The following is a 42,116-nucleotide window of genomic DNA, read 5'->3' as shown; positions in this document are numbered from 1 at the left end:
GGGCTTTAATACCGTGGTTCTTGCGCAATCCCTCGGTAAAAACTGCTGCGCCCCCTCACCCGCGTTCAGTGGGAGAGCGGGCTGGGGATCGGCGAAGGTCTTAAGATCCCCTCACCCCAACCCCTCTCCCACGCGGCGGGCGAGGGGCTTTTGGTTGTGTTGGTTTGGCATGATTGGTGGTGAAAACGGGTGCTCCCCCTCGCCCGCGTTCAGTGGGAGAGCGGGCTGGGGATCGGCGAAGGTCTTAAGATCCCCTCACCCTAACCCTCGCCCGCCCAGCAGGCGAGGGGCTTTAATACCGTGGTTCTTGCGCAATCCCTCGGTAAAAACTGCTGCGCCCCCTCACCCGCGTTCAGTGGGAGAGGGGGCTAGGGGTGAGGGCATGCCCCACGCTACTACCAAATGTCTAAAAACCTACCCTTGAAAGGTCAGGAGCTAGGAATAGAAATTCGTTCAATGCCAACTGCCCGAATTCCATAAATTAATCATATTCATCCCTCATCCTTCTGCTCTCTGCGCCTTTGCGTTAAATTTCCCCTCCTGAACCCTAACCCCTGAACCCTAACCCCTGAACCCTGACCCCTCAACCCCAACTATGCTATACTCGCAGCCACAGCAAGGAGGTTTGCCATGAAACAGCTGAGATTATTGCTGCTGAGTGTGCTGTTGGTCGTGCCAATTCGCGCGAGCACTGCTGCCAGCAACTATTGCTTCCCCGAACTCAAAGCCTATTGTGTTGAAGCCCCATTTGATCAATATTGGGTTGCTAATGGCGGTCTACCAGTTTTTGGCTACCCGATTAGCGCCAAAGATCGCTACCAAACGCCAGATCAAGGCCCAATCCTCAACATCCAATGGACTGAGCGTCAACGCTTAGAGCAGCACACCACATTGGCTGGCACGCCCTACGAAATTCAAATTGGCTTGCTTGGCAAAGAGCGCATGGCCCAGCTCAACCGTGATTTAGAGCCAGCAGCACGTCGACCTGCCAATAATTGTTTGTGGTTCGCAGAAACCGGCCATAACGTCTGTAATCAAGCAGATGGCATGGGCTTCAAGCACTATTGGCAAAGCCATGGCACAACCACCGCCGGCTTGGATAGCTATACGCGTTCGTTGCAACTCTTTGGCTTGCCGCTTACCAGCGCCCAATTTGAGGTTAATCCTGATGGTGATGAGGTGATTACCCAATGGTTCGAGCGTGCTCGCTTCGAGTGGCATCCTGATAATCCTGATCAATTTAAGGTGTTGTTGGGGCGTTTGGGCAGCGAAATAACTGGGTTTGAGCCAGAAATTATTCCAGAGCCAATTCCTGGGCCAAACCCACCAAACAAATAAACGCGACCCTGGAATGTTCCAACGCCGCAAGCTGCTATAAACCAGTCATTTTTTCTAAATGTTCGGGATAGCGCGCACCTTGAATTGTAATTGAGGCCGCCGCTTGTTCAATCGCCTGCAAATCTTCAGCCGTCAGGTCAATTGCTGCCGCGCCCAGATTTTCTTCCAAGCGTTCCAAACGGCGCGTGCCAGGAATCGGCACGATCCATGGTTTTTGGGCCAGCAACCATGCCAAGGCAATTTGGGCAGGCGTGGCTTGTTTTTGGCGCGCAATCTCGTTCAACAAATCAATCAAGGCTTGATTGGCTTGCAAGGCTTCAGCGCTAAACCGTGGAATACTGTTGCGAATATCGCCCTCGCTAAATACTGTGCTTTGGTCGATTTTACCAGTCAAAAAGCCCTTGCCCAGTGGGCTAAATGGCACAAAGCCGATGCCCAATTCTGCCAAGACTGGCAAAATCTCAGCTTCTGGCTCGCGCGTCCACAACGAATATTCACTTTGTAAGGCGGCGACTGGATGCACTGCATGCGCACGGCGAATCGTTTGCGCCCCAGCCTCGGAAAGCCCAAAATGCTTAACTTTGCCTTGCTGAATCAGATCTTTAACTGCGCCAGCCACTTCTTCAATTGGCACATTCGGATCAACGCGATGTTGATAAAACAGATCGATTGCTTCGATGCGCAGCCGTTTGAGCGATGCTTCGGCGACACGTTTAATCTGATCAGGATGGCTGTTGACTCCCGACCAACCTGGCTTGCCATCGGGGTGTAAGTTAAAGCCAAACTTGGTTGCAATCACGACCTGATTGCGAAACGGCTCCAGTGCCTCGCCAACCAATTCCTCGTTGAGGTAGGGGCCATAAACTTCGGCAGTATCGAAGAAGGTTACACCGCGCTCAACCGCGGTATGAATTAAGTTGATTGCTGATTGTTTATCGCCGCCGGGGCCATAGCTTTGGCTCATCCCCATACAGCCCAAGCCAATTTCTGAGACAACCAAGCCAGTCGTTCCAAGCGTTCGTTGGTGCATTGCAAACTCCTTGCAGTCGAAATTTGTGCTAGCAACAGTATAGATCTTGGCGCAACAATTACTTGCCTAATGCTCCAAACCTATTGCCCAATGCTCCAAACTTTGGTTGTTCCTACGGAGTTTTTAGCCACGAATTGCACAAATGATTACTAAATCATCAGCGTAGCCAATTTTCAATCCGTAGTTCTGGAACTGCGTCGAAATCCTTATCTGTGGTTAGCAATACTAAGTCATAGCGCAACGCAAGAGCCGCTATCAAGGCATCTACGGTGGCCAGTTGGCGACCTTGGCGACGTAAGGCAATTTGCATCTCTGCGGCATGAACTGCATCAGTCTCATCAGGCAAATAGCAGGGAAAAAAGGGTTGGATCTGTGCCCCGCTGCTCGATTTGCCACCGCACGAGGTAGCAGACCAATGCCAAAAATAAGCTCAGTCACCATGGGGACGCAAATTGCAAAGGTTGCTCCAGCGGCTATCTCCATGATTACACGATGACGTAGCGGATGACTGGGAGAATTAAAGGCGAAGCATGATTCGTATCTAAAAGGTAAATTGCCATCCTAACGCAATTCCTCATCTGTACTATCATCAATATTCATGTTGTGAATAATAGTTTCAGCTTCTTGCCACGCTGCATCCCATTCCTGTCCAATTACGGGATCAGACTCCTCATCGTCGTAAAGTGCAGCTGTGAGTGATCCCAGTGCCGGACGAATTTGGGTTGGATTCGGTGGAGTTGATTGAATTCGTTGGACGACAGTAAGTAGCTGAGGATCGATAGCAGTATCCAAGGCACTTGTCAATAAGCTTATAGCCAAGGTTTCTACTGATTGGTGCTGAGCTAATGCATGTTGTTGTAAGCGCAGTGCTAGTGCTTCAGGCACGGTAATTGTGGGCATCCCATACCTCCAAGGAATATTCATACCTATCTGTAGTCTAGCATTGCCTAGTTTTGGCGGCAAGCTCATTAATTAGAACTAGAGTTTATAAACTTCTATTTGGCTAAAAACCAAAAGCCCTACCCAAAGGCAAGGCTTGGCAAATCAGCAGATTGAAACAACTTAGCGGGTTTCGGTAACTTTGCGCAAACCACGCGGCTGATCAACATCGAAATCACGAGTATGCGCCAGATGCAAGGCCAACAATTGGCCAGGCACAATATTGATAATTGGCGAGAGCCATTCGGGCAGGCCGGTTGGCGTGCGCAAGGGCGTGCGGCTCAAACGCAAGGTATCGTGATCATCGCTAATCGCCAGAATTTCTGCGCCACGCTCGCGAATCGTTTGGATAAAGCTTTGCATTTCGGGCAACATTGGGCCGCTTGGCGCAATCACAATCACCGGAAAGCCCTGTTCGAGCACGGCCACGGGGCCATGCAAAAAGTCGGCGCTGCTGTAGGGCTGCACAATCGTATAGGTCAATTCTTTGAGCTTGAGCGCTAATTCAAAGGCGGTTGAATAATTGTAGCCCCGGCCAATCACCACACATTGTTGCATATAGCGATAGCGCTGCACCACATTCGCCATATCTGGCAAATTGCTGAGGGTATCGCCAACAAAGCGCGGCAAACGATCAAGCGCAGCATTCATACTGGCATCATCGGACAAAGCAGTGCTCAGCATCGCAATCGCCACCAATTGAGCGCTATAGCTCTTGGTCGCAGCAACCGCCAATTCCTCGCCAGCATGCAAATCGATCACGAAATCGCCTGCTTGGGCCAAGGGCGAATCGGTTTTGTTGGTAATCGCGGCAGTTAATGCGCCCTGTTTGCGCGCTTCGGTGAGCACCGCCACAATATCGGGGCTTTTGCCGCTTTGGCTAATGCCCAGCACACACACATTGCCCAAAACTGGTGGGCGTTGGTAGATTGAAAACAGGCTTGGCGTAGCCAAAGTAACTAAGATTCCATTGATAGAGCCAAGCAAATATTGGGCATAGCGGGCAGCATTATCGCTCGTGCCGCGCGCAGCAATGACAATTTGGCTGATATTGCGTTCGCGAATGGCCGCCGCCAAACTAGCAACCGTGTCTTTTTCGGCCTCGAGCAGCCGTGCCAGTGATTGAGGTTGCTCATAAATTTCGCGATACAGATGGCTTTGGGTTAGCATTGACGTTGCTCCAAGGTTGTAGAACCATAGACGATGTTGCCGCCAACAATTGTGGCAACAACCTGATAGTGTTGATCAAAAATCACCAAATCAGCAGGATTATCGATCGCAATTCGGCCATAGTGCGCCAAGCCCAGCAAATTGGCCGGAATCGTGGTAAAGGCTGGCAAAATCTGCTCTAGCGGGCTGTTTGTCCAAGCATGAATGTTGCGCAACGCTTGATCCATCGCCAAGACACTGCCCGCCAAACGGCCATCGCTGCGCCGAGCCTCGCCATTGGCGACGGTCAAGGTTGTGTCGCCAAGCAGATATTCGCCATCGGGCATGCCAAGTGCTGCCTGGGCATCGCTGACAATCGCAATGCGCTGGCTGGCGCTTTGCCAAACATGGCGCACCAAACCAGCATGCACATGCACCCCATCGGGAATCAAGCCAATTGTGATCCGTTGGTCGCTCAAGGCGGCTCCGGCTAAACCTGGCTCGCGATGATGCAAGGCTGGCATGGCGTTGAACAAATGGGTTACGGCACGAATACCTTGGTTAAAACTGGCTTCGGCTGCTTCAAAGGTGGATTCTGAGTGGCCAGCGCTCACCACCACGCCGCGCTCAACCAAAGCTTGAATAACTTGATCAGCTGCATCAAGCTCGGGAGCCAAAGTAACCAAGCGCACGCCATTAGCCAGCGACCAGCTTTCAATCGCCGCCAAACTAGGGCTTTGCAAATGATTAGGATTATGCGCACCGCGCTTGGCTGGGTTGAGAAACGGCCCTTCGAGATGCAAGCCCAGCACCCGCGAACCAGTAAAATTGGCTTCTTGCACCACCTGTTGCGCCAAGGCAACTTGGCTCAGCGGCGAGGTGATGATCGTTGGCAAAAAGGCCGTCACGCCATATTGCACCAATTTGGCAGCCACCGCAGCAATCGTCTGTGGATCGCTAGTAAAGTCGTGGCCAAGTGCGCCATTCAGTTGCAAATCGATCAAACCTGGCGCGACAATCAGATCAGTCAGATCGTAGCAGGGCGCTGCTGGCGCGGCCTCGGCAAAATGGCCATTGGCAATCGCCAAACTGCGCATAGCACTCAGCTCAGGCGTATAGATCGTGGCGTTTTCAAAACGTAGGCTGCTCATGCATCACCTTGCAACATCCCGCGATACACGCCGGGGGTTGAATCGGGGATGACGATTGCGCCAACGGTGCGCTGATAGAACTCAACTGGGCCTGCATCACCCACAATCGCATAGCCAAAACCTTGCTGTTTCATCGCATCCAAGGCTGCAATCAACAAGGCCGTACCAACTCCGCGCCCACGGCAATCGGGGTCAACGCCAGTTGGGCCAAAGAAATTGCGGGTTGTGGTATCGTAGCAGGCAAAGCCCAAGAGCTTTTGCTCTTCGACCGCAATGATGCAGCTAATTGGGGTTTGGCTGAAGGCCACTGCACACTCGCTGCGCCACGCTGGGTAGAAAAAACGCGCTACCCAATCGAGCACAACATGGCGTTCAGGGGCAATTGCCCGGCGAATCGTCACGCCAGCAACGCTCGGAATCGCTGGCAATTCGTAGAGTTTGACCAAGAGATCAGGCATATTGAACCTCGCCATAGCTACTGCGCAAGGTGGCGAAGTGCTTCAAGCTATCCTGCAAGCCACCTGGCCGATTGCGGCTCAACCAAACTTCTTGGAAGCGCGCGATCAAGCCATCGATTTCGGTTTGTAGGCTGCTTGCCTGCTCGCTTGGCTGTTGATCGAGTACCCACAAGCCGCGCTGCACTGCATGGCGCAGCAAATCGATCGCCCACGCCAACTCGACCAAGCATAATTCGCCATCGGCGCGCTGCGGTTTGGTTTTCTGGAGGTCGTTGCGTAATTGTACTAAAATCTCATCAGCGTTATGTAAATCTTCACGATCAAGTTTCAAGTTAGCAATTGCTTCGGGGTTGGCTTGCAAAATGCGGAACAACGATGAAGTGTTGTGCAATAACGGCGGCACAGCACGATAGACATCGCCCAATTGATAGACCAAATTGCCCAAAACCTTGTTGCTATCAGCAAAAACTACGCTATCGAGCAAGGCCACCACATCAAGCTCGGCCAGTGCGTTCCAAGCGCGAGCAGCGCCGATTGCCAAGCCAAGATAGCTGGTTACCAATGGTTGCCAGTGGCCATTATCGCCCCAATCGGTCATCAAAAAGCCTTTAGCGCCATAGTGCAAGCCATGTTTGGCGGCGCTGGCGATGTTTTCCAAGGCGTTGCTGGTGCGGCCTGCAATCGTATTCCAGCTTGAGGTGCCTGGGCAAACGTAGAATGGCAGGCCAGCTTTGGCGATTGTCGCCGATTGTTCTTCGAAGGGATGATTGGCCTCGTAGCCCCAAATTAGCACTTCTGCATCTTGTGGCAATTCGCTCACCAACTCTGGGTAGTGCAAAATAATATCGCTCCAGAATTGCATGATATAGCCGCGAGAGTGGGCTTCGTGATAGAGCTTTTGCAAAAATTCGAGATACACCCGACCCTTGCCACGTTCAGCAACTGCCGCCGCGCTTGCGCCCAAGCCCAATTCAACGGTTTCGTCGCAGCCGACGTTGAGGGTGCGAGTGCGGAAATTAGGCAGCAATTCGTCGAGCATGCTGCGCACCAATGCGATGCTGCCTGGGTGTTCGGGGGCCAAGGTAAAGGGTTCGTCGAAGTAACCCCAATCTGGATCGCCCGTGTCGCAGCCATCAGGGCACTCGGCCAAATCGCGATATTCTGGCTTGGTCAGCCAGCGCCGCATATGGCCAAAGCAGTTTTGGTTGGGCACTAATTCAATAAAGCGTTCGAGACAAAAATCATCGAGCGCGCGCACTTCCTCAGCGGTCAGCGGCGAGGCATCGGCCCAAACCGTGGGGTGGTTTTGGTAGGCAAAGGTATGTTCGATATACAGCTGAATTTGGTTGATTTTCCAGCTGGCCAATTCGTCAATCAGCCCATAGAGCGTAGCCATGGTTGGCACTTTATCGCGGCTAATATCGAGCATAAAGCCCCGCACCGCAAAATCTGGCGCATCGTCGATCAAAAGATAGGGCAATTGTGCAGCTGATTGCTGTTGAATTTGGCGCAGCGTGTGCAAACCATAAAACAAGCCAGCCGCAGTTTGCGCAGCGATTTGCACGCCCTCGGCAGCAATTTGCAAACGATAACCATCGGCGTGAGCGATTGTTGGATCAAGCGTTAGCGCCAAATTGGCGTTTTGCGCGACGACTTCATGCTCGCCAAGCTGGGCCAAACTGGCTGAAACCCGTTGATCAAGCTCGGTTGGCAGGCTAATCTGCCAAATTTTGGGTAAAGCATAGCTTCCCTCAGCGAGCTGAAGGCTTTTTGGTGTTGGTAATAAGTGCATTTTTTATCCCTTGACTGATCCGGCTAGCAAACCACGCACGAAATAGCGTTGTAGTGCAAAGAACACTGCCAACGGCACGATCATCGAGACAAACGCGCCAGCAGTTAACAAGTGCCATTTATTGCCGAGCGAGCCGGTTAATTCGGAGAGTTTGACGGTCAAAACTTTATTCGTGCCCAAGAACACCAACGAAACCAGCAGGTCATTCCAAATCCAGAGGAATTGGAAGATCGCAAACGAAGCAATTGCTGGGGTCGAAAGTGGCAGCACAATCCGCATAAAGACGGTGAAATCTGATGCACCGTCGATTTTTGCCGATTCAATCAGGTCGCCTGGAAGTTGCGAAATATAGTTGTAGAGCAGATAAATTGCCAGCGGCAAGCCAAAACCGGTGTGCGCTAGCCACAAGCCAAGGAAAGTGCCGGCGATGCCAGTTTGCGTATACAAGCGCAAAATCGGAATCAAGGCCACTTGCAATGGCACAACCATCAAGCCGATAACCATTGCAAACAGCCAATCGCGGCCTGGAAATTTCATCCATGCAAAGGCGTAGGCGGCAAAAGCGGCGACAGTAATTGGCAGAATTGTGGCGGGAATCGTGACGACCAAGGTATTGACAAAGGCTTCGCCAAGGCCGTTAGCGCTAATCACATCAGCATAGTTTTTGAAAGTCCAAACTGATTCCTCAAATGGATGTTTGAGCGCATTCCACCAGCCTGAATTTTTCACATCATTTTCGGGGCGAAACGAGCTAACCAACACGCCGACGGTTGGCAACGTCCAGAGGAAGGCAATTGCAATAACTGCAAAGTGAACGAATGAACGTGAGACAAGACGTTGGATACGCATGATTACCCTCGCTGACGGCGGGCATTCCGCACGTTAATAATCATCACTGGCAGCACGGCGATCACCAAAATCATGGTCAAAGCGCTACTGAGGCCATAGTTTTGATTTCGGAAGAACTCGGTAAACATGCGATTGGCGATAACCTCGGTTTCATAGTTGCCGTTGGTCATCACAAACACAATGTCGAACACCTTCAAGACTGCGATAACCACCGTCGTAACCACGGTCAAAATCGTGGTTTTGAGCGAAGGAATGATAATCCGCCAGAAGATGTCAAGCTCGCCTGCGCCGTCGACCCGTGCTGCATCGATAATATCGGCGGGAATCGCCTTGAGCGCCGCTGAGAGAATCACCAAACAAAAGCCAGTTTGCAGCCAGATCATAATCACGATCAAGGCAATATTATTGACGCTCTTATTGATTAACCAAGCAACTGGTTTGAAGTCGAAATTGCCGATAAAGGCATTCAACAAGCCAACGCCTGGCGGGTTGCTGGCATACATAAAGCGCCAAATCACGCCTGCACCAACAAACGAGATAATCATTGGCAAGAAGATCATCGATTTGGCAACAGCTTCGTAGCGCACTTTATCGAACAGCACGGCCATAATCAGGCCGCCAATGACGCTAAACGAGGTTACGCCAACAATCCAGTAGACATTATTGCGCAGCGCAATTTGGACTGTACGATTGGTAAAGGCAAACTTAAAGTTTTCCAGCCCAACAAAGGTCTCGCTATTTTTGTCGAGCACACTATAGTAGGCCGTCATCACGGTTGGATAGACCAAGTAGATAATCAGCAAGGCCAAGGCTGGGCCAACAAAAATCACTGGGCGAATCCGCTCGCGCAGTGTTTCAGAAGGAATCAGATTGAGCAGCTCGTTACAGAGCCAGTAGGCAATCCAAATGCCAAAGACCCCAACGAGCAAGGCCACCCCAACCACCAACAATCGCGGGGCATCAGCGTCTTTCATAACGCCGAGGCTCCAACGCCCGACCAAGATTGAAATAATTAATGCGAGAGGAACCAGCAACATGCGCACAATCTCGCTGGTGTTGCGCGAGCGTGGCCCAGTGCTAGTTTGTGGTTGTGATGACATGCCACAACTCCTTGCTGAGGAACAGTGCCAAGCAGCACTGCCTGAATACCGAGAACAGAGTCCAGAGAACAAATGAATGTGAGCGATTCCGCTGTTCTCTGTGCTATGTCATGTTTGGCTATGGGCTATAGGCTTTTGGCTCTAGGTTTGATCCATGAAGCATACGAAGAGCTGAAACCGCGAAGGACACGAAGAGCGCAAAGGATTATTTTTTAGCCACGAATTACACAGATCACACGAATGATTTAATTTCATCCCTCATAATTCATCCTTCATATTTTTTTCATTGCTTGCTGTGCTTATTTTGATTTTTGCCTTCTGCCTTTTGACCTTTTCTTTCATCCCTCATCCTTTATCCTTCTCTCTGTTCTGCTTACTATACAACGAGAGGTAGGCATACGCTACCTACCTCTCGCGGCATTTCGATGCACTGCATCGTCATCGAGGGAGGCTGACTAGTTTTTTGGCCAGCTTTCTTCGATGGTGGTCAAGACGGTATCGATGTCGGTGTTGTTCACGTAATCGACCATACCTTTCCAGAAGGTACCAACGCCAACTTCAGCTGGCATCAAGTCGGAAGCATCGAAGCGGAATACGGTAGCTTCCTTGATGATTTCAGCTTGGCGGCGGTCGATGTCGTTACCATACCAAGCCAAGTCGACGCTTTGGTTTGGTGAGATAAAGCCACCAGCTTCGACCCAGCCTTTGGCTGATTCTGGGCTAGCCAAGTATTGCAATACAGCGCGCACTTCTGGGCGATCGTTGAACATTGCGAACACGTCGCCGCCACCCAACACAGGCTTGCCTAATGCTGGATCAATTGGTGGCAAGTAGAAGAAGTTGCTGTCGGTGCCAGCTTTCTTGCCTTCTGGGAAGAATGATGGAATCCAGCCAGCTTGGCGGTGCAACCAGCAGCCTGGTTTGTCGGCGTTGAACATTGGGGTTTGGGTATCGGCCACAGCGGTGGTCAAGATACCTTCACGGCCACCAGCAACGTATTGTTCGTTGAACCAGATTTTACCCATAACTTCAGCGGCGTTTTTGACGCTTGGGTCGTTGAATGGGATTTCGTGGCTGACCCACTTGTCGTAGGTTTCAGGGCTAGCGGTGCGCAACATGATGTCTTCCATCCAGTCGGTAGCGACCCAGCCGGTCACGTTGCCGTGTTCCAAGCCGATACACCATGGAGTGTTGCCATCAGCAACCATCTTGTCGCTCAAAGCGGTCATTTCATCCCAGGTTTGAGGAATGGTATAGCCAGCTTCTTCGAAGGCTGGAACTGGATACCAGACGATGCTCTTGGTGCTGGCGCGGAAGAACACACCGTAGAGGGTGTTATCAACTGAGCCAAGATCGATCCATGATTGGATGTAATCTTTTTGCAAATCTTCTGGTTTGATGAAGCTTGAGATATCGACCAACTTGTTCTTGCGAGCCAAGGTTGCCATCAAGCCTGGTTGTGAGAAACCAGCGATGTCAGGGGCGTTACCGCCTTCGGCGCGAACAGGAATCAAGGTTTCGAAATCTTTCGAGCCTTCGTATTGAACATCGATGCCGGTGCGGGCTTCGAAGGCAGCCAAGGTTTGATTGAAGGCTGCGTCTTCTGCTTCAACCCACAAACCGAAGATGCTGACTTTGGTGCCCTTGAATTCGCCAGCTTCGGCGCGAACTAATTCAGCATAGTTTGGGTTGACAGCTGGAACGCTGCCAGTGCTATCTGTAGTTTTGGTTGCGGCTGGGGCTTCGGTTCCGGTGATTGCTTCGGTTGCAACAACTTCGGTTGCTGCTGGGACTTCAGTTGCAGCGGCGGTTTCGGTTGTGGCCGTTGCTGCAGGAGCAGTGGTTGCTGCGGTGGTTGGTGCGGTCGTAGGCGTTGTGCTACCACCACATGCGGCGATCAGCATGCTGATCAGCAGTAACAACAGGAAACTGCGATGTTTCATCTAGACTGTTCCTCACTAATGCGGGAAATGCTGCGGTATACGTGACTTCATACCCCGTGGCGTTTCCCCAAATCCAACCTAACGATGTGGGCCTGGTATGGTTTGCCATGAGATGTTGGGTTCATCTCGTGGCGGAGCTTAAGCCAATTGCGCGTGCGCGACCCGCGCCAACGCTTGGCTATCGAGCAAGGCGATTCCGCCCCATGCACCAGCAGCAAAATCACGATCTAAGAGCTTGACCCGCCCTGCAGGAAGCAACGATGCTGCGAGCGAACTTTGCTGACGTAAGCTATCGAGTGCTTGTTCAATTGGACTGAAGAAGGCTGAGCCTGCGCGGCTAACACCGCCCCCCAGCACAATATGATCGCAATCGTAGGCAAGCACCATTGTATAGAGCGCCTGAGCAAGTTGGTCGCCAACCATGTGGGCAACAGCCAACCCTAATTCATCGCCAGCCTCGGCAGCAGCATACACTGCTGGAGTGGTTATCGAGGTTTGGTGCTGAAGTTGGCTATGCGGGAATGTTGAGAGCAGAGATTGCGCATAGTTGGCAATTGCTGGGCCTGCCACAACGGCTTCAAGACAGCCGTAATTGCCACAGCGACAGCGAATTGTTGATGAACCAAAGCGTGCATGGCCGATTTCGCCCGCCATCCCGTGACTACCACGGTAGACAGCTCCATCAAGAATCATGCCAGCGGCTATGCCCGTGCCTATACTAACATATAAAATCGAATCGATCGAACCTGCCAGCCAATAGCGTTGAATGCCAAGCGCTGCGGCCCGAACGTCGTTTTCAATCACGCAAGCCGTGCCAAAGGTGGCGTTGATGAAGCCACGCAGATCAACTGATTGCCAGCCAAGATTGACGGCATGCCGCACAATCCCGCTCTGCGTATCGACTTGGCCTGGAATGCCAATCCCAATTCCTGCAAGTAGCCGAATCGGCAAATCAGCTTGTTTCAGGGTTTCCCAAATCGTATCGGCAAGAGACTGGAGGGCATGGTCTGGGGTTCGGGTATCGGTGGGGCGTTGGACGCTGGCCCAAACCCGATTCTCGTCGTCGACAAGCAGGGTCGCAATTTTTGTGCCCCCTACATCGACTCCTAACCGCCAGCCATTGGCGTTCCGGCGCTGTCGTTGATCCACGCAAACCCCCTATACAAGGAACTAAGTGGCTAAGCTCGTCGGGGGGTGGTTTGCAGAACGTTAATCCCGAACAATGCCTAGCTCATTGGCTAGTAACAGCGCTGCTGCGCCTAAGGTTACGATATCGCTGCCGAGGGTGCTAACGTGCACATCGGTGGCTGCAACCAAGGTTTGCAACGCATGGTGGGCTAGCGAACGACGTAACGGTTGGAGTAAATCATTGCCAAGTTGGGCCAGTGACCCAGCCAGAATCACGAATTGAGTGTTGAGCAAACCAACAACATTAGCAATGGCGATGCCAAGGTAGTGGGCTGCTTCGTCAATAATCGCGCGCACAGTCGGCTCGTTGTTGGCCAAAGCGGCTTGAATCGCGGCAATCGTCCATGGTTCTGCTTGGGGCAATATTGCATCGAGTTTGGTCAGCAACGCACTCGTACTCGCCACAGTTTCGAGGCAGCCATAATGGCCGCAGCGGCAGAGAATTCCATTTGGTTGTACAACCACGTGACCGATCTCACCAGCTCCCCAAGCGTCACCACCAACAATCCGACCATTGATAAAAATGCCTGCGCCGATGCCAAGCCCAATGTTAATTACCACCAAATTGGGTGCATTGCGCTGGCTGCCAAACGTGTGTTCAGCAATCGCCGTCACATGACTATCGTTGGCCAAATAGACTGGTAGCCCATAGCGCTTGCCAAGCAAATCGCGCAGTGCGAGATTGTGCCAACCAAGGTTAACCGCTTGTTGGACAACCCCAGCAGTGGTATTAATCACTCCTGGTGCGCCGATGCCAATGCCCAGCACTGGGTTGTGGGTGTTCGCAAGCAATTGATCAATCAGTTGATACAATTGTTCAAGAACATTGCCCCCATTCAGGGTCAAGGTTTGGCGCTGGCGAATTGTCCCGCGTAAGTTGATGATCGTGCCTCGCAGTTCGTGTCCCGCAACATCCAAACCTATCAAGTGGCGACCATCATCCAATACGCTCAGCAATGTCGCTGGCTTTCCACCCCCAGAGGGCGCTAACCCGACTTCTTGCACCAAGCCTTCGTCAAGCAAAATCGCGACGTTACTCGAAACTGTGGTTGGCGTGAGGTTGGTTAAGCGGGCCACATCCACCCGACTAATCGCGCCACCATCGTAGATGGCTTTGAAGACAAGTCGGTAGTTGTGAAGCTTGCTTTGCTCCCGACTGGCTTTCTTGGGCAGTCCCTGCATAACTTATTCCAATGAATTTACTAAGTGAGAGTATCCCACAAGCGGCTCAATTTGTCAAGCGCAGCTTTGCGTGGCGCAAAAGGCTGAGCCTTGGGCAGCAAGAATAGTCTGATTTTGGCAGCGTGGAGTGCTGCATACAATACCAATATGCGACTATTCCTGAATCCAATGCTATTTTATCCGATAAATGATAAGTAGGGGCAGCGCAGAAGGATGAAGGATGAAGGATGAGGGATGAAGTCAGAATAGGGTCAGCATTAATAATAGAACATAGAACAGAGAGCAAAGAACATAGGGGCAAGTGATTAGCTTTAACGCAGCGGCGCAGAGCTACGAAATTATGAAGGATGAAGGATGAGGGATGAAGTCAAAAAAATGAGGCTATCGGCTGGTGGCTATATGTACTGGTTCATTAGGTTGGCAACCATGTTCCCTCACCCCCCAGCCCCCTCTCCCACTGAACGCGGGCGAGGGGGAGCCGCCGTTTTGAATGAAGAATTGCGGTAAAACCAGGGTTTTAAAGCCCCTCGCCCGCCACGTGGGAGAGGGGTTGGGGGGTGATGATCAAGTCGTGGTTAACCCAATGAACCAGTACAGCTATGGGCTATAAGAATAATAATCAAATATATCTGGGCAATCTGTGGCGAAAAAAAATAAGCATTCGTGCAATTCGTGCAATTCGTGGCTAAGAAATCTTCCCATACTTCGCGCTCTTTGCGGTTTCATGAGCTTCGTGGATCAAAAAAAGGGATCGATAACAAACTTGTTACCGATCCCCAACAACCAGCCCTCGCTCCCCCGCTTACTACTTCACAACATACGGCATATAGACCTTATATTGGCTGACTGGAATGCTAGTTGCGGTTGAAACTAAGCTAATGCTATTGCTTGCACTACTATCAGCGCTTGAGGTTGCGGTTACGGTTACGCTATCGGTCGTGGTAGCAACTGCATTGGCTGGAATCGCCACCACAACTTGGACGGTTGTGCTTGCGCCTGCTTCCAAGCTGACGCTGGTTTGGCTCAAGGTAGTTGGCCAGCTATTACCACTGACGCTCAGATTGAAGCTATCGCTTACATTACCGGTGTTGGTAATGTTCACCGTATAGGTAAGCGTCGAGCCAGCAACCCCACTCAAGGCAGCTTGAGGAGCTTGCACTGCCACATCATGCACAGTTGAATTTCCAATCGTAAACACAACTGGCACGGTTTGATCGCCATTCACCGTGTTGGCTCCTGCGTTGACCCGCAAGCGCGCACGATAGGTACCATTGGCAATCCCATTGCTGTTGGCGGTTACTTGCACGTTTGCCGAGCCACGCGCTGCCACATCAACCGAGGTTGGAGTCCAGCTCAGCCACGAAGCGTTGCCAGCATAGGCAACAAATTTCAGTGCCAAATTGCTATGCAAACGGCCTGTACTGTTGTAGACCCATTGGAAGCCCGAGGCTCCAGTGCTATCTTCGATGCCAACGCTGACGCTATTTTGGGTATCAACCGTTTGATATTGCAAGGTAATATCGCCACTGTTCAGATCCAGCACAAATTGGAAATCTTCAGGGCTGAAGCTGCCGCCGCTAGCCCAGTGGGGTACACCACTAAATTCAACAATAAATTGATCGTTAGCGCTATCAGCATAGGTAAAGATCCCATTCAGGCCACTGGTCAAATCGCTGGGATCAAGGTCATCCCACAAAGCGGCAATCACATTATTGGGTGCTGCGGTGCCAGGTACCACGCCGTTGGTCGACGTGCCCGAGGCACTACAGGTCGTGGCATTGGTTGGGCTGATAAAGCCGTTACTATTGACAATCAACTTGCTATAGCCGCTGCCATAGTACATGAAACTGCGTGGCAAGTTCACAATCACACAGGCATCATCGCCCAAATTGAGCCGCGTGCCAGTGCTGCTGATGTCGTTCCAGTTATAGCTTGGGCCGCCAACATCGTCGCTGCTCTTAACTTCGTAGCCCATTGGGGCCAGCGTGATATTTGCATTAAAACTGGTGTCGCCAGCATTGCCAATCACCAAGGTGCGCTCTTGGCTACCATCGCTCACGTTGAAATTCAAGGCGTTGGGCGTGGTTGTCAAAGCCGCCAATTGCGCAAGCACCAGATCTTGATTGGTAAAGCTGTTGCTGCTAACCGTTATGGTGTAGCTTGCTGGCGTTAAGCCCGTGCCGCTTACTTTGACACTATAGCTGCCAACTGGCAATTCCAAACGATAGCTGCCATCGCTGGCGCTGGTGGTGGTGCTAGTAAACGTGCCAGTCGTTGCCACGATCGTGGCATTGGCAATTGGCTGATTGTTATCGCTCGCGCGCACAACCCCGGTTAAGCCTTGGGGCGCAACATCGAGCCATTGAGCGCTAACCGGTCCCCAGTTGCCAGCAGTATCGCGGCCCCGGAAGTAGACCAAGTGACGGCCATTGCTCAACGTTTGGGGAATCGTTGCATTCACTGCTTCCTGAACGCTATTGAAATTCCCATCAGTGGCGTTTAGGCTAATCGCGGTTGCGCCAGCCCGCCATGGTGGAGTATCAACATAGGCTTCAGCAGCAGCAATCGTTTGGCTGCCATTATTGACATCGTTGATCGTTGCCAACAATTTGTAGCCATTACTCGCCGATTGGGTGGTGACGTTCAAGGCATCAGGGCCACGTTGCAACAAATAAGGCGAGCGAGCCACTTTCGAGGCATACAAGAACGCTGGCAAGTTGCGGCCCCAGAAGTTGCCTTGGGCTTGGCCATCTAAACAGGTAAAGTTCGGGAAGAAACCACTACATGAGCCAGAGCCTGGCCCAACTTCAAAGGTGTACGAGGCAATCCCCAATTCGCCATAGGCCCAATCATCGGTCGTGCCGCTGGTTGGATACAGCTCATCGGACTTTTGCGGCGTATAGCCATTGTAGCTGGCAAATTTCTTACCCAAACCACGCAAATCGGCATCGTTTGGCGCAAGTTGGGCTGAGTGACCATAGGGCCACAAGACCAAATCGCTATATGAGTGAATCGAGATATAGACCCCTGCCGTATCGTCTGGCGCAGGATCGGTGTCAGCAGGGCCACGACGATCAGCAAATACCCCGCGAATCCATTGTTGCAAGGTAGCAACTTCTGGCTCAGAAGCGGCTGAAAGCCCAGGCCAAGTCTCGCCACAACGCGGACCATTTGGGCTATCGACTTCGCCCCAATGGAATGATGAGTTGCGGTTGAGGTCGATCCCAATTTGCACCCCGCTACAGTTTGGTGTATCAACGGTATTACGATTTTTGCGTTGGGTAAACGATGAGCCTTGCTCGGCAATTTTGCGTCCATCTGGGTTGACGAAGGGCACAATCACAATCGTGTGCTCATCAAGCAACCAATGCACATCGGGGTCGGTTGCATAGCGTGAGAGCAAATACTCGGTGTAGCGCAAGGTCAATTCAGCGGTCGACATTTCGCGCGCGTGAATCGCCGACATCAAGAAGAAGGTTGGTTTTGGCCCAGGAATCAACGAATTGGTGATGGTAATCCCACGCAAATCGTAGCCTGCTGGTCCGCCAGCGTTCACTTTATCCCACGAAGCGCCATAGGTAAATAAACCAGTCAGGTTGGGATAGGTCGCATGCCATTGATCTAGCAAGGCATAGCCTTCTTCGACCGTGCGAAAACCACCTTGAACTGGCAAGATTGAAGGCATTTGCAGCAAGTCGGTTTGTTCTTGATCAATTGCTGCGGTAAATCCATCTTGTTGCAATTTAGCCAATTCGCTTGGCGTAATCAGCGCAAACAGATCGTCCTTATCGCGCATTTCCAATAAATCAAGGCCACGTGCGCTTAGGGCCAATGATTCAGTTCGATCTTTGGCCTGAATTCGTGCCACAACCCGTTGTTCTTCGACAACTGGCTGGGCTTCGGTGCGTTTTGGCAGCGAAACCACCACCAAACTACTCCAAACCCCAATCAGCGCCAAGATTGTTCCAATTAACGACCAACGATGCCTCAGACGGTCCATACAAACGACCTCCACACAGTGCGAGCCTAGCGCCGTGCCAGAATCTCCTTCGATTGTTACGCTAGGGAAGTTCTTGGGGAAAAACGACTCTTCGTTAAGTGTCTATTTTATCATTATTAAGTATTTGCAATGCAGCCTTGGCGATATGCGATTAAGTGATGTGTTCCCTCACCCCAACCCCTCTCCAATCCGCTGGGCGAGGGGCTTTAATGGCGTGGTTCTTGCAAAAATCCTTGGTTAAAACGGGTGCTCCCCCTCGCCCGCGTTTTCGTGGGAGAGGGGGCTGGGGGTGAGGGAATATTTAACCACCACGCTTTTTTTAAAACCTACCCTTGTAAGGGAGAGGGGGCTTGGGGGGGTGAGGGAACGCTCCACAGCCGACCAATCGCTCAAAACTAACCCTTATCTGAGCAAGGAAATCTAATCCTAGGCCGAAGCCCCAGTGTAATGGCGCAAGCCAAAGCGCCAAAATAAGCGTGAAACGATCAATAAAAAAACCGTCAAGCCCACGGCAAACAACAAATTTTGACCGTTCAACTGGCGCGCCAAGGTTTCAGCAGGCAGCGTCACCGCAAACGCAATTGGCAGCACAAAGGTCAAGGTATGTTTGAGCCAGCCAGGATAAATGCTCACTGGCCAACGACCTGCCTGATACAAGCTATCAAAAATTTCCAAAAAGTTGTCGGCGCGAATAATCCAAAATGCGCCAACGCTCAGCATCAACCAAACGCTATAAATCATCAGGCCGCCAAGTAGCACTGCCGCCGCAAACGCAAGTGCGCTCAGCCAGCCCAAACTGGTGCTTAATTGGCTAATTGCATAGCCCAACAACACGCTGCCAAGCACCAAATCGATCAATTGCCAAATTCGAAATTCACGCACGCTGATAATTGCTTGGGCATCGGCAGGCTTGGTCAGGGCAAAATCCAAGGTACCTTCTTGAATATCTTCAATCAAGCGGTTCATATTTGGCTGAATGATGGTTTTGATCAGCCCGCCAACGATGATATGCACGCCCATTACTGCCAAAAGTTCTGGTTGCGTCCAGCCAGCCAAATTTTGGGTATAGCTAAACACCAAGCTCATGGCAACCAAGCCCGTGCCCAAGGCCAAGGCCGATTGAAACAGCTGCACAAAAAAATTAACTCGATATTGAAATTCGCTGATCACGCTAACCCGCAGGAAGATCCAGAATAATCGTAAATACACCATCTTACGCTCCCACTGCCGAGTAGCGCCGCACCGCATGCGGCCAAACCAAGGCCAAAATCCCGCCTGCAATGATCATCCAAACTGCTTGCATCGCTAAGCCCCAAGCCACTTGCGGCCCAGTTAACGTACCAACTGCCACATCAATTGGAAACCCAAACGTCCATTGAAAGGGTAGCCATTGCGAAATGTCGCGCACCCAAGCAGGCATAATCGCCAACGGCACTAAGCGCCCAGAAAGCAATAATTCGATCGTAAAATACAGTTCAAACACTGCACTCACTTTGGTGACCCAAAATGTGACCAAGCCAAGCACCCACAAACACAAAAAGCGCGTGACAAAACCGCCCAACAAGGCCAGAATAAAGGCCGGAATTTGCCACCACGCCGTGAAGGTAAACACTGGCTGGAAGATCCACCACAGCAGGCCAGCGATTGGCAGCCACAGCACAATCGTCACCACTTTGAGGCTCATAAAAAAGCTCATATCAAAATGGATTGGATGGATTGGCCGCATCAGTTCGTTGGAAAGCCGACCCTTGCGAATCCGATTTTCAAAGGCATAGGGCGTGAGCGCAATATTCATCTGGCGCACCAACGTCCATGTAATGTAGTAGGCCGCAAAGGTGCCAGCGGTATAGCCCGCGACGTTGCCGCCTTGCGAGGTGGCAATTGTGCCCCAAACCACCAAATAGACAACTGGCTCAACCATCATCGCCAATAGCCAAAACAGATGCGCCACCCGATATTGAAATTGGCTGATAATCGATGTTTTGAGCAAGGTCAGGTATAAATCAAGATGCTGCTTCATACAACCTGCGCCTCCTGTTGAAACACCTGCTCAATAATCGAATCGATCGCTGGATCTTCAATTGTCAGATCGCTAATCGCAACTTCATTCAATAAACGGGTGGTAATTTGGGCCGTCGCGTTTTTGGGAACCCGCAAATTAACTTGGCCCTTGCTGTTGCTGATAATCTCGCCATATTCGCTCAAATCAAGCTCAGGGTCATTCAAGGTTACACCGATGGTTTTGTAGGCGGCAAATTTTTCGACCAAACCAGCCAAGCCGCCATCGTAGAGCAATTGGCCGTGGTGAATGACGATCACCCGTTTACACAACGCTTGCACATCGGCCATATAGTGGCTGGTCAGCATCACGCTGGCTTGATAGCGCTGGTTGTAGGCAGCCACAAACTCGCGAATCAAACGCTGAGCCGTTACGTCCAAGCCAATCGTCGGCTCATCCAAAAACAACACTTTGGGGCGATGCAACAACGCCGAAATAAATTCAGCCTTCATCCGTTCGCCCAACGACAAGTTGCGGACTGGTTTTTTGACCAAATCGCCCATATTCAGCAAATCGATCAACTCATCGCGCATGCGCCGAAACTCGCCCTCGGGAATTTGGTAGATGGCCCGTTGCAACTCAAATGAATCAAGCGCAGGAATATCCCACATCAGCTGATTGCGCTGGCCCATTACAATCGTAATTTGGCGCAGCAGCTCTTTTTCGCGGCGCTGCGGCTCGTAGCCCAGCACATCGATCTGGCCACTGGTAGGAAACAGCAAGCCTGCCAGCATTTTGAGGGTCGTGGTTTTGCCAGCACCATTTGGCCCCAGAAACCCAACAATCTCGCCAGCGTCGATGCCAAAACTAATCTTTTTGACCGCTTCGACTTCGCGATATTTGCGCTTGAATAAGCTCCCAACTGCCGCTTTCAAGCCCGCCTCACGTTCAGGTACCTGAAACGTCTTGATCAATGTATCAACCTTAATCGTTTGGCTCAAGGCAGTTCATCCTCGCTACAAGAAAAGAGATGGCCTATTTTAGCAGAGATATCTATAGACTAAAAAGGTCTTAAGAAGGATGAAATATGAAGTATGAAGGAGGAAAAAGGAGCATCCCGACATGAATTCAGGAAGAATAGGAAGAACACGAAGCAATGAAACCACGAAGAACACGAAGAGCACGAAGATTAAGTTTTTTGCCACGAATTGCACGAATTACACGAACAATGTTCCGATAGCCCAAAGCCTCATTTTTGACTTTTGCCTTCTATGTTCTATGTGTAATGGTTCATTCGGTTAGCAACCATGGTTCATTCCCTCACCCCCAGCCCCTCTCCCACTGGACGCGGGCGAGGGGAGCACTGGTTTTTACCGACACATTGCGCAAGAACCACGGAATTAAAGCCCCTCGCCCGCCACGTGGGAGAGGGGTTGGGGTGAGGGAATCAGGCCGTCGTTAATCCAATGTAACAATACATCTATGGTCTCTGTTCTCAACTTCATCCCTCATAATTCATCCTTCATCCTTTTCTCGGTTGATTGCCAATTCAGGCGCAACTGAAAACGCCGCAACACCGCCAAAATCGGCTTGCCAAAGGCCACAATTAACAGCAGATTGAACAAAGCGCGCGCGGCATCCCAGCCCAGCGAAGTCAGCAGATAAAACGCCCAATAGCGTTCCAAGGTTGGCTCAAGCCCCAAGCCAGGCTGCCACGAAATTGCGCTTTCGCCAGTGCTAAATGGCCAAAACGTCAGATTCATCAACGCGCCAAAGAGCAAGCCCCAAAGCCAGCCAAACCCCGCCAGCAAGGCCACTTCCCACCAACTGCCATCAGCGATGTTCAACCAGCGTTTAATTGGTTGCAACAAACTAGTCGTTAGGCCTAGCCAGCCCATCGCCAACATCTGAAACGGCATCCACGGGCCGATCCCCGCCACCAACAAGGCCGAAACCGCTAAACTGAGGCTGCCCAGCAAAAAGCCAAAACGCCCGCCATAGACATAGCCCGCCAATATCACCAAAAAGAAAAAGCTTGGGCTATCGCCGGGGCCAGCAGGCAAGCGCAATACCGCATTGATCGCCACCAACATGCCCAAGGCCGCCACCACCCGCGAATTCATGGCATGGCTATTAATATCGGTCAAAATAATGCCTAGCAGCAGCGGCCCCAACAGCAGCATAATAATTGGCGCATCGGCAGCATGATTATCACCAACAGCAACTTCGCTCAAGAAAAATGGATAAAAAAAGGCAACCAGCCCAACCAGACTGGTTACCAAGACTAAAATGCGGCTGGCAAACGGCGTAGCTCGGCTCATACCAACGGTTCAATCATAGGGTCAGGATAGACAATTGTTTCGTAGCGCGCGCGCAAGGTCATCAGAATTTTCTCTAATTCTGCTGGCAGCGGCACTTCCCACGAGCGCCATTCGCCATTGCTGGGCAAGCGAAAGCCCAAATGATAAGCATGCAAAAAGTGGCGTTCGATGCCAAAGGTTTCTTTGGGCTTGCGATGGCCATACAACGCATCATTTAAAATTGGTCGATTGCGATAGGAAAAATGTACCCGAATTTGATGCGTCCTGCCTGTTTCCAAGGTGGCACGCACCAACGAATACGGCCCAAGCACCTCAAGCACTTGATAATGGGTTACTGCATAACGACCTTCAGGCATCACCATCATGCGCAAACGGTTATTGGGATTGCGCCCAATCGGCGCATCGATCGTGCCTGTTGGCTCACGCCAATGGCCTTCAACCAAGGCCAAATATTTTTTATGCATCCGCCGCGCCATTTGCTGCTCGGTCAGCACCATGCGCGCTTGATCATGCTTGGCGATAACCAATAAGCCAGAGGTATCTTTATCAAGCCGATGCACAATCCCGGGCCGCAAATCGCCGCTCGTGGTCAAATGAGGGTAGCGATAGAGCAAGGCGTTGACCAAGGTGCCATTGGTATGGCCGGGCGCAGGGTGCACCACCATGCCGGCAGCCTTGTTCACCAACAACACATCGTCATCTTCATACACAACATCGAGTGGCAAATCTTCGGCCACAATATCGGTTGGCTTGGCCAAAGGCAAATAAATTTCAATCTGATCGCCCATTTGAACTGGCAAACTGGCCTTTGCCCCGCGCCCATTGACCCGAATATGCAAATCGGTGATTAGTTGTTGCACATACGTCCGCGATAAATCAGGCATGCTAGCAGAAACAAGCCGATCGAGGCGTTGACCTGCTTCTGCTTCGTTCACCTGAATCGTCGTTAAGTTGTCGGTTTGCTCCATCGCTCTAACCTCTCCTGTGCTGGTTAACTATTAGCAGCCTCAATTGAAAGTGCTGCATAGGGCAAGACCTCTAGGCGTTCAATCGCAATCGGCTTACCAGTTTTGAGACAAATTCCATAGGTGCCATGCTCAATCCGCTCAAGCGCTGCTTCAACTTCGCCAATCAAACGCTGGCGATCTTCAATCAAGGCAAAATTCTTTTCGCGCTCAAAAATATCCGAGGCATCATCGGCAATATGGTTACTGACCCCAAACTCGGCATCTTGATTCAATTGGTCGGTCGCTTCTTCCAAACGCTTGATTTCTTCGTTCAAATGTTTATGTATATCGTGCAAGCGCTCTTTGAAATAGCCTAACTGGGTTTTTGATAAAGTCATCTGGTACTCCCACACAAATTTTTAAGCCAGGATTATAGCACGCCCATGGGCAAGACTCTAGCCATGAACCTCGGTTTTTGCCAAATCATGCATAGATCTAATGCTTTTGGGATGTATGGGGATTAATTGAGCGCCATTGTACCCGATATTTAGCTAGCTAGATTTAGTGACTACCCCATTCAACAAACCAATAGACTTGCATCGGGGTTAAAGCGCGTTCCTCGCCAGTTGCCAAAGTGTATTCCATTAAGCCATCATAGCCATGGATATACAGAAATTGCTTGCCATCGGGATTCCAGCTGGTACGACCATCATCAATATTTTGGGCTAGCGGCTTCATGGCCCCATCACTAACTGTAATCTGCCACAAGGAAACTGGCTCGCCATGAGCGCTCGCCACTTCTACGCCTAGCAAGCGTTCCCACCACGCCAATTCTGGCTCTGTGCCGCCGCCAATCGCACCAGGGCCGCCGTTAACTGTCACCATAATACTTTTCCCATCAGGTGACCAACGTGGAGCAACAATCGCTTTAAACGGTGGATCAGGCTGGCCCAGCGGTTGCGGGTTGCTACCATCAAGCTTGGCAATCATCAACGAGGGAAAACCAATTTCAACATTTGGTTGCACATAGGCCAGCTGCTTGCCATCGGGCGAGACCGCAGGCGTGGTGCTGCCATCGACAACAACCGTTGCTTGGTTGCTGCCCAATCCATATTGCACAACTGCTGCTTCGTCGCCAAGGAAATCATTTTTCTCATTAATCAAGGTGCGGCGGCGGGTCACATAGAGCGATTGATCATCGCCAGCCCAGCTTGGTTCGCTCAACGAATCGCCTAATTGGCCATAGGCCAAGAGCCGACCCTTGCCGGTTGCCACATCAAGGCCGCAAATAATGCTTGATTGCAGCCAAGGAATTGCCAAATCAACCGGAGGCAACATCAAGGCATAGGCCAACGTTTTGCGATCGTGCGACCAAGCAGCATCGCGAATGAGCGTGCGCTCTTTAGCCGTGGTCAGCTGGCTCATATCGCTGCCATCGCGATTGAGCGTCCAAATATTGCCTTCGAGGCCAACAATAATTGGTTTGTTAATAGGCGCAGTATCAATACAATAGCCTGCGAGATCCGCCGTATCAATGCTAGCTGGGGCTTGCGCTATAGGTGTGACGCTGTTCGATGCTGCGCCACAGCCAACCAAACTGATCATCAAGCCAATGCTTAAAAGCTGTTTCTTCATAGATGATGCCATTATATTAAAACAATACCGCTGAGTAATAATCACTCAGCGGTATTGTAACGCGTTTTAGCAAAAGCTTTATTTGCCAACAACTGGCAGATAGAGTTTGTTGTTGACCACAGTCACGACGAAGGTTTGCTCGAAGCTATCTTCACCATCATCAACCGTTATGGTGATGGTGGTTGTGCCAGTTTGGCCTGCGGCTGGAGTCAAGGTCAATGTCCGTTCAGCGCCAGTGCCCTCAATTGTAATATTGGCATTTGGCACCAAAGCCGTGTTTGATGATTCAGCGGTAACTGTCAGGTTATTGACGCTATCATCAACATCGGTCAAGGTAAACAAAATTGGGCCAAGCGTTGAATTGATGGTAATCGTTTCATCAACGAAGCTTGAAAGCTCAGGGGCATCGTTGACCGCGTTGACCGTCAATTGCACCGTGCGCGTTACCGTGCTCAAGCCATCGCCAATCGTGAAGGTCAGGCTGGTGTTGCCCGAAGCATTCAACGCTGGCGCAATGGTGAAGGTACGGGTGTAGGCATCAGTGCCAGCAGTCACCATAATATCGCCATCGGCAACCAAATCTTGGTCGCCAGAAACGGCAGTAATCGTAATATCGCTAGCTGCGGTATCGTTGTCGATCGCCCCAACCTGAACCGTGACTGGGGTATCTTCATCGGTGGTTACGCTGGTTACGTTGCCAGTAGCGTTTGGTTTGTCGTTAACTACAACCACAAAGGTATCGCTGGCTGAGCCTTGACCAGTGACCCGCACTTGAATCGTTGCCGTGCCATAGCGGCCAGCAGCAGGCGTAACCGTGATGTTGCGCGTCGTGCCCGTGCCAGTAATCGAAATATTGGCATTTGGCACTAAAGTGACATTCGATGAGGTTGCAGCCAACGTCACCGTCGTCGTATTGGGGTTGGTGACGAAGCGTGGGTCGACAATTTGGAAACTCATCGGCCCAGTCGTGCCATTCTCGACCACAATGACATCAGCAATATCGTCGATTTGGGTTACGTCAAGCAAGCGATCTTCAATCGTTGGCATAATTGGCTGATGCTCATCGATGTATTCCAAGACTACATCGGCCATAACCGCTAAGGTCGTGCCTTTACCATCGTTCAACATAGTATAGCCGTCGCCACCAGCGTTGGTAAAGTCGTTGGTTGCCAAGGTATAGATCGAGGTGGTGTTTGAAAGCACCTGCGTGCCATCATTCAAGGTAATCGATTGGACTTGCTGACCAATCGCTTTCGATGAATCAAAGGTTACTTTGAAGCCCGAAACTTGCGGGAAGCGACCATTTGCGCCAGGCAAAGCGCCCAAGCCAAATTCCATCACTTGCCACAATTGGCCACCAGTTACGGTGCGGGTTACAACGGTATTGCCGAATGGCAGCACGGCGTAAATATCACCCAACACCAAATCGTAGCTTGGGCCAGCTGGATAGCCAACGCTAGCGCGGCGCAAGTTGCGGTTCATTGGGGTATACGATGATGGCAAGGTATCGCGCAAGCCACCGCCATTGGTAAAGGCGATTTGGGTGCCATATTTCTCACGCATTGCATCGGTCACCAAATTGCCCAATGGCACTTCGGCTACCCGTTCGACGTTGTTGCCACGGGTGTAGAAGCCATGGCTCAAACCGATTGGCGTATCAAATTGTTGGGCCAATTGCGCACGATAAGGCACCAACATCGCTTCGATGGCCGCGTCTTTGGGCACATTCGCGGTTGGCGTTACAAAGGTAGCGCTTTTGTTGGTTACCGTTTCGGTGGTGGTATCGTAGGTCAAATTAACCTTCAGATACTGCAAACCTTTGCTCTTATTTTCGGTAACCAAGGCACCGTTGATCGTATTTTGGAAGTTTAAGTCGGTGTGATCGCCTAAGATCAAGTCGAAGCCAGTCACGCCATTGGCAAAATCGATCAATGGCCCTTGATTTGGCGCGGTAATCCCTTTGTGGGTGATGACCACAAACACATCAGCGCCTGCTGCCTCGGCTTGGGCCTTGGCATTCATCGCTGCATCAATCGAATCGGTAATTTGAATTGGCCCAAAGTTGCCTGGCTTGACCAAGCTTGGAGCTTCTTCGTTAACCAAACCAATCACCGCAACTTGAACACCTTGGAATTCAAAAATTTTGTAGGGTGCTACGCCCGTCAACACGCCAGTGGTGTTGATCAAGTTGGCAGCTACATACTGGAAGGGAATCCCATTGTTGTAGCTTGAGCCAGGCGTTAATGGTGCGGTTGGCGAGCCAGCCAATTCGATCATCTGTTGCAAGTGGCCAACTCCACGGTCGAAGTTGTGGTTGCCAAAGGTATTCACCTGAATACCCATCATGCGTTGGGCCAACACTGCTGGCACTTCGTCAAACATCCCCGAAAGTGGCGGCGTAGCGCCAAAATCATCACCAGCGGTCAAGGTAATGGTGTTGGGGTTCGCAGTGCGATCAGCATTCCAATAGGTTGCAATTGTGGAAGCGCCCCCAGCCGCTGGCGTACCACTTGGGTCGAGTTGCCCGTGCCAGTCGGAAACATTCAAGAGTTGAATGTCGACGACAGCAACCGGCGCGGCACTGGTCAAGGTTGAGCTAAGCGGAACAAGCGCACTCAAGATGGCGCAGAGAGCAACAAGGACAAGCAGTTTTCGTTTCGTCATAGGCCATGGGATGACAGAGGTTTGGCACCTTTGCCATCGTTCCCCCTTTCGTGGAGCGACAATGATCTAATATGAGCGTTTTGGCTGATCTGACTCAGTCTATTGTACTCGATCTTAATAGCAGAGCAACTGTTAGAAAACTTTAATTAGGGGTTAAATTTGGGTTATCTTGACTAATAAAAGCTAAATATTTGATGAGAAACGCCATATGCTCTAGGAGCGCTCTCAAAATCAATTATGAGAAAAAGTGGCTCTGAACTAGGCCTAATCGTAGCTATTTTTTAATCTTTCTGGCCCCGAATTATGTTGACGAGATCTGCAAGCCTTGGTATCCTCCCTCGCCGATACACCATGCATTGTGTATTGCATCCTTGTCTCGATGGTGGCTCCATGTTGAGCCTGTTTTCTGGAGGTTCCATGGTGAAGCGGACACTGCGCTCGGTTTTGTTTGGGTTTATCGGGGTCGCGGTGTTACTGGGGTTCGCCCAATCGGCACAGGCCGAAGGCAAGCCAACGTTCTATCTACCAACACCACCTGGTCAAACATGGGAAGTTATCCAAGGCTATAACTGCGGAACACACGATAGTTGGGGTCGGCTCTCGTTCGATTTGGTCAATACCGAAGGCGATACCTACGGAGCACCCATCTACGCCGCCGCAGATGGCACAATCTTTTTCTGGACAGGCCGCTCTGGCTCGCTGATTCTCTCACACGGCGATGGCTACTACACGATGTACTCCCACTTGTCATCGTGGATCGAAGCGCCAACTGGTACTTCGGTCAAACGCGGTCAGTATATTGGTAATGCAGGTGCAACCAATCCCTCACCCACAGTTCCCCATTTACACTTTACCGTATTCCGTGGCGATGGCCCATACGCCTACAATCGCCAACCAGTCGCGTTAGCCTTTGCAGAAGGCTATAACTTCCCGGATAATGGTGGCTGTAATCAATATGCTGGGAGCTTATTAACCGCCAATGGCGAGGCCGATACGATCGCTCCAACCTTAGAGTGGTCTGGCCCAGCTGAACGTACATGGGTTAATAGCGGGCGGCTTGATTGGAACTTGAGCGATAATCAAAGCATCCAAGGTTTTAGCCAAAACTGGGATGCGCCAGCAGCCAGCGATAAGCCCCAATTCGCTGCCGAAACAGGCTACCTTGATCTGATCGCAGGTCAACATATCGCCAATGTTACGGCGTGGGATGCAGCTGGCAATACTGCAAGCTTCCAGCGCGAAATCTGGTTTGATCCAACCGCGCCTAGCCTGCCAACCACCACTGTTACCGAGAATCTCACCCTCAACGGCAGCCAAAGCAGTTTGGTGCTCAATTGGCAAGCTGCCAGCGATGCAGATTCGGGCCTGCGCGGCTACCAACTCTATTTCGGTACCGATCCGCAAGGCACGGGCGAATGGTTTGTCGCTGAACAACAAGTTGATGTTGGTTTGCGCGAACCAGGCCTCTACTACTTCCGCATTCGCAGCGAAGATAACGCCCATAATTTCAGCGAATGGACAACCCTCCAAACCGTACAGATTAATTAATTCAGCAATAATCTTTCACTAGCAAGCGTATAATCATGCAATTAAGCTATATTGTATGAAGCGATACGCTTGCTTTTTTAGCCCAAAATTAGCTTGACAAAGCAATCTTTGACCTCTACAATAACCTAACAATGAAATAAATCCAAAACCTTCAACGGAGGACTAAACTGATGGGTGCTGCTATTATTCAGGTTGACTATGATGGATTGAAAACTATTGCTCAAAAATTCACCCAACAATCATCGACAGTCAAAAATATTGTATCTATGCTACAACAAGCGTCAACCCCTCTGTTTGAAGGTCAATGGCAAGGGTCTGCAGCCGCTGCCTTTCGGCAGGAATTCGAAACGAGCGTTATCCCCAGTTTTGCAAAATTAATCCATGTGCTTGATAGTGCAGCCGCACTTTGTTATGAAATTAGCACCGTCATGAATCAGGCTGAAGAGGAAGCAGCAGCCTTCTTTAAAACATCGCCAAATCTTTATCAAGTTCAAGCGAAAATCGGTGCAAATCCCTCAATTGATGATCTACGAAAGCAAATTCATAAAACGATTGATGGATTAGGTACAGACGAGGAAGGTTTGTTTAAGTTGCTCGAAAATGCCAACCCTGAAGAGAAAAAGGCCATTTTAGCCGATACTAAACTCATGGATTCAATCAAAGATGATTTATCGCGAAGTGACTATATTGCTGCTTTGGAAAAACTGAATGCCCCAGCTAAGGATCGTTTAAATGCTGCAATGGATGGCTGGGGTACAGATGAGGCTTCAATCCTTAAGACCCTTAATGGAGCATCCGATGCAGAAAAAATCGAATTAGCCAAAGATCGTGAGCTTATCAAACGCTTTAAAGATGAGCTCTCAGGCCAAGAACTCACCGACACCGCCAATGCGCTGGTTAAAACCCAACATACAGCACCAGGCAAAGTCCAAGAAGGCACCGGTAAATTAATTTTAAGTGATCGTGAGATTGACCAAAACTCTGCCCTGCATATCATGGATGGCAGTATGAAGAGCCATTATATCGAGGATCTCCAAAAACATCCAGATTCAGATAGTATGGTAGCTGCGATGCAATTAAATAAGTCACAATACAGTATTTTGATTGATCCTGATGACCCTACCAAAACAATACTAACGATGAATGGTTCTTCGGGATTTACTTACGGCGAATCTGATCGTATTTTTGTTTCTAAGCATTCCAGTACACCCGAACATACAATTGTCCATGAAATAAATCATGCACTCAATAAGCCAAGTACTGATACACTTTCTTATTATGAAAGTGAATTTCGTGCCTATAGTGTTGATGGCAATCGAATGTCACAAATCCAAGATCCTCAAGCCCGTGCCGTCGCTATCAGAAACCATATCGTAAAAAATTATCCAAACGTTAAACATGCTTATGATAATGATCCAGCAGTTCGGGCCAAAATTGATGCAATGGTTACCGCAGGAGGGAATTTAACCAACCAATGAGCTATCGAATACTTATTTTTATCAGCATGATTATTATGCTGGCTGCGTGTGGAGCAACAACGATGAATCCAACTGTGTCTCAAAATCAAAGTACCAGTGTGAGTACGGCTAATCCTACTACCATTGCCAATGCTGAAGCCCAACTGAAACAAATGTTAAGCACTACAAGTTTCAGCGATGCTGAAATAATTCATCTTCCACAATACGATTTGCCTGCTTGGTCGGGATTTATGCTTAATTCGCCAAGCTATCAAGCTGGCTTGCCATTAATTTATCTGGTTAACCAACACCAGATCATTAGCCTTAATAATCCTGATAGTTTGCCAAGCCTCTTTCAATCTCTCAACGTAGGCAATAATCCAAACGCGATCGGCCTTGAGCAATTTATCCAAATCTATAAACTTGCTTATATTGGTAGCCCAATGACTGTGTTATATAGCGCCGACCCACATCTAACCCAGCCCAGCGATTTTGCTGAACGCGATTTTGTTGCTCCTAATGTTCAAGCAACAGCCTTGGGAACGCAGTATCAATTTTGGGCATGGGTTGAAACCAGCGGCGTGCATTATTTTGCAATCACCGTAGCAGCTGATGGCACACTTACAACTGAATCAAGCTTTAGCCGTTAAATCCCCCCAAAGGTGTTGAAAGTAAGAATTGAGTGTCATTGCATAGCCTATGCATGACCTTTATATTTAGCTTACTAGCCTTTGGGAGGATCGCTGATATGGTGTTCTTTGGGATCATCTTGCTGATCGCGGCTGTCATCTGCTTCTTCTTCGCTCGCAGTCAATCCAACAAACTGGCCGATCTGAATGCCACCGACACCTACACCACCACAATGCTGCATGATCTGCACAAAAAGGTTGTTGCAACGCTCGGGGCTGAAGCGCTGGCCGAACCCTGCGAAATTGAAGGCCAAGTCAGTTGCGATAATCCATTGGTCGCCCCGATTTCTGGCAAAACCTGTATTGCCTATCGATTTTCATTAACTCGCGAATATAGCGAGGTTATCCACGATACTGATAGCGAAGGCCGCAAGCGAACTCGCACCCAAACCGGTAGCGAAACCATCAAAACCGAGGAAGAATGCGCCTATTTCTGGATCAATGATAATTTTGGCAAGGCATGGGTTGATCCTACTGATGCTGAACTTGATTACGAAACGGGTCAAAATATATTGCTACCTTCGCCAGATAAAGCCTCGATTCTGCAATTTGGCGATTTTGAATTTTCTGCTCCAGCCTCCAACAAAGGTGCTCGCCGCACCACCGGCTATCGTGCGCAAGAAGAGCTGTTTACCGATGATGGACGAGCCTATATTCTTGGCTGTGTGGTTGATGACGAAGGTGAACCAACCATCGCTTACCGCGATAAAAAGCTCAAACGCATGATTATCAGCCGCCAAACTGAACGTGAATTAGCCAAAAGCGCCGCCGGATGGTCACGTAACTTGTATTATGGCGCTGCTGGCACAGCCGTCGCTGGCATCATTTTCACCGTAATGGGTTTACTTTAAGCTGCCATACACCCGTAAAATTGGATCAATCGCGCTGAGGTGGCTCAACGCCCATGCCAAACAGACAGCTTGGGCTGCCTCAGCCAACCAACGACTGCCCCGCGGCCAACGCCACGCCTGTCCGCGCAACCACTCCAACCAATAGGCACCTAATACCAATAGCAATGGCACAATCGGCAAATAAAAGCGATCTTTGTTCCAAGTCAGGGCAATAATTGGAATGTAGCACAAGCTCAGCCATGCCAACAAACTCAAACGGGCATCAGCGCGTTTCAGCAATGCCAAGCCCAAGCCCAACAGCATCAATAACCCAAAGGGCCAGATAAAAATCGTATGCAAGGTGAAGCTGAAAAATTGGCTTAAATTCGCTTGCCAATGCCCAAACAACCCATAGGGATCAAAGGCCACAATGTCGTAGAGTCCTGTTTCGCTGGCTTTGGTTGCAATCGCCTCGGGGCTAGCCGCAGCCACCACCGGATCAACTCGATTGTAGGCGGCTTGCCAGATATTTTCATATTGTTGCGAAAAGAAGGGTCGCCCTGTATCGCGAATATCCAGCACCCACTGCGGCGCAGAGCCAAGCACAAATCCCGCTACCAGCAAGGCTGGCGCAAACAAACGCCCCAAACGCTGTGGCCAACGCGGCGGTGCGGCCAGCGCTTGCAACAACAACCAAGGCAACACCAACACCATCATCACAATCGATTGAAAACGGAATAAATAGGCCACGCCCAAAAGCAAACCAGCAACTGCAACCCGGCGTTTGCTTAGCTCTGGCTGCCAGAGCAATACCAGCAAAGCCGCCAAAAAAGCTGGCAATTGCACACTATCGCTGCTTGCAACCACCCCAAACGCTAGCAACAGCGGAGTTGCCAAGGCCAAAACCAAGGCCAGCAGCGCACCTCGCAAGGCCAAAATGCGGTAGGCAATCAACGCCGTCAGGATCAAGGTTATAAGGATGCTGATAAAACCAGCCGTCTGGCCAATCGCCAATTGATCGCCATCCCAGAGCAAGCCAAGCCATAAAATCAGCGGAAAGCCAAGCGGATAAAAGGGATGGGCACGAAAGACCGAGGCCGCCGAGCTGCCATGATTCGAGTGCCAGCCAAAATCAGGCCCTTGCACCAGCCACCACTTGCGCGAAAGCAGCATCACGATTGTTGCAATCCCAATTAAACCAAACACTGGCAACGCTTGCCGCCAGCCTTGCCAAGGCCAACGCAACAGGGCCAACGCCGCCAACGGCAAAATCAGCAAACTTGGCGCAAAGCGAATTGGCCACCACACCGCCTGATCGTTGGCCAACCAAGTCAAGCCGCCGAATATCAAGCTCGCTCCAACCGCTGCTGCCGCCAACCACAACCATGCTTTGCGCTGTTGCGGCCTGATCAAAGCGGTTAAACTCACCACCAAAGCCGTAATCCAAGCAAATGGCAACAGCGAGATCCGGCCCGCTGGCGACCAACTAAGATTTTGCAAAACCACGCCTAAGGCGCGTTGATCGCTGCCTTCAAGAATTTGCAACTCGCTGCTGAGGCTCAGTTGCTGATCGCTGGCCCAACGGAGCCAATTCAATGAAGCATCTGGCTGCCAGAAAATCTGATAATAGCGCGGCGCATTACTAATCGGCAGATTCAGCACTTCATGGCCAGCAGCATTCAGTTGCACCAGCGTTGTGGTTACTGGCGAAACCAGCGTCAAACCAAGCATATAGCTCGTATGGGTGGCGGGCGTGCCAATGATGCCATGGCCGTTTGTCCAGCGATAGGCTCCCAACTCCGAACGCTCTTTGGTTTGAAAACCTTCAACCAGCCATGGCGAATCGGTTTTGCCGCCAATCGTTATCTGAGCTGGGTTGCGTTGCAGCACCCAAACCAAGGTTATTGCTAAACAAAGGCCTAAAATAGCCACAAAGCTGCTAATTTGAATAATTCTACGCTGCACGATTGGCCAATCCTTGTCACCTAAACCAGTTCAGGCCCATCGTAGCATATGCGCGGCAATTCAAGCAATTCAGCTATTCCGAATCCATTGGCGGCGTAAACGCTGCATAACTTGGGTTTCGTAGCCCAATAATTTACGGGTAATTGCAGCCATGCGGGGTTGAAAATCGTTCAGCGAGCGCATTTGATGCAGCATTTGCTTGCCCAAGCGCTTGCTCACATTAGTATAGATTTGCTCGAACATGCCATAGCTTTCGGGCAGTGAATGCGGCTTGATATTCCAGCCACATTCACACCATGGCACATAGGCGGCGTTGAGCGCAAGCTGACGCTGGCACTGGGGACATGCTTGTTGCTGCATAAGACTCTCTCATCAATCAAAAATCGACATTGGGGCTAGCGCCAGTCTGGCGCAGCCGCAACCAAACACAATCGGACATCCGACCGAGATTTAAGCGCCTTGATAGTTGGCAACCTGCTGGCGAAACGAATCGGGAATTGGCACCGAACGCTGGGTCTTGAAATCAAACCAAATCAATTCGGTCGAGCCTTGGGTCACAATCTCGTTGCCGCGCTTGAGGGTATACAGCATGGTAAAGCTTTTATTGCCAATTCGCGAAACTTCCACGCTGCCCTGCAATTGGTCGCCGAAAAAGACTGGTATGAGGTAGCGCACCGTCGCCTCGCCCAAAATAAACGGCACGTCGGCCAACTCCACCGCACCCAATAATTCAATCGCAAACTTTAAACGCAGGGTTTCAAAATAGGTCAAATAGACAGCATTATTGACATGCCCAAGCCCATCCAAATCACGAAACCGCACTTCGATTGGATATTCAAACGCCATCGATGCCCTCCAACCAGCCAAATCGGCATAAAATTTGGCCTATTGTAACAAATTTCTCAAAATAGTGGGCTTGTTGATAACCTTGTCTTTCGCAAATCTTTGTGATATTCTGCACATAGCTGTAGCAAGGGCAAGCGCATGGGGCAATTGAACTAGCGAGCAGCGTCACAAGGGGGTTTTAGCATGAGCGACAATCCATTTCTTGACCGATTTCGTGAGCAAAGCCGGACAGCAGGTAAAGTCAAACCAGCAACACCAACACCAGAAACACCAAGCGAAGCAGAAAAACCGAAACGCGGCCCCTCACTCACCGCTCAACGCGCTGGCTCAATTGCCGAACAGCGCATCCAAGCAGCCATGGAAGATGGCATGTTCAATAATTTGCCCGGCGAAGGCCAACCAATCGATTTAAACGACGATATGTATATTCCCGCCGAGATGCGCATGGCCTTTCGGGTGATGAAAGGCAATGAAGCAGGCTCGCCGTGGGGCGCTGCCCAACACGATTATAATAACCACATGAATCGCTACCAGATTTGGTTGCGCAATAATCGTGAAACATGGGCAACAACCAGCTTCAGCGAGCAAGAACGGCTGCGCCAAGAGTTGCATATTTGGGTGCGTGATCTGAATACGATCATTCATCAACTTAATGCCATGGTGCCCAACGACACGCTGCGGGTTGGCTTGGTTGTCTATGAACGTGAGTTGCGGGCCTTAGAAAGCGCCTTGTAAGTTATGTTAAGTGGGAAACAGCGCTATGCTTTATTATCAATTGCTGCTGCATGCATCACAATTGGGTTAAAGTTCGGCGCTTATCTTTTGACCGGATCAATCGGGCTTTTTTCGGATGCCGCCGAATCAGTTGTTAATTTAATTGCCGCCATGATGGCGCTGTGGATGCTCACCATTGCCATGCGCCCGCCCGACCACGACCACGCCTTCGGCCACACCAAAGCTGAATATTTTGCTAGTGGCTTAGAAGGCATGTTGATTATGCTCGCAGCGGGCAGCATCATCTGGACAGCCTGGCCACGCGTCTTCAACCCAACCGAGATCACGCGGCTTGACCTTGGTTTGGGGCTTTCGATCTTGGCAACCGCGATCAATGGTGGCGTTGCGTGGATTATTATGCGGGCTGGCAAACGCCTGCGATCAATCACGCTCCAAGCTGATGCCCATCACTTATTTACTGATGTTTGGACAACAATTGGGGTCATCGGCGGCATTTTACTGACCAAAATGACCGGCTGGCTGGTGCTTGATCCCTTGATCGCCATCGCCGTAGCCTTGCACATTATCTGGATTGGCTTTCGAATTCTGCGCGAATCGGGCTATGGCTTGCTCGATAGCGCTTTGTCGAACGACGATCAGGCAGTGATTGAAGATATTCTGTCGCGCTATCGCCAACGCGGCTTAGAATTTCATGCAATTCGCACCCGGGTGGCTGGGCCACGGCGCTTTGTTTCGTTACATGTGCTGGTGCCTGGCTCGTGGAGCGTCCAAAAAGGCCATGATGTTTGTGAAACAATCGAATTGGCAATTGCCGCAGCCCTGCCCGATAGCCATGCCATCACCCATCTCGAACCCCTCGAAGACCCAGCTGCTTGGGATGACGAAGGCTTAGATCGAGTTAATCACGAGCCGATTAATTGAGCAAGTGAATCCCCTCACCCCCCAGCCCCCTCGCCCACGAAAACGCGGGCGAGGGGGAGCACCAATTTTCACTACAAATCATGCAAAAACCACGGCGTTATAGCCCCTCGCCCGTTGGGCGGGAGAGGGATTGGGGTGAGGGCATACTCTCCGCTTCATTCCATTTGCAAAAAAAACGAGTCTGTGGTAGTATATCCCCGTTGTCGCGAGGCAAACAAAAACGCGGGCTCGTGGTGTAGCGGCCTAACATGCCACTCTGTCACAGTGGAGATCGGGGGTTCGAATCCCCTCGGGCCCGCCAATTTTTATCTGCCAGCGCAACAACAACCTGATCGGGGCTCGTGGTGTAGCGGCCTAACATGCCACTCTGTCACAGTGGAGATCGGGGGTTCGAATCCCCTCGGGCCCGCCAGACGATACGGACGTAGAACACTCTACGTCCGTATTTTGTTTTAGCACTGCGAGGATGATGTGCTACGAACAAAAATTCGCTTTGTTACGCTATTTTGGCTTGCTGCTGCCTTGATCGCCAGCGCAGCCGTGATTAACATGCTTTGGCAGCCATTTTCATGGGCCTTGCTTTTGCAAACAATTGTGCATAGCTGTGTTGCCGGATTAATCGCGGTCTATGCTTTAGCAGTGCAACGAACGCCAAATCACCACCATCGCTATCGGCGCAGCCTGCGCGATTTGCTGAGCCTGCGCTTTAGCTGGATGCCATGGCAGTTTGCGCGCTTGGCCTATGGATTGGTTTTGCTTGGCTGCGCAGCAGGGCTTGGGGTCGTTCTGCTGATTCTATTGGGCTAAAATCTAGGGCTCAATCTTGATTTAAAAGATTGATGGTTGATGATACAATACAGCTATGCGACGGATACCACTGATTTACCAGATTTTAATTGGCAATAGTGCAATAGTTTGTTTGGGCGCAATCGCTGGCACGGCAATCACGCGCCGCTTAGCAACAACCGAAGGCCTGACCTTGACGGTTGTTTTTTCGCTGATCGGTGTTGTGCTCAGCGTGGCGGTCAATTATGTGGTTTTGCGGGTGGCCTTAGGCCCACTCACCAATCTGCAAATTGCCGCCGAACGGGTTACCGACGGCGATTTGAGCGTGCGCGTGCCCCAAACCACCGCTGGCGATACCCAAATTGCCCAACTTTCGCAAGCCTTTAATGCAATGCTTGATCAAGTTGAGGACGACACACGGGCAATCGAGCGTTCACGCGCCTTGACCGAGCGCCTAACTCAGCAAGTTATCAACGCGCAAGAAGAAGAGCGGCGACGGATCGCCCGTGAATTGCACGATGATACAGCTCAATCGCTAGCAACCTTGGTGATCTATGCAGAAACTGCCGCCCAAAATCCACAAGCGCAGGCAGTTCGTGAACGGCTGATTGGCCTACGCGATTTGGCGGGAAATACACTCGAAGGCGTGCGCACGATTATTGCCGATTTACGTCCATCGCAACTTGACGATCTTGGCTTGGCTGCCGCCGTGCGCGCCCAAGCAGCCGAACGTCTAGCCCATCGCGGCATTCGGGTTGATGTGCAGGTGCGTGGCGAGGAACGGCGCTTGCCCTCAGCCGTCGAAACTGCACTCTATCGCATGCTCCAAGAAGCATTCAGCAATATTGTAAAACACGCTCAAGCCTCGTATGTTGAGGTCGATATTGACCTCACTAATCCCCAAATTGTACGGGCTAGGGTTGAAGATAATGGCGTTGGCTTCGATCCCAATACAATCAATCCCGAGCGTGATGGCCGTGGGGTCGGCATGTTCGGCATGTATGAGCGGATTAACCTGCTCGGCGGAACCATGGTGATTGATAGTGCTCCAAGCATTGGCACCGAATTGACAATCACCGTTCCCCTAGAGCCAGTTACCCAAGCCAGCGCCGCCTAAAGGATTGTGCTATGGCAATTGCCGAAATAACAATTTTATTGGCCGACGATCACGCCGTCATGCGCGATGGCGTGCGCATGGTTTTGGAAGCGCAGCCCGATTTTCGGGTCGTCGGCACGGCCAACGATGGAACTGAAGCTGTCGATCTGGCCGATGCCTTGCACCCCGATTTGGCGGTCTTGGATATTGCCATGCCTGGCATGAACGGCCTTGCTGCAGCCCGCGAGATTCGTTCGCGCTCGCCAGAAACCAAAGTCATCTTTTTGAGCATGCACGAAGGCGAGGAATATCTCAAGGAAGCGCTACGGGCTGGCGCAACTGGCTATGTGCTCAAACGCGCCGCCGCCACCGAGTTGGTTTCGGCGATTCGCGCTGTGCAACGTGGAGATTCCTATCTCGACCCCGCCTTGATTGCCAAGCTCAACCAACTGGGCGATAGCGATACTGTGAAGTTTGCCGATTTGACCGAGCGTGAATTAGAGGTCTTGAAATTGGTTGCCGAAGGCTTGACTAACCGCCAAATTGCCGCCCAATTGGTGATTAGCGTTAAAACTGTGCAAAGCCATCGCACCAATATTATGGAAAAACTCGACCTGCACGATCGCACCGACTTGGTTAAATATGCCATTCGCCGCGGCATGATCGAGCCGTAATTTAGGTTATGAGAAGAGAGTTGAAGGCAAGAAGGGAAATTTGACAGCCATTATTCTAGTGCTATCGTAGCACTAACATAAAAGCATAAGCAAAATTCAACTTCTTTTTGTAGCAGCCAATCAATCATCAATCTGTGCAATTGCCGCCCAATATTACCGAATTGCTCCCCACTGAGAACTCAAACTACTACGCTGTTATATCAATATACCCTTTTGGATTGAAAATCTCCTATTGCGCAACGTTGGCGTTGAGCGGAACCATGACATGGCCTTGAGCAAAACGGCTAATTAACGCGTGGGCTTCTTCTGGCGGCAACGCCTTGGAATACCACCAGCCTTGGCCAAAATCACAGCCCATTTCAATCAACATCTGGGCAGTTTTGGCATCTTCCACGCCCTCGGCAACCACGGCACAACCCAACGAGCGCGCCATCAAGCTAATCAACTGGGCGATTGAATGATTGCTGGCCCCGCCGTCGGTGTGAATAAAAGCCCGATCAATCTTCAATACATCAATTGGCGCATTATGTAACAAATTAAGCGACGCATAGCCAGTGCCAAAATCATCAATATGCACCTGAACACCCAACTCACGTAGTTCGCGCATTACCTCAACCGCCCGATTGCTTTGCATCATCACGCCTTCGGTAATTTCGGCGCACAAATGGCGCGCAGGCATGCCAGTTTCAGCCAAAATAGTTTGCACTTGTTGAATTAAATTGGCCTGAAAAAATTGGCGATGGGTAAAATTAACGCTTAATTCCAAGGGCGGATGAAATTGAAACTCGGTTTGCCAAGCCCAAATTTGCTCGCACGATTCGCGCAACAGCTTCCAGCCAATTTGAGCCAAAATGCCGGTTTCCTCGGCAATCGCAAAAAATGAGGCTGGGCCAATTACGCCTTGGGTTGGGTGATTCCAACGCAATAAGGCCTCAAAGCCCGATAATTCGCCAGTCGCCAGCTTGATAATTGGCTGATAGTGCAAGCACAATTCGTTGCGTTCAACTGCACGCCGCAATTCAACCTCAACTTGCAAGGTGCGCAAGGCCTCAACATGCATTTCAGCATCAAACACTGCCCGACAACCACGGCCCTGCGATTTCGCCCGATACATTGCGCTATCCACGTCGCGCAGCACTTCGTGATAATGTTTATAATGATCGTCGATCACCACAATCCCAATGCTGGCCGCAGTAAACACTTTATAGCCATCAATATGATATGGCTCGGCAACCACAGTTAATAAACGATCGGTTATGCGCAACACATCGTGTAGATCATGAATTCCATCGAGCAAAATCGTAAATTCATCGCCACCTAAGCGCGCAACTAAATCATGTGAGCGAATACAACGCTCCAAGCGTTGGCCAACTTGAATTAATAATTTATCGCCAACAATATGACCTAAACTATCGTTGATAACTTTAAAACGATCAAGATCAATAAAGAGCACAGCGTGTTGATGTTGCAAATGATAATGATCAAGAATATATTGCAAGCGATTGATAAACACATTCCGATTCGATAAGCCTGTTAGAGCATCGTGCATTGCTTGGTGGCGAATGTGTTCTTCGGCAGCATCAAGATCGCGCATATCGCGCAATACCAACACAATTCCCGCAATTTTTTCATCTTCTTCGCGAATTTGCGAAATACTCGGCGCAACCATCAATTGCTCTTGATCATTCACCAACATTTGACGGGGCAATAAAAGATGATGATTTGGTTGCTGAATTAAGTATTCGAGATCAAATTGATAGATCATTTGGCTTTCACGATCAAGCAATTTCACGACATTGCCAATAAATTGCCCAACCAAGGCATCGTTGGGAACATGCAGTAAATTGCTCGCAGTTGGGTTAGCAAATTTGATCAAGCCAGCAGTATCGGTCGTAATAATTGCATCATCAACACTATTCAAGGTGCTTGAATACAACCGCTCCATCCGTCGCAAGCGCTGATCAACCCGATGGCGATATAAGCCCATCTCGATTGCGCTCAGCAAATCGCGATCTTCAAACGGCTTGACCAAGTAGGCATATGGCTCGGTCGCTTTGGCGCGACCCAAGGTTTCCGAATCGGAATAGGCGGTCAGGTAAATAATTGGTAGGCCATAGATTTTTTGCAGCTGTTCAGCAGTGCTAATTCCATCAAGCTTGCCTTGCAAATGAATATCCATCACCACCAAATCAGGGCATTGTTGGGCAATAAAATCCAGTGCATCTTCGCCACGGCTAAAACTGCCAATCACATTGTAGCCAGCCGCCCTGAGCGCCTGCTGCATATCCAAGGCCACAATCACTTCATCTTCAACTATCACAATACTTGCTTTACTCATTACGCAAAATCCTTTATTTATGTGGAATTGTTAACTTAAAGACTGTGCCAGAGGTTGAAAGTTGCTGGATTGTGGCCCCCAATTGCCGAATCAGGGCATGTACCAATTCAAGGCCCATGGAATTCGAGATTTGACGATCGGCTGGCAGCCCAATTCCATCATCGCCAATTTCAAGCTCAACATGCTGTTGATTACTGCTTCCTTTGAGCCAAATCGTGCCGCCTTCTCGCGCAAGAAAAGCATGTTTAAAACTGTTCGTCAAGAGTTCATTGATAATTAATCCTATTTGAATAGTTGTATCAGTATTAAGCGTAATTGGTTCAAGCATAACCTGAACCGCAATTGTGGGTCGATTGGTATGTGAACGGCGAAAAAATTGCACCAAGTGTTTTATATATTCAGCTAAATCAATCGAACGCAAATCTGATGAACGATAGAGTTGTTCGTGAACTAAAGCCATGGCATGAATGCGACTTTGGCTTTCCAAAAAGCGATCACGAGTAGCTACATCGGTAATCTGGCGAGCTTGCAAATTAAGCAAACTAG

General features: G+C 50.5%; 36 protein-coding genes and 2 tRNA genes (1 of these 38 running past the window's edge). 12 read left to right on the top strand and 26 right to left on the bottom strand.

Translation table 11 applies throughout. From position 1 onward, the window contains the following. The first annotated feature begins 630 nt into the window (after positions 1–630). On the top strand, positions 631–1,338 hold the full coding sequence (locus tag ACFMKP_RS17945; RefSeq protein ID WP_382293746.1) for a hypothetical protein: 708 nt from the start codon (positions 631–633) through the stop codon (positions 1,336–1,338). 34 nt (positions 1,339–1,372) lie between these two features. Here the strand turns inward: ACFMKP_RS17945 and ACFMKP_RS17940 are convergent, their stop codons facing one another. From ACFMKP_RS17940 to ACFMKP_RS17840, 21 genes are all read right to left on the bottom strand, one after another. Beyond that, entirely contained in the window at positions 1,373–2,368 is a 996-nt protein-coding gene (locus ACFMKP_RS17940) for an aldo/keto reductase (protein WP_382293744.1), read from the bottom strand. Between the two features lie 157 nt (positions 2,369–2,525). Further along, positions 2,526–2,714: a type II toxin-antitoxin system VapC family toxin gene (locus ACFMKP_RS17935; RefSeq protein WP_382293742.1), complete on the bottom strand. Its 189-nt coding sequence runs from the start codon at positions 2,712–2,714 to the stop codon at positions 2,526–2,528. A gap of 215 nt (positions 2,715–2,929) precedes the next feature. Beyond that, entirely contained in the window at positions 2,930–3,268 is a 339-nt protein-coding gene (locus tag ACFMKP_RS17930) for a hypothetical protein (RefSeq protein ID WP_382293740.1), read from the bottom strand. A 162-nt stretch (positions 3,269–3,430) separates the two neighbouring features. After that, complete coding sequence (locus ACFMKP_RS17925) at positions 3,431–4,477, bottom strand: SIS domain-containing protein (RefSeq protein WP_382293738.1); 1,047 nt, start codon at positions 4,475–4,477, stop codon at positions 3,431–3,433. Continuing rightward, complete coding sequence (gene nagA, locus ACFMKP_RS17920) at positions 4,471–5,607, bottom strand: N-acetylglucosamine-6-phosphate deacetylase (protein WP_382293736.1); 1,137 nt, start codon at positions 5,605–5,607, stop codon at positions 4,471–4,473. Before nagA ends, ACFMKP_RS17925 begins: the two co-directional genes overlap by 7 nt. Then, positions 5,604–6,065, bottom strand: coding sequence for a GNAT family N-acetyltransferase (locus ACFMKP_RS17915; RefSeq protein ID WP_382293734.1), 462 nt, complete (start codon positions 6,063–6,065; stop codon positions 5,604–5,606). Before ACFMKP_RS17915 ends, nagA begins: the two co-directional genes overlap by 4 nt. Then, a complete protein-coding gene (locus ACFMKP_RS17910) occupies positions 6,058–7,857 on the bottom strand; it encodes a glycoside hydrolase family 20 zincin-like fold domain-containing protein (RefSeq protein ID WP_382293732.1) in 1,800 nt (599 codons plus the stop codon). Before ACFMKP_RS17910 ends, ACFMKP_RS17915 begins: the two co-directional genes overlap by 8 nt. Positions 7,858–7,860: 3 nt before the next feature. Then, positions 7,861–8,706 (bottom strand): carbohydrate ABC transporter permease, encoded by an 846-nt coding sequence (locus ACFMKP_RS17905; protein ID WP_204754116.1) that lies wholly within the window; start codon positions 8,704–8,706, stop codon positions 7,861–7,863. Between the two features lie 2 nt (positions 8,707–8,708). Next, a complete protein-coding gene (locus ACFMKP_RS17900; protein ID WP_382293729.1) occupies positions 8,709–9,806 on the bottom strand; it encodes a carbohydrate ABC transporter permease in 1,098 nt (365 codons plus the stop codon). Between the two features lie 455 nt (positions 9,807–10,261). Further along, positions 10,262–11,749: an ABC transporter substrate-binding protein gene (locus ACFMKP_RS17895; RefSeq protein ID WP_382293727.1), complete on the bottom strand. Its 1,488-nt coding sequence runs from the start codon at positions 11,747–11,749 to the stop codon at positions 10,262–10,264. A 138-nt stretch (positions 11,750–11,887) separates the two neighbouring features. After that, positions 11,888–12,898, bottom strand: a complete 1,011-nt coding sequence (locus ACFMKP_RS17890) for an ROK family protein (protein WP_382293725.1) — start codon at positions 12,896–12,898, stop codon at positions 11,888–11,890. Positions 12,899–12,958: 60 nt separating this feature from the next. Continuing rightward, positions 12,959–14,119, bottom strand: a complete 1,161-nt coding sequence (locus tag ACFMKP_RS17885; RefSeq protein ID WP_382293723.1) for an ROK family protein — start codon at positions 14,117–14,119, stop codon at positions 12,959–12,961. 805 nt (positions 14,120–14,924) lie between these two features. Further along, positions 14,925–18,119 (bottom strand): M14 family zinc carboxypeptidase, encoded by a 3,195-nt coding sequence (locus ACFMKP_RS17880; protein WP_382293721.1) that lies wholly within the window; start codon positions 18,117–18,119, stop codon positions 14,925–14,927. Positions 18,120–18,545: 426 nt separating this feature from the next. Further along, complete coding sequence (locus tag ACFMKP_RS17875; RefSeq protein WP_382293719.1) at positions 18,546–19,331, bottom strand: ABC transporter permease; 786 nt, start codon at positions 19,329–19,331, stop codon at positions 18,546–18,548. 1 nt (position 19,332) lies between these two features. Continuing rightward, positions 19,333–20,139, bottom strand: a complete 807-nt coding sequence (locus ACFMKP_RS17870; protein WP_382293717.1) for an ABC transporter permease — start codon at positions 20,137–20,139, stop codon at positions 19,333–19,335. Next, positions 20,136–21,119 (bottom strand): ATP-binding cassette domain-containing protein, encoded by a 984-nt coding sequence (locus ACFMKP_RS17865; RefSeq protein WP_382293715.1) that lies wholly within the window; start codon positions 21,117–21,119, stop codon positions 20,136–20,138. The genes ACFMKP_RS17870 and ACFMKP_RS17865 overlap by 4 nt, the downstream gene beginning before the upstream one ends. Positions 21,120–21,626: 507 nt before the next feature. Beyond that, positions 21,627–22,439: an ECF transporter S component gene (locus ACFMKP_RS17860; RefSeq protein WP_382293713.1), complete on the bottom strand. Its 813-nt coding sequence runs from the start codon at positions 22,437–22,439 to the stop codon at positions 21,627–21,629. Next, a complete protein-coding gene (locus ACFMKP_RS17855; RefSeq protein WP_382293712.1) occupies positions 22,436–23,407 on the bottom strand; it encodes an RluA family pseudouridine synthase in 972 nt (323 codons plus the stop codon). Before ACFMKP_RS17855 ends, ACFMKP_RS17860 begins: the two co-directional genes overlap by 4 nt. A 23-nt stretch (positions 23,408–23,430) precedes the next feature. Next, on the bottom strand, positions 23,431–23,784 hold the full coding sequence (locus ACFMKP_RS17850; protein WP_382293710.1) for a TraR/DksA family transcriptional regulator: 354 nt from the start codon (positions 23,782–23,784) through the stop codon (positions 23,431–23,433). A gap of 163 nt (positions 23,785–23,947) precedes the next feature. Then, on the bottom strand, positions 23,948–25,021 hold the full coding sequence (locus tag ACFMKP_RS17845) for a TolB family protein (RefSeq protein ID WP_382293708.1): 1,074 nt from the start codon (positions 25,019–25,021) through the stop codon (positions 23,948–23,950). A gap of 78 nt (positions 25,022–25,099) precedes the next feature. Next, on the bottom strand, positions 25,100–27,640 hold the full coding sequence (locus ACFMKP_RS17840; RefSeq protein ID WP_382293706.1) for a 5'-nucleotidase C-terminal domain-containing protein: 2,541 nt from the start codon (positions 27,638–27,640) through the stop codon (positions 25,100–25,102). 462 nt (positions 27,641–28,102) lie between these two features. On the opposite strand from ACFMKP_RS17840, the gene ACFMKP_RS17835 reads away from it, so the two are divergent. The 4 genes from ACFMKP_RS17835 to ACFMKP_RS17820 all read left to right on the top strand — a co-directional run bounded on the left by ACFMKP_RS17835 (position 28,103) and on the right by ACFMKP_RS17820 (position 32,230). Next, complete coding sequence (locus tag ACFMKP_RS17835; protein WP_382293704.1) at positions 28,103–29,233, top strand: peptidoglycan DD-metalloendopeptidase family protein; 1,131 nt, start codon at positions 28,103–28,105, stop codon at positions 29,231–29,233. Positions 29,234–29,403: 170 nt separating this feature from the next. Continuing rightward, on the top strand, positions 29,404–30,711 hold the full coding sequence (locus tag ACFMKP_RS17830; RefSeq protein WP_382293702.1) for a WXG100 family type VII secretion target: 1,308 nt from the start codon (positions 29,404–29,406) through the stop codon (positions 30,709–30,711). 62 nt (positions 30,712–30,773) lie between these two features. Beyond that, the gene (locus tag ACFMKP_RS17825) at positions 30,774–31,340 is read left to right on the top strand and encodes a hypothetical protein (protein ID WP_382293700.1); all 567 of its coding nucleotides are present in this window, start codon (positions 30,774–30,776) and stop codon (positions 31,338–31,340) included. Between the two features lie 98 nt (positions 31,341–31,438). Next, positions 31,439–32,230 (top strand): E3 ubiquitin ligase family protein, encoded by a 792-nt coding sequence (locus ACFMKP_RS17820; RefSeq protein WP_382293698.1) that lies wholly within the window; start codon positions 31,439–31,441, stop codon positions 32,228–32,230. On the opposite strand, the gene ACFMKP_RS17815 is transcribed toward ACFMKP_RS17820, so the two are convergent. From ACFMKP_RS17815 to ACFMKP_RS17805, 3 genes are all read right to left on the bottom strand, one after another. After that, a complete protein-coding gene (locus ACFMKP_RS17815; RefSeq protein WP_382293697.1) occupies positions 32,222–34,174 on the bottom strand; it encodes a glycosyltransferase family 39 protein in 1,953 nt (650 codons plus the stop codon). The genes ACFMKP_RS17820 and ACFMKP_RS17815 overlap by 9 nt on opposite strands. A 69-nt stretch (positions 34,175–34,243) precedes the next feature. Further along, positions 34,244–34,534, bottom strand: a complete 291-nt coding sequence (locus ACFMKP_RS17810) for a hypothetical protein (protein WP_382293695.1) — start codon at positions 34,532–34,534, stop codon at positions 34,244–34,246. A 90-nt stretch (positions 34,535–34,624) separates the two neighbouring features. Continuing rightward, positions 34,625–35,020, bottom strand: coding sequence for an acyl-CoA thioesterase (locus ACFMKP_RS17805; protein WP_382293693.1), 396 nt, complete (start codon positions 35,018–35,020; stop codon positions 34,625–34,627). A 183-nt stretch (positions 35,021–35,203) separates the two neighbouring features. Between ACFMKP_RS17805 and ACFMKP_RS17800 the strand changes: the two genes are divergently transcribed. The 7 genes from ACFMKP_RS17800 (at position 35,204) to ACFMKP_RS17770 (ending at position 39,232) form a co-directional block, all read left to right on the top strand. Beyond that, the gene (locus tag ACFMKP_RS17800) at positions 35,204–35,755 is read left to right on the top strand and encodes a DnaJ family domain-containing protein (RefSeq protein WP_382293691.1); all 552 of its coding nucleotides are present in this window, start codon (positions 35,204–35,206) and stop codon (positions 35,753–35,755) included. Between the two features lie 3 nt (positions 35,756–35,758). Next, positions 35,759–36,676 carry a cation diffusion facilitator family transporter gene (locus tag ACFMKP_RS17795; protein ID WP_382293689.1) on the top strand — a complete coding sequence of 306 codons (918 nt, stop codon included), beginning with the start codon at positions 35,759–35,761 and terminating at the stop codon, positions 36,674–36,676. Positions 36,677–36,900: 224 nt separating this feature from the next. Next, positions 36,901–36,977: transfer RNA gene (locus tag ACFMKP_RS17790), tRNA-Asp, on the top strand. A 34-nt stretch (positions 36,978–37,011) separates the two neighbouring features. After that, positions 37,012–37,088 (top strand) — tRNA-Asp (locus ACFMKP_RS17785). A 59-nt stretch (positions 37,089–37,147) separates the two neighbouring features. Further along, on the top strand, positions 37,148–37,483 hold the full coding sequence (locus ACFMKP_RS17780; RefSeq protein ID WP_382293687.1) for a hypothetical protein: 336 nt from the start codon (positions 37,148–37,150) through the stop codon (positions 37,481–37,483). A gap of 55 nt (positions 37,484–37,538) precedes the next feature. Then, positions 37,539–38,579 (top strand): ATP-binding protein, encoded by a 1,041-nt coding sequence (locus ACFMKP_RS17775; protein ID WP_382293685.1) that lies wholly within the window; start codon positions 37,539–37,541, stop codon positions 38,577–38,579. Between the two features lie 11 nt (positions 38,580–38,590). After that, positions 38,591–39,232, top strand: a complete 642-nt coding sequence (locus tag ACFMKP_RS17770; RefSeq protein WP_054534299.1) for a response regulator transcription factor — start codon at positions 38,591–38,593, stop codon at positions 39,230–39,232. Positions 39,233–39,461: 229 nt separating this feature from the next. Here the strand turns inward: ACFMKP_RS17770 and ACFMKP_RS17765 are convergent, their stop codons facing one another. Then, positions 39,462–41,570 (bottom strand): EAL domain-containing protein, encoded by a 2,109-nt coding sequence (locus ACFMKP_RS17765; protein WP_382293683.1) that lies wholly within the window; start codon positions 41,568–41,570, stop codon positions 39,462–39,464. A gap of 13 nt (positions 41,571–41,583) precedes the next feature. After that, on the bottom strand, positions 41,584–42,116 hold the 3' end of the coding sequence (locus ACFMKP_RS17760; protein ID WP_382293681.1) for a histidine kinase dimerization/phosphoacceptor domain -containing protein. The gene runs 2,086 nt beyond the window's last position; the window shows 533 of its 2,619 coding nt (coding positions 2,087–2,619); its start codon lies off the right edge, out of view — the gene reads right to left on this strand; it ends in the stop codon at positions 41,584–41,586.

The sequence above is a fragment of the Herpetosiphon sp. NSE202 genome, from assembly GCF_042688385.1.
Lineage (GTDB): Bacteria > Chloroflexota > Chloroflexia > Chloroflexales > Herpetosiphonaceae > Herpetosiphon.
The sequence above is the reverse complement of the archived record's forward strand: the minus strand, read 5'-3'. Positions and strand labels throughout refer to the sequence as shown.

Bases quoted from the DNA above. Each gene is read 5' to 3' on its own strand.
- ACFMKP_RS17945 (WP_382293746.1), top strand. From the start codon at position 631: ATGAAACAGCTGAGATTATTGCTGCTGAGTGTGCTGTTGGTCGTGCCA.
- ACFMKP_RS17940 (WP_382293744.1), bottom strand. From the start codon at position 2,368: ATGCACCAACGAACGCTTGGAACGACTGGCTTGGTTGTCTCAGAAATT.
- ACFMKP_RS17930 (WP_382293740.1), bottom strand. From the start codon at position 3,268: ATGCCCACAATTACCGTGCCTGAAGCACTAGCACTGCGCTTACAACAA.
- ACFMKP_RS17925 (WP_382293738.1), bottom strand. From the start codon at position 4,477: ATGCTAACCCAAAGCCATCTGTATCGCGAAATTTATGAGCAACCTCAA.
- nagA (WP_382293736.1), bottom strand. From the start codon at position 5,607: ATGAGCAGCCTACGTTTTGAAAACGCCACGATCTATACGCCTGAGCTG.
- ACFMKP_RS17915 (WP_382293734.1), bottom strand. From the start codon at position 6,065: ATGCCTGATCTCTTGGTCAAACTCTACGAATTGCCAGCGATTCCGAGC.
- ACFMKP_RS17910 (WP_382293732.1), bottom strand. From the start codon at position 7,857: ATGCACTTATTACCAACACCAAAAAGCCTTCAGCTCGCTGAGGGAAGC.
- ACFMKP_RS17905 (WP_204754116.1), bottom strand. From the start codon at position 8,706: ATGCGTATCCAACGTCTTGTCTCACGTTCATTCGTTCACTTTGCAGTT.
- ACFMKP_RS17900 (WP_382293729.1), bottom strand. From the start codon at position 9,806: ATGTCATCACAACCACAAACTAGCACTGGGCCACGCTCGCGCAACACC.
- ACFMKP_RS17895 (WP_382293727.1), bottom strand. From the start codon at position 11,749: ATGAAACATCGCAGTTTCCTGTTGTTACTGCTGATCAGCATGCTGATC.
- ACFMKP_RS17885 (WP_382293723.1), bottom strand. From the start codon at position 14,119: ATGCAGGGACTGCCCAAGAAAGCCAGTCGGGAGCAAAGCAAGCTTCAC.
- ACFMKP_RS17880 (WP_382293721.1), bottom strand. From the start codon at position 18,119: ATGGACCGTCTGAGGCATCGTTGGTCGTTAATTGGAACAATCTTGGCG.
- ACFMKP_RS17875 (WP_382293719.1), bottom strand. From the start codon at position 19,331: ATGGTGTATTTACGATTATTCTGGATCTTCCTGCGGGTTAGCGTGATC.
- ACFMKP_RS17870 (WP_382293717.1), bottom strand. From the start codon at position 20,139: ATGAAGCAGCATCTTGATTTATACCTGACCTTGCTCAAAACATCGATT.
- ACFMKP_RS17860 (WP_382293713.1), bottom strand. From the start codon at position 22,439: ATGAGCCGAGCTACGCCGTTTGCCAGCCGCATTTTAGTCTTGGTAACC.
- ACFMKP_RS17855 (WP_382293712.1), bottom strand. From the start codon at position 23,407: ATGGAGCAAACCGACAACTTAACGACGATTCAGGTGAACGAAGCAGAA.
- ACFMKP_RS17850 (WP_382293710.1), bottom strand. From the start codon at position 23,784: ATGACTTTATCAAAAACCCAGTTAGGCTATTTCAAAGAGCGCTTGCAC.
- ACFMKP_RS17845 (WP_382293708.1), bottom strand. From the start codon at position 25,021: ATGAAGAAACAGCTTTTAAGCATTGGCTTGATGATCAGTTTGGTTGGC.
- ACFMKP_RS17835 (WP_382293704.1), top strand. From the start codon at position 28,103: ATGGTGAAGCGGACACTGCGCTCGGTTTTGTTTGGGTTTATCGGGGTC.
- ACFMKP_RS17830 (WP_382293702.1), top strand. From the start codon at position 29,404: ATGGGTGCTGCTATTATTCAGGTTGACTATGATGGATTGAAAACTATT.
- ACFMKP_RS17825 (WP_382293700.1), top strand. From the start codon at position 30,774: ATGAATCCAACTGTGTCTCAAAATCAAAGTACCAGTGTGAGTACGGCT.
- ACFMKP_RS17820 (WP_382293698.1), top strand. From the start codon at position 31,439: ATGGTGTTCTTTGGGATCATCTTGCTGATCGCGGCTGTCATCTGCTTC.
- ACFMKP_RS17810 (WP_382293695.1), bottom strand. From the start codon at position 34,534: ATGCAGCAACAAGCATGTCCCCAGTGCCAGCGTCAGCTTGCGCTCAAC.
- ACFMKP_RS17805 (WP_382293693.1), bottom strand. From the start codon at position 35,020: ATGGCGTTTGAATATCCAATCGAAGTGCGGTTTCGTGATTTGGATGGG.
- ACFMKP_RS17800 (WP_382293691.1), top strand. From the start codon at position 35,204: ATGAGCGACAATCCATTTCTTGACCGATTTCGTGAGCAAAGCCGGACA.
- ACFMKP_RS17795 (WP_382293689.1), top strand. From the start codon at position 35,759: ATGTTAAGTGGGAAACAGCGCTATGCTTTATTATCAATTGCTGCTGCA.
- ACFMKP_RS17775 (WP_382293685.1), top strand. From the start codon at position 37,539: ATGCGACGGATACCACTGATTTACCAGATTTTAATTGGCAATAGTGCA.
- ACFMKP_RS17770 (WP_054534299.1), top strand. From the start codon at position 38,591: ATGGCAATTGCCGAAATAACAATTTTATTGGCCGACGATCACGCCGTC.
- ACFMKP_RS17765 (WP_382293683.1), bottom strand. From the start codon at position 41,570: ATGAGTAAAGCAAGTATTGTGATAGTTGAAGATGAAGTGATTGTGGCC.